This window comes from Campylobacter concisus (genome assembly GCF_001298465.1).
GTDB lineage: Bacteria > Campylobacterota > Campylobacteria > Campylobacterales > Campylobacteraceae > Campylobacter_A > Campylobacter_A concisus.
Genome location: NZ_CP012541.1, coordinates 1,554,696 through 1,611,469 on the forward strand (window position 1 = coordinate 1,554,696; position 56,774 = coordinate 1,611,469).

Below are 56,774 nucleotides of genomic sequence, written 5' to 3' on the forward strand. Positions count from 1 at the left end.
GCTGCAAGAGTTGTTGATTTACCACTTCCTGTCGGTCCAGTAACCAAAATAAGACCTTTTTCACGCTTAATAATGTGTTTAAAAATTTGTGGGGCATTTAACTCATCAAGAGATGGGATATTGATTGGGATTATACGAAAAGCAGCAGCTAAATCGCCATTCATGGTATAGTAATAGTTGCCACGAAAGCGACCAATATCTGGAAGCTCAATCGCAAAGTCAAGCTCTTTATTATTCTCAAGCTCACTTTTTTGTTCATCAGTAATCAAAGAAAAACATAAATTCTCTATATCCTTGCCACTTAATACGCCAAAATCAATGGGCTTTAAAGCACCATCTACTCTTATTTGCGGCTCAGATCTTGAAACAAGGTGAAGATCACTTGCCTTATCACTTACAACAGTTTTTAAAAGTGTTTTTATATCGCCAGCAAGATTATTAAGGCTATTATCTTCTGGTATTTTTACACTTAAATTCTTCGCCTGAAGCTGTTCGATTAGATCCATATTTTTACCATTATTCTATTATTTTTGGTACAGCAAAAAAATGCCCTTCACGTGAAGGAGCGTACTTTAAGATCGTATCAATCACATTACTTGGCCTTGGCTCATCTTCTCTTAAAGGCGCGCCACCTTTTATAGAGCTAACTACAGCTTCATCGCTGCTTAGATCAAGTTCATTTAAAATATCAACAAAAGATACAATCTCGCTTAGTTGTTTTTTTACTTCTTCTCTTTTTTCATCACTGATTTGTAAGGCAGAAAGTTTTTCTAATTTATTTAAAAGAGTATCATCTATTTGCATTATATAAGTAACCTTATTAATTAATTTTGAGCCATTATATCACATTCAAGCTTTAATTTTGGGATAGTTTTAATTTAATTATGTTAAAATCTGTGAATTAAAATTTTTTAAAAATAAAGGAAAAGCGTTGGCTATAAAAGAAGATCTAACACAGATAAAACAAGAGATTGGTGCTCAAGAACAGTTTTTAGAAAGCATGATCAAAGGTGAGCGTTTCTTTAGAAAGTATAAAAAATTTATGATAATTGCCATTATCGTTGCCGTCATTGCAATTATTGGATTTTATTCGAACAAAATAATAAATGATAATAGAATTGAAGATGCAAATTTGGCTTACTCAAAGCTCATTTTAAATCCAAACGATGCAAATGCCTTAAGCATTTTAAAAGAAAAAGAACCAAATTTATATGCACTTTTTTCACTTCAGCAAAAGCTTGATAAAAATGAGACAAATGGCATTAGCGAGCTTGCAAATTTAAAAGTAAATCCTATAGTAAAAGATATCATTCTTTCACAAGATGGTAATGCAAACACTCAAATTTTAAGCGAATATAGCACACTTTTAAAAGGTTTTGAACTTTTAAAACAAAACGAAATCAAAGAAGCAAATGATGAGTTTAATAAAATTTCACTCGACTCTCAACTTCAAACTTTAGTTAAAAATTTAAAACACTATCAGGGAATAAAATAATGAAAAAAATTACTCTTTTCTTGGCTTTTGCCTTGGCTTTAGTTTTAAGCGGATGTGGCACAAAAAGACAATATTTCGAGCCAGCTCAAACCTCTGGCAAAATTTCTTTGTCAAAAGATATGCCATCTTATATCAAATCAGCAAATGCAAATGGTGCCACTCTTGATAACGGCAATATTATCACCAAAAATGGCCTAAATGCAAACATTAAGTTGCCTGAAAATTTTAATTTCTTAAATGAAAACAACGGCTTTATAATCTCAGCTAGTATAAATGGTGATCTAAATGTGACAGATCCTAGCGGACACAGCGTTTATAGCAATAAATTTCCAACAGCAATCGTTGCTGCTTCTCTTAATCAAAACCTATTAGCAGCTATCAGTGCGGCAAACCACATCTATCTAATAGACATAAATACCGCAACAACAATAATGGAATATAGCTCGTCTAATATAGCAGCAGTTGATTCAAGGATTGTGGCACCATTTTTTATGAGCTCGCTTATCGTTTATCCAGCATTAGATGGTAAAATTTATATAGTACAAAAAGAGACTGGTAGAATTTTACGTGACGTGGTCGTAAGCTCTGAAAATTTCTTTAATAACATCATATTTTTAGGCGTTGAGGGCGATAATCTAATCGCAGCAACAGCTAAAAAACTTATCGTCATTAACCCAAACCAAACAGTTTATTATGACGGAGAGATCAAAAATGTACTGGTTAATAACGATGAAATTTATATCTTTAAAAAAGATGGTACGATCGTAAGAACAAATCTTATGTTAAAAGAGCAAAATAAAGTAAATTTCAAATTTGCCATCTTCTCAGCAGCTACTATTATCAATAATAAGCTTTACGTAATCGAAAAAACAGGCTACGTTATAAAGACAAATTTAGACCTCAGTGGAGCTGAAATTTATGAATTTAGCGATGAGATAAAAGATAAAAGCTTTATGGGCAATGGTGCCTTTTATTATGATAATGAGCTTGTTAATTTAGGGCAATGAACCAAAAAATTTGGGAGCTTTTTGAAGCCAAAAAAATCCTTTTAAAAGATATCAAAGAACTTAACACAAGTGAATTTAGCACAAAAAAGACGCTTGATATCTTTTGGGGAGTGGACAATAAGAGCTTTTATAATCTTGTCTTTTTAAGAACAGCAAAAAGTAGATTGCTACGTAAAGAGGCTTTGGAGCTTGAAGAAATTTCTAAAAAAATAGAGATAAAATTCCAAACAAATCTAAGAAAAAAAACTATATTTTACAGCTCTGGCATTTGTTCTAAAGCCTTAAAAGAACTACAAAACAATAATTGGCGATGTTATGATTTTGTGTAATATAGGTAATACTAACGCTACATTTTTAGAAGATGGCAAAATCTCACGTATGAAAATTTCTGAGTTTAAAAGCTATAAACCAGAGAAAAAAGTATATTTTATATCCGTAAATGATGAAATTTTAAATATTTTAAAAGACAATAAGATGTTTGTGGATCTAGAACCATTTTTTACCATAGATACGATATATCAGGGTCTAGGTGTAGATAGAATCGCAGCATGTTACTCTATAAATAATGGCATAATCGTTGATGCTGGAAGCGCCATAACAGTTGATATTATGGCAAATTCTATCCATCTTGGAGGATATATCTTGCCAGGCATTTCAAGTATGCTAAATGCCTACAAAAGTATCTCGCCACGACTTGATATCACTATAAATTCACAAATTGACATAGATGCACTACCACAAAAAACAGCCGATGCTGTGAGTTATGGCATTATTAAACCAATAATAACTCTACTAGATAAGCTAGCCGGTGACAAAAAAGTCTATTTTACTGGTGGAGATGGCGACTTTTTGTCAAAATTTTTTAAAAATGCTATTTGCGACAAGATGCTAGTTTTTCGTGCCATGCAAAAGCTAATAACTGAAAAGAAAGATATGATAATATGATAACAGTAGCACTACCAAAAGGAAGAATAGCCGAAGCAACCCTGGAAATTTTTAGAAAAATTTTTGGTTCAAGTTTTTTATTTGAAGATAGAAAATTAATCCTTGAAGAAGGAAATTTTAGATTTTTAATGGTTCGCAACCAAGATATCCCAACTTATGTCACTGAAGGTGCAGCAGATATTGGTGTAGTAGGACTTGACGTACTTGAAGAGCACAAGCCAAATGTTGTAAGGTTGCTAGATTTGAAAATCGGGCAGTGCAAAGTTTGCATTGGCATAAAAAACGACTCTGAACTAGATCTAAACCAGCCAGAGCTAAAAATAGCCACAAAAATGCCAAATATAACAAGAAATTATTTTACGAAACAAGCCGTAGCTGTAAAGATCATCAAGCTTTATGGCTCGATCGAACTTGCACCATTAGTTGGCTTAAGCGACGCGATAGTTGATGTAGTCGAGACTGGCTCAACCATGAAACAAAATGGGCTAAAGATCGCTGGTAATATCATGCAAAGCTCAGCTTATCTAATAGCAAATAAAAATAGCTTTATCATTAAAAAAGATGATATTTTAGATCTTTATAAAAAAATCAAAGAGGAAATTTAAAGTCCTGCTGCCTCATCATAAAGTACAAAAATTTCTCTAGTGATATAAAGTCCGACTATTTCACTTATAAATTTCTTTAGAATAACGTATTGGTAATTATTTACATACTTTTTATATTAATTTATCTTAATAGATTAGTACTGACATACAAATAACGATCTAAACGTAACAAAAATAGTAGTCTCCAACGAGCCAAGAGCCGAATATAAGCTAAAGCCTCATTACGAAAGCTTTGATTGTATTGATTGCCATCAAAATCAAGGCGATAATCCTAGCAAATTTAAAGAGATCGGTGATAATGGCTGCACTAGCTGCCATACAAATATGATAGATAGCAATAAAATATCAGCACAAGCTCAAAAGATGTATACTCACTATAAAAAATTCTTGGCAGTGACAAAAAACTAAAATTTGTAAGTTGCCACTATGAAGCAGGACATAGCACTGGCTTTAGAAATTACCTTGAATACTGGAAGCCAATATATAAAAATTTATGAAAATAAGATGCTTGAGCAAAAGATTGATACTAAGAAAAAAATTTTGAAAGATGATTATAACCCTACAAAAGAAGAAAAGGAATTTTTAAAACAAAAGGCTGATAAGAATAATACAAAACATGTTGGTGGGTAGTCTAAACTTTATATTAATCAGGCAAGCAATTTAGTCTTACCTAATTTTACCTATTACATAAAGCTTTTTAATAAAAATTTATATTATAAATTGACTAAATTTACAAACATACTAAAAGATAAAATAGTAAATTTTGATCTTTAAAATTTAAAAAATCTGTATAAGTTCTTTGTTTTCAAGCTTATATGAGTTGTCGCATTTAGCTGCTAGATCGTTGTCGTGGGTGATTAGGATGAGGGAGGCGTTGTTTTCATCTATATAGTCAAATAAAACTTGCATCACTTCATTTGCTGTTTGCTTATCAAGGTTGCCAGTTGGTTCGTCTGCAAAGATGATCTTTGGCTTTTTAGTAAGCACTCTAGCGATGCTAACGCGTTGCTGCTGGCCGCCACTTAGTTCGCCAACTTTTTGATTTATCACATTTGAAATTTTAAGCGCTTCAAGATCATTTTTTTCTATATTTTCACCAGATAAGATACTTGCAAGCTCGATATTTTCATAAGCACTAAATCCTTTAAAAAGGTAGTGCGACTGAAAAATAATGCCAAAATGAAGCCTTCTAATGGCCAAAAGCTCATTTTGAGAAAGCTCATAGATCGATCTATCTTGGTATATGACCTCGCCAAAATTTGGTTTTAAAAGTGTTGAAAGTATGTGTAAAAGAGTTGATTTGCCACAACCGCTAACGCCGGTTATCGCGATACTTTGTTTTTGATTGAGAGTTAAATTTATATTATTAAAGAGCGTATAATCATACGCAAAGCCAAGATTAGACGCTCTTAAAATTTCCATTAGCCTATTTGAGCAGCAACTTCTGCAGCAAAGTCATCTACTTTTTTCTCTAAGCCTTCGCCAAGCTCGAAACGAACGTATTTTACGATCTCGATCTTGCCGCCAAGCTCTTTACTCTTCTCTTCGATAACTTGTTCGATAGTCTTTTTATCATCCATTACATAAAACTGGCCTAAAAGTGTAAGGCGTTGGTCAAGCACTGTGTTATCAGCGTAAAATCTCTCGATCTTGCCAGGGATGATCTTGTCCCAAATTTTCTCAGGTTTGCCCTCAGCTTTTAACTCTTCTTCGATCGCTTTTGTAGCTTTTGCAAGCTCTGCCTCACCTATCTGGCAGCGGCTAGCATACTCAGGGATATGATGAAGTGGCTTGCCTAGGCGTTTTAGCTCTTCATTTTCTTTTTCAAGTTCAGCGCGAAGTGCGATAAATTCTTTATCAACAAAATCTTTATCAAGATCTTTGTAACTTATAACGCTTGGCTTCATAGCAGCTGCGTGCATACATAAATTTCTTATAAATTCAGCTGCTATGTTTGCGACTTCAGCACTTTCGCAAGCCGCACCGATAAGTACACCAACGCGGCCATTTGAGTGAACGTAGCCATTTACCACGCCCTTGTCATCAGCGCTGATCGTCTCAAAGCGACGAACTACAAGGTTTTCACCGATAGTTGCGATCTGAGTTTTGAAGTAATCTTCAAATTTAACACCATTTAAAGTGCTTGCGTTTAGCTCTTCAACTGTTGTTATGCCACTTGATTGGATATGAGCTGTTGCATCTTTTGCAAGTGCTTGAAACTGTGGGTTTCTAGCAACAAAGTCAGTCTCAGAGTTGATCTCACTGATAGTTGCTTTTTTGCATTTTGAGCAAACTTCAACACTTACTAAGCCCTCGCTTGCAAGGCGGTCAGCCTTTTTAGCAGCTTGGCCTAGGCCTTTTTCACGAAGGATGTCAACAGCTTTTTCCATGTCGCCATTTGCTTCGCCAAGTGCCTTTTTGCAGTCCATCATGCCAGCTCCGGTTGATTCGCGGAGCTCTTTTACCATTTGTGCAGTTATTTCCATTATTCTTCGTCCTCGCCAAAGTCTTCTTCACTCATAGCCTCAGCTACAACTGCGTCTTTCTCATCTTGGCTTACTTCTTCGCCAGCAGCTTGCTCGCTACCATCTTGCTCAAGAAGTGATTTGCCTTCGTTGATAGCCTCAGCCATCTCTTGGCAGAAAAGCTGAACAGAGCGGATCGCGTCGTCGTTTCCTGGGATCGGATAGTCAATAACATCAGGATCGCAGTTCGTATCGATCGGTGCTACAACTGGGATCTTTAGACGGTTTGCCTCTTGAACAGCGATCTTTTCTTTAACTGTATCAACAACAAATATCATATCAGGTAGGCTTTTCATATTGCGGATACCACCAAGAGTTGCGATAAGCTTCTCTTTTTTGCGGCGAAGCATCAAAGCCTCTTTTTTAGTTAGCAAATTTATCGAACCATCTTCTTCCATAGTCTCGATAACTTCTAGTTTGCGGATAGACTGTCGGATAGTGCCAAAATTTGTCATCATACCACCTAGCCAGCGGTGATTTACATAAGGCATTCCACATTTTTCAGCGTACTCTTTGATAGCGTCGATAGCTTGTTTTTTAGTGCCAACAAATAGCACTGACTTGCCCTCAGCAGCTGCGTCACGAACGATGTTGTAAGTGTAGCGGAAGTAGCGGATAGTCTTTTGTAGATCTATAATATAGATGCCTTTTCTCTCACCAAAGATAAATTTTTTCATCTTTGGATTCCAGCGGCGTGTTTGGTGACCAAAATGTACGCCACACTCTAATAAATCTCTCATAGTTACCATGAGTTTCTCCTTGTTTTAGGCATTTTGCCTTGAATTTAGTTTTATCCTCCACGACCATTAATGCTTTCGCACAACCAAATTTAGGATTGTCGTGTGTGAAATAAAGGGGGATTATACTTAAAGTAATATGAATTTAAACTAAAGTTTATTTACTTAATTGTGAGTCTTCTTCAATTTTTATTAACTTAGCAAAAATTTCTGCCAATGCTTGCCTTTGTTCGGATGAAATTTCAAGCTTCTTAACATTTAAAAGAATGCTTACAAACTCCTCGTTTTGTAGTGTTTCTACGCCAAATTTTCTTGCGTTTGTAGTAATTTTTAGCACAAGAGGATTTTTTGATTTAAAGCTTTCGTAAGGCATTCTTTCTCTACTTTCAAAATTACAAAGTGGTTATAAAAAATTTATAATAAATTCGGACTCGAATTTATATCAAACTTTTATTCTTTTATCTCAAAACTAAGCGTCGTTTTCAACGTCTCTTTATCACACTTCGCAGCATCTGGATAAGGTCTTTCATAAATCACCTCAAATACCCAAAATCCTGGTCTTAGAGCTAACACTTCAGTGATGCCTTGCTCATCAGTCACACCGTAAAACGCGTGCTTATGGTCTAAAAATCCAGCAAAAGTACCAGTTAGCTTAGCTCGCTCTAGCGGCTTTCCATCAGCAAAAACCTGCAATTTAAAAGGCTTATCTACTCTAAATTCCGCTGGATTTTGTAGCGGTACGATCTCGATTTTAACTCCAATAGGTTTAGTTACGAAGTCGTTTGTTTCACCTAAATTTAAGACTCTCTTAGATGTTATCGTCATCAGCCGGCAAATCTGTATATCGCTTAGATCCTTTAGATCAAGCTTAGTTTTGTCTATTAACCACTTGCCATCACTACGTTTTTTAAGCGAATACATAGGATTTTGCTGTGCTAGTAAGATATATGTGCCTTTGTCTAATCTTTCGCCCTCATAGCGGTAGTTCTCGCCACTTTGTGTAAGCTTCTTTTTGCTACCATCTTTACTTATTACAGTAATTGGCGCAAAAAGATGGACGCGTTCGGCCATAATAGGCTCTAGCTTTGGAAAATCATCGCTATAACCCATATTTGCGATAAATTTTCCTAGCTTTTCATCATTAGCTCCATCTATCCAAAACATGTGTGCTTGCACCATATAAAAGGCTCCTGTTAACATAATGGCGGTCAAAATTTTACCTATTTTCATGATTTTCCTTGTTGTTCTTTTTGAGATTTGATGTCAAATTGTAGCTAAAAATTATTATATTTAGCCATTTTTTAGATCAAATTAAATATCAAAACGTTCAATACAATTTAGCTGGCAAATTTTAACAGGCAAGCAATGAAGCTAAAGATTTACTTTTATCTTTTACTATTTACCGATGTGGCTCTATTCATCACAAATCCACAAAAACGCCCGGTCCTACTCTGTTTGCGGTATGAGAATAATTCATCTCTCTCAAAAGTGCAACGAGGATCTAGCGATATTTGCTCTACTCCTAGCTTAGCAAATTCGTCTAATAAAGCTGCGTTTATATCAAATTTTCCATCGTTTTTATATCGGTTAAATTCACCAAGATCTAGCTTGCCTATTTCGTAGTTTTGCACTTTGATATTTGCGCCTATAAATACACGTAAATTACTAGCGCGGCAACCAAACTCGCTCATCATCAGTCCTACCGCATTTGTGCAAATTTTACTGGTAACACCTGCGCGTCCCGCATGCACAGCTGCGACTACGCCAAGATGTTCATCTATTATCAAAACAGGCGCACAGTCAGCGACTAAGACGCAAAGTGCTACGCCTTTTAGTGATGTTATCACACCATCACACGGAGGTAGGGTATCGTTAAAACCTTGCAAAATTGCCACTCTATTTGAGTGGATTTGGCTCATAAATTTTAAATTAATAGGCATAATGCCAAGCGCTGTTGCTAAAATTTCACGATTTTGTGCGACCTTTAGCGGATCATCGCCAACATGATCTGCTAAATTTAAGCTCTCAAAAGCACCCTCACTCACACCGCCAAATCTATTTGTAAAGCCAGCTAATACGCCATTTTTATCAAAGACGATCTCTAAATTTTCACGCATTTTATCCACCTAATAAAGGCTAGAAATTCGCTCGACATCGTCCCAGCCAAGGACACTATCTTGCTTACAAAAAAGCTGCCTAGCTACGTAGCGAGCCAAAAGATCACTTTCGATATTTACGTGCCTGCCGACCTTAAAAGTACTAAAAAGACTATCTTTAAATGTGATTGGTATGATTGTTAGCCTTATACCATTTGACAAAATTTCATTTATCGTAAGGCTCACTCCCTCGACGCCCACTGAGCCTTTATTTGACATCAAGCTCATAGCCTCGCGCGGCAGGTCGATATAGAAATCAACCCCGTTCTCATTCTTTTTGATATTTGAAATTTTACCGATAAAATCGATATGTCCTTGCATCAAATGACCATCTACTCGGTCTCCTAGCTTCATCGCTGGCTCGATATGCACTCTTTCTTTTAAATTTTCAACCGCGATATTTGCCCTACTCTCTGCACTTAGCTCCACACTAAAGCCATCTTCATGCAGTTTTATTACACTCAGGCAAGCGCCATTTACAGCAATGCTATCGCCTAAATTTGGACGAAAATTTGCCTTTAGCCTTAAAATATTTTGTGAATAACTAACAACCTGTGCTATCTCACGGATCAAGCCATTAAACATAATTTTGCCTTTAAATTTTTTAAGGATTTTACTAAATTTTGCCTAAATTTGGGCATTACCATCTTTGATTATTTTATATATTTAAGCAGATAGTGTTAGAAACGGCAGTGAAATTTTGATAATCGCACCAAGAATGCTAGCAAAAAATTTATTGTGTAACCCTAGTATAAAATTTCTCTATAAATTTTAATTTTTATCTTTTATAAATTTGGCAGCCTTAGCTTGTCTGTAAAATTAGCCACGTCTTGCTAAAGTCGTGCGCCAAAAGATCATCCCTCTTTATCCACAGATAAATTCTGCCCTCTCCGTCCCAGTCCATATCGCCCTCATCATCACTATCTATCTGTAAAAGTAGTTGCCACTGGGCAGAATTTTTCTCAAATTCCGCTATTCTTGGGTGGTGATAAGCGCTACCATTACCACAGCTAAGCCCATTTGTAACTAGCTCACACTCTAGCTCCATGCCATCTTGGACATTATCAGAGTGCCCAAGAAGCTTATTTGCTTTAGCCTGCCAGCTTGGCTCAATAACCTCATGATAGGCCTCCCACTCAGCTTCACTAATTTTACTAAATGGCACAATCGAGCTTTGTAAATTTGGCAAATTTATCTCATTTTCAAAGCTAAGCAAGCGCGCGTTAAATGTAGAATTCTCTCCCTCTAAGTTCTCCGCTCTCCTACGAGAAAGTGGCCCATGATTTACATCAGAAAAGATCACTGCAAAGCCATTTTTATCGGTAGGATCATAGCCCCAAACACGCAAATTTCTATCATAAAAAAGATAGAGCATTCCACTTTTTGGCAGTAGTGAGTCAATGTCAAATTTGCTAGCTTCAGTAAAATTTATCTGTGCCACAAAACTTAAAGCACCATTTTCATTTAACGGCCATGCTAAACTATCTGGCAGATCTGGCAAGCCGCCAAATTTAGACGCTCCAACGGCGATATCATCGTCATTTTTAGCTTGCGCATCTATCCTTATGGCATTTCTTGCTAGTGGCGATAAGAGCTTAAAAAGTTCATCCAGCCCACGCTCTTTACAACCTTTAGAAATTTTTGCAATATCCATATTTTCCTCTTTAACAAGCATCAACGTATATATGATACTTCTTACAATGCAGACAACGAAACAAATATCCGGCAATATCGCCAGCTTTAACAAGATGTTCGCGTAGCATTTTATCGTCATATTCGGCTCTTTTTGCATAGTCCTCAAAGACCTCGTCTGCTATGCCCATTTCTTCAAGCTCTTTTGTGCCAACGTCACCTAAAAATTCGCAATAATCATCACAGCAAACCACCCAATGCTCGCCCTGCCAGCTCTCGTAGCCCGGGGTTCTTCTAAAGAGTTCGTCATCCTTTTTAGCATCACTTGTAGTTAATTTGTCAGCATCTTGCACAAATGTTGCGTCAAATTTCTTAGCAGCCTTACTACTAGAAATACAAGTAGGACAAAGATACGAAATATCCTGCTCGCAATAAATGCTACCGCTATAATAAACTTCAGTATCTTTGCCACAACACTTACACAAGATACTAATATCATCTTTAAATGCGCCAGTTCTTAAAGGGTTAGGATGGTAGATAAATTTTGGTAGTGTGGAGGCTTTATCTTCTTGAGCCAAAATTTGACCTCTACTTTTTGGACGAGGCAGCGCCCATTTATCATTTTCGTCAATGAATTGCACTAGATAGCCAAGTGCCTTTAGCTGCTTTTTATCACCTTTGTCATGTATTTTTAAAAGTAAGTCGTAAGCACTCTTTCTCATAGATAAAAGCTGATAAACATCGACCAAAACATACTTTGCGCAAATGTCATCACAATTTTTCAACTCTTCTTTAAACTGATAGAGTGCCTCAATACTAGAAGCATTGCCATTATTTTTATAATATTCTTTTGAAAGAGTGATATATTTTTCTTGAAATTTATTCATTAATACTCTTTATGTAGATTTGATATTAATAATTTTAGTGTTTAAATCTTAAAGATATAAAAGCTAGTGTAAAAATTATGGCCGTTAAAGCGATTAAATTTATATCAATTTTTAAATTATTTTAGTATTTTGGTAGATGATGCCACAAACAAATTTGATAAGTATTCTTATAAAATTGTTGTGACTATAAATTTATTCTTCAAATGCTCCGATAGAGAGAATTTTTTCTATTCTTTTTGCTACAAGATCATTTATATCAAGCTTTTCAAGCTCAGCTAGCTCTGAGATAAAATAATTTGCAAGTGCTTTTGCAGCACCATCTTTATCTCTATGAGCTCCATTTATCGGCTCGTCTATAACAGCATCAATCAGTGATAGACTTTTTAAATCATCAGCTGTTATTTTCATAGATTTTGTAGCTTGTTCTTGTTTAGCTGGATCATTCCAAAGTATTGCTGCACAGCCTTCTGGTGATATAACTGAAAATACAGAATTTTTCATCATAGCAAGTCTATCAGCCACGCCTATAGCTAAAGCGCCACCACTTCCACCTTCGCCTATGACAACAGCAATTATTGGAGTTTTTAAATTTGCAAACTCAAATAAATTTCTAGCTATGGCTTCACTTTGTCCTCGCTCTTCAGCTCCAACACCTGGATATGCACCTGGAGTATCTATAAGAAATAAAATAGGTAGATTAAATTTCTCAGCCATTTTTGCAACTCTAAGAGCTTTGCGATAACCCTCAGGATGAGGCATACCAAAATTTCTTCTTAATTTATTTTTAGTGCCACGGCCCTTTTGCTCGCCTATAATAACAGTCTTTTTACCTCCAATATAGCCGATGTAACAAACTATTGCTGGATCATCTCGAAATGCTCTATCCCCATGAATCTCATATCCATCAATCAAAAGCGCATTAATATAATCAATAGAATATGGTCTATCTGGATGACGAGCAAGCTGTAAACGCTGATATTCGTTTAAATTTTTATATACTTTTGAGATTTCTTTAGATAGGTTTTTATTTAAAATTTCAACAGCATGTTCATCGCCTCTGATCTTAGCATTTGCTATATCTTCATCAATTTGTTTTATGCTTTTTTCAAAATCTAAATAATTTGACATCTTAATCCATCTTTTTAAATATTACGACGCCGTTTGTTCCACCAAAGCCAAATGAGTTGCTCATAACAGCTTTTATATCAGCTTTTCTAGCTTTATTTGGAACGTAGTCTAGATCACAGTCTGGATCAGGAGTCTCGTAGTTTATTGTTGGAGGGATAATACCGTCTCTCATTGCCATTATAGATATAACAGCCTCAATCGCACCAGCACCACCTAGACAGTGTCCAGTTTGACCTTTTGTTGAGCTAACTGGTGGACATTTGTCACCAAAAACCGCTTTTAGTGCCGCAGTCTCATTCTTATCATTTACAGGTGTTGAAGTACCGTGCGCATTTACATAATCTATCTTTACACCTTTTGCCATATCAAGTGCTTGTTTCATCGCACTTAATGGACCTTCAAGTGTTGGTGATGTGATATGGTGTGCATCTCCGCTCTCACCAAATCCAACTACTTCAGCATAAATTTTAGCACCTCTTGCAACAGCTGACTCATACTCTTCAAGCACAAGTGCACCAGCTCCTTCACCCATTACAAAACCATCACGATTTGCATCAAATGGCCTTGATGCCTTACTTGGTTCATCATTTCTAGTTGAGAGAGCTTTCATTGCTGCAAAACCACCTATACCTACACCACAAATAGTAGACTCAGCGCCGATAACTAGCATATTTGTAGCTTGACCAATCATAATGCATTTTGCAGCTTGCGATATCGCATGAGTGCTTGCTGCACATGCTGTTACGCTAGACAAATTTGGACCCTTAAGTCCGTGATTTATAGAAACTATGCCACCTAGCATATTTACAAGTGCAGATGGAATGAAAAATGGCGAAATTCGCTTTACACCTTTTTCAAAATATGTAATTGAATTTTTCTCAATATTTGGTAAGCCGCCTATACCGGCTGCTGAGCTAACACCAAATTTATGAGCTTCAAACTCTTTGAAGTTTGCGTCGGCCATAGCTTCATTAGATGCTTGTATACCGAGTTGTATGAAACGATCTACTTTTTTTACCTCTTTACCGTCTAAAATGCTATTTGGATCAAAATCAGTTATTTCGGCAGCAATTTTAACAGGAAAGTCGCCTACATCGAAGCTTGTAATCTCCTTTACTCCCGTTTTACCCTCGCAAATAGCCTTAAAAGAGCTCTCTTTATCAAGACCAAGTGCGTTTATCATACCAATACCAGTTACAACGACTCGTTTCAATACATCTCCTTAAATCAAACTGTGTAAATTTTTAATTATTTACCTAGTTTTTCTATATAATCTACAACGTCTTTGATGCTTATTAATTTCTCTGCTTCGCTATCAGGAATTTCTACTTCAAATTTTTCTTCTAAAGCCATAACTAGCTCTACAACGTCAAGTGAATCTGCACCTAGGTCTTCGATAATTTTAGACTCTAGTTTCACTGCTTGTGGATCTACACTTAGTTGCTCTACAACTACGTCTCTTACGTCTTCAAATACTGCCATTTAAGGTCTCCTTATAAAAAATGTCTGTTATCTTATAATATTTACGCTTTTATTTATTTTAAATTTCAAAACTTGTCTGAAATTTACCTACATATAAAGTCCGCCATTTATTTTAAGCGTCTCACCAGTTACGTAGCTCGCGTGATCACTTAGTAAAAATGCCACAGCCTCAGCCACCTCGCTAGCGCTGCCAAAGCGTTTAAGCGGGATATTATCGCTATAAGTTTTTTTCACCTCATCGCTTAGTCCATGCGTCATATCAGTCTCAATAAAACCAGGAGTTACGCTGTTAAAGCGTATATTTCTGCTTGCACCCTCTTTTGCAAAGCTCTTGCTCATGGCGATTAGTCCGCCCTTGCTGGCTGAATAATTCACCTGTCCAGCATTTCCCATCTCACCAACGATAGATGCGACGTTTACGACCGCTCCAAAGCGCTTTTTACTCATCACTTTTAAAGCCTCTCTACATCCTATGAAAGCTGAAGTTAAATTTGCATTTATCACATCTGTAAATTCGCTAGTTTTCATGCGAAGCGCTAGTTTGTCATTTGTGATGCCAGCGTTATTTACAAGGTAGCTTAGCTCGCCGTCGCTATCAACTATCAAATTTATACCTTTTATAAACTCATCTTCGTCTGTCGCGTCAAATTTTATCACTGCAGCCTTGCCGCCATTTTGCTCGATCTCAGCCTGCAAAGCGTCTGCTATCTCAGGCTTTGAGCGGTAGTTTATCCACACTTTTAAGCCCATATTTGCAAGCGTTTTTGCAATCTGTGCACCGATACCTCTACTTGCACCTGTTATTAGCACGTTTTTTCCGCTAAATTTCATAAATTCTCCTTATTTTTTCTAATTTTTCAATGATTGTAGCTTATATAAGCTTAACGTCTAAATTTTGCCACCTTTTTCCCATTTTATCTTCTTGCCAAAACCAAGAACATTACTAGTAAATTTTAGTTTTTCAAGACTTACACACCAAATTTTTGGGTCCATTACTTTTGCATAAAAAAATCTTTTGAAATAAATTTCTTTTTCATTTTCTTTGGCCTCTCTCATCACTCCTTGAAACTGCACGCCCTCTATCTTGCCAACGATCTTTGTATCAAGAGCGACCGTACCAGCTACAAACTTTGAATTTTTTAAAAATTTGATATGTGAGCTATCATCAGAGCTAGCTAACAAAAGGCTAAAATTTAGCTCATCAAAGGCGTAAAATGCACTAAAAGCGTAAGGCTGCCCATCATCATCGATGGCGCAAACACTTGCAAGATGCATCTTTTTTAAAAATTTTACTATCCTCTCATCCATCTAAATTCCCCTAAAAATGTCAAGAATGGCTTGAAATTTAAAGATGACTACGGCGATTATCAGCACCCAAAGCGTAAAAATAATGAACTCTATTATAGTAAATTTATCTTTTGCAACTTTTTTAAAAACAAGCATCATTAAAAATGCTCCTAAAAAGCCACCAATTAGCGAAAAATAGTGGATCGCATTTACCTTTACGAAGCTTGGCAAAAGCCCTTTAAAAAATAGTGAAAACATTAAAATTGAGAGTAAATTTGCAAGTATCAAGTAGTAGCCAACGACTGGTAAAACTGGGCAAATTCTAGCAAAAACGAAGCTTAAAACAGTGATAAGCATCAGCAAAAAGATCCTAGTCCCAAAACAACACATCGCCCGTCCTTTTTTGACGCATTTTACAAAATTTTGCTTTATGAAATTAAAAATTTGCCGATTTAGCCTCAAAAGGATTTAAAAATGCAAACAAATTTTTACTCTCAAGGAAGCTACAACAACATGAGCTTTTCGATGAAAACTAGCTCAGGCGATGAGATAAGCTTTTCGATGTATGATAACAAAAGTTTGGAGTTTTCCAGCCAGAAAAATGGCACTTCAAGCCAAAGAAGTCTAACTCTAACTCACGAATACGGCTATGAGTTTTCATATAAAGGAAACGGCATAGACGAGCAGGATATGAAAGAGATCGAAGAGGCGATGAAGCAAATTCGACCACAAGTTGACGAATTTATGAAAAACGTCAAAGAGGGCGACAAAATCGCTGGTAGCAGCCAAAGCATAAGTGATCTTTCAAACAAGATCAAGCAGATACTGCCTGACGCAAAAGATCCAAATCACAAAAATTTCATAAATGACAATATGCTAAAGATGTTTGACGAGCTTCTAGCTAAAAATGATGCAAACAAAAATCTACTAAGCGCTACAAAAAGGCTATTTGATACCTTGCTTGATGAGAGCAATAAGCTATCTTACTACGCATAAATTTAGGGCCGTCTGGCTCTAAATTTTTATGAGTGCCTCTCTTTGATAAAAGAGGTGCGACAAGACTATCACAAAATAAAGCTGAAAAAATAACCCAACAAGTGGCACAAGCGAGATGAGATAAAACAAAAGTGTAAAAACTATAAATTTAACCCCACCACCTTCAAGCAGTGCTAACTCAAATTTATCACTATCAAGCGTGTTTGAGCCAATGTCTATCAGTAAAAGTTTATAGTAAATGTAAAAAAACGGTACGTTTATGATAAATAAATTTAAGACTGGTACAAACAAAAGTGGCAGACAAATGAGTAAGATCCCAAGAAATTTCATGATCTCAACCATCGTCACTTTTAGCACTCTAGCCGTGCTAGCCTCGCTTTTAAGCACGTAGTTGTAGTGCCTTTTGTTTATCTCTTTGGCCACAACTGGAGTTAAAAAACCAGCTACGATTAGGGCGATTATTATGCTAATAATTATCGTTAAAAAGGTGCTTAAAACGTAAAAAAGTATGCTAACTATCCATTTTGTGGCACTAAAGCTTAAAATTTTAATAGCTATAAAAGAGAGCGTCGGGTTTGGCTCTAAAAAGGCAAAATTTTCGTTTTTAGCACTATCACTTAAAAGATCAAATATCTCACCGCCACCCCAGATCGTAAGCCACGCAAGACTAAAAATGCTAAGGCAAAGTGGCAAGATGGATAGCGCTATAAATTTGGCTGTAAAAAAATCTTTAAAGCCAAGGCGAAGAAGGTTTATCATTTCACCTTTTTATATTCATGCTCAAGTGCTACGTAAATTTCATCGATCTTGCTAACGCCATTTGACAAAATTTCACTCATCACTTCATTGTCTTCACGTCCGTTCCAGTTTTTCTTGTAGCTTCCCTCTTTATAGCCGTTGTCTTGGCGGAAGCGATTTAGCACGTTTTTGGCGATGTAGCACTCATAAAGCGAGTATAAATTTACGCCACATTTTAAAGACATAGAGAAGTAAATTTTTAAAATATCAAATATATCGTAGTCAAACCCACTACACTCATGTATAAGCATCTCGACATCATTCATTATCTCATAAATGCTCTCGTCTTCGATCCTTAAGGGCTCTTTGCAAAACTCACTAAAACCACTTGATTGGCAAATATCATCAGCTAAAGTTTCTATATCTCCAAGCTTTTTTGATTTATAAATTTGCAAAGCCAGACTCATTATAAAGTGCCAGATATCAACAACTTCTATGCGTAAATTTTGCTCATCAGTCTTAGCATCGATGCTCTTCCAGTGTTTCCATGCAAAGCTATCGATTAGCTCAGCGCACTCCATATATATGCAGCGCCTCCAGCTGATTAATTTATTTTTATTAGTATAACCATTTTCCCAGCCAAGCCCATTCGTCTCATCATTTAGGCTTTGCTGCATCTTTAACATCTCTAAAATAATCGTTCTTTCATTCATTTTAGGCCTTTTAAAATTTTAAAGGATTATAACAAAAAATTATTAAATGCCACGAGGTAAGCTTGACTTAAATCATTTTATGTATAAAATTTAGGAGCTAAAATAGGCAAAAATTTCAAAGGAGAAAAAATGAGAGAAAAAGATCTAGTGGTTTGCAATGTTTGCGGACTAAAAAGCAGTGATGATACAAATGCAGTTTTTATCCACGCTCATAAAAATGGTGAAGAAGTTGATATCTGCACCAGTTGTGTTCCAAGCGTGATCCATGGCTCAGGTATGGTCGTAAAATCAAACGAAGAGATAAAGGCTGAAATTTAAACTTTAGCTATCATTTGAGGATCTTGTCTTACAAGGTCTTCAAATTCTTCTGCACTCATAGGACGAGATAAGAAAAGTCCTTGAACTTCGTTACAATCAAGCTCTTTTAAGGAATGAATATCTTCTTCTTTTTCTACGCCTTTTGCGCCAACTCTTATCTTCATTGCCTTTGCTAAATCAATAATTGCAGATACGATTTGTGCATCTATTTTGCTATTTGATGCTTGAGCAACAAATTCACTTGCTATTTTTATACGCTTAACACCGTATTTTCTAATATAAATAAATGAAGTATATCCAGAGCCAAAATTATCTATGCAAACATCTATATTATTTTCTTTAAGAATAGAAAAAATTTTATCAAGCGTTTTAGTATTGTTTGTCCATATTTCTTCGCCAAATTCTATTTCAAAAAGCTCTGGATTTATATGATGCGAGCGTAAGCTAGAAATAAAATCTAAAACAAATTTTTCTGATTTACTTTGAATCTGTGCAACATTTATACTTATTTTTGGTATCAAGAGTTTTTCTTTTTGCAATCTATCTACATACTCTATGGTCTTTGAAACTAAAAGCGAGCAAATATCGTTTAAGATATCACTATTTACATTGACCTCTTTCATAAATTTACTTGCTTCCATCAAGCCAAATTTTTCTGATTTCCAATATAAAAAAACCTCTGCGTAGATCATTTTTTCAATTTTTAGATCAAATATTGGTTGAAAATATACATGAAGGTCTTCTTGCAAATTAGCTTTTTTAAGCGCGATCTCGATACTTGAGCTTAGGTGCATTTCATTGCTAATTTTATCGCTATAAACCATAGGATTTAAAGCTGGATTTTTCTTGGCGTAATACATTGCCATATCTGCATTTTTTATAATATTTCTTGGATTTGCCGTGCTATTTTTTGTTGCTACATCTATGCCTATTATGCACTTAAGCCCAAAGTGATATCTATCTATTTGAATTGGCTTTTCAATAGCATCTTTTAAGGCAATACCAAGATTTAAGCGTTTTGTATGACTATTTATCTCCATTTTTGCTAATACAATAAATTCGTCCGCACTAATCCTTGCTATGGCTTCTTGCCTATTGCAAACTTCAAGTATCCTCTTTGCAACTAGTTTTAAAATTCTATCGCCTATTTCATGCCCATAAGATGTATTTATGCTTTTAAAACAGCTTAAATTTATATAATAAACTGCGATTTCCTCATCTTCAGAGATGCTTTTGCACATTCTTTCAAGCTCATTTACTATAAAATTTCTATTGCCAAGGTCTGTTAGATAGTCTTTCTCGGACATATCTTGAAGTCTTAAATTTGCGAGCATAAGTTCATTGGTTCGCTCATGCATCGACTTTTCCATCTCTCTATGAAGATTTCTCTCATAATCTAATATTTTTCTGCTTGCAATAGAGCTTTTAACATAGTAATTAACAATAGCATTTACAACCAAGATAAATAGTGAGATAAGTGCGCTAAAAGATGTTAGATCTTCTTGTAATAGCAAAGGTAAAACTATTATTATTGGTAGCCATTTTGATCCTATTGAGATATCTTTATCGGTATTTGTAACATATTCGTTTTTAGCTTTTAAATGAAAAGCTCCTATCATTAAAAAGAAGAAAGGAACGATATATAAAAAATCTATTTTATGGCCAAAATTTACATTTGAGACCTGACTATAGAAAATAAATAAATTTAGCATCGTAAATAAAATGCTAGCTGATATAAGGTAAAAGCCGCTAATTTTTATATGAAGCAAACTGCTTGTAAAAATCTCACTTAAAGTAATAAAAAGTATAAGAAAATTTATGGCTACAATAGAGAGAAAAACGATATTTGATCTATTATTTATCATCGATAAGATATCTACTTCATCAAAAATACCATATATTAAAATTACTATTAAAAAAAAGACACTTATGCTATCCATAATAATGGCTAGTTTTTCTTGGCTGGCTGCAAATTTTGAATACAAAAATATACTAACGCCAGCTAAAATAGATATCATCGGCAACATAAAAAACACATCAAGATACGCATAAGAACTATAAGCCCGCAATAGTATATCTTGATTTAACACCATTAATGCATCGCAAATAGACCATAAAAAAACACCAAAACATATTGCAAGCCAATGCGTTATTTTGGTTTTTACTTTATCCATTGAAGTATAAATACCAAAAGTTATCATAAAGAAACCAAGCAAAATAGATATTTTTCCAATTAGATTATAGTCTAGTAAAGATGCTAATAGTGCAAATACGAATAGCGCTACAACTGCAACTAAGATCCATTTTCGCATGCCAGTTATAGATGATTTTGATATTAAAAAAATAGTGTCCCTCTCCTAAGAAATAGTCCAAATTATACAAAAATTGACTTTGCTTTTGGTTATAATTTCCCAAAAAATTTTAAAATTCACAAAGGTATCTTATGAAGTGCAATATCGTCATAAATGGACAAAATTTAATAGATTATAAATCTTTTAACTTATTTCTATCAAAAGCAGCAAGGAAACAATATTTTATAAATACCTTTATGGTATTTACAGAGGCTCTCATAGCTGGTTTTGTTGCTGATATGTTATTAAAAAGTAAAATTTTTACTATTATCGGAGCTGTTTTTGCTATATTTTGGATCGTTTTTTATCCAATCTTTTTGAAAAAAAGTCGTATCGCTGCATTAAAAAGAATTGAAATTTCAGATGTTCAAAAGCAAATGAATTTTGAAGTAAATGAGAAATTTCTGGCTTATTATGAAAGCGAACCCAAAGAAAATGAAAAATTTGACCTAAATGAAGTTAGTGAAATTTATGAACTCAAAAATATCTTTATCATTTTTTTAGAAGAAAAGATTCATCTAATAATCCCAAAAGATGAAGCTAGCTCAAAAATGATAAATGAGCTGGCTAAACTTTGCCATAAAGATATTTTGAAATTTGAAAATTTTAGTGCAAAGAGTATGCTTAAATAGCGCTTATTATAAGCTTTTCAAAATCCTCTGCACTCATTGGCTTGCCCCAAAGATACCCTTGCACCTCATCGCATCCAAGCTCTCTTAAAATTTCAAGCTGGGTTTCATCTTCGACGCCTTCAGCAATAGTCTTTAGCTCCACATTTTTAGCCAAAGCTATAACGCTTTTTACCACGTCTTTATCTATATCATTTTTAGCAATATTATCTATCAGCTCTTTAGCGATCTTTAGGCGACTCATAGGATATTTTTTGATGTAGTTCATTGATGAAAAACCGGCACCAAAATCATCTATGGATATGCAAATTCCTCTATTTGAAAGCTCAGATAACGCACTTTGCATCATCTCTTCGGCATTAACGAGGCTAGCCTCAGTGATCTCAACATCTACACAAGATGGATCGATGCCGTATCTATCTATATAGCTTAAAAATTTAGATGCAAAATTTATATTATCAATCTGTTTTGGTGAGATATTTATGCCTATTTTTAGGTTTGTATTATATTTCTCATTCCAAAAGGCCATTTGTTTTATAGCATTTTTTGCCACCCATTTTCCTATCGCATTGATAATCGAGCTTTGTTCGGCTATTGGGATAAATTTTGATTGATCTACCGGACCTTTTATAGGAGAGTTCCACCTAACAAGAGCCTCTGCTCCTACTATTTTTTTACCTTCTATTAGATACTGGGGCTGAAATTTTAGCTCAAATTCTTCATCAAAGCTTATGCTATTTAGCAATATTTCTATATAGTTTCTATCCTGAATCATGCTTTTTATATCACTATAAAAAACATACTTTTCAGATGCATCTTTCTTTGCTGCTTCTAGTGCTGCTTCTGATTGCATGATAAAATCATCAGCCAAAATTTCACTAGTTTGTGTCGAGCTAATCCCTATTTTCGCATCAAGTACAATTTTATAATCATCTATAACGATTGGCTCTGAAATAGCTTTTAGTAGATAGTGCAAAAATTCCCTGTAATGTACATTTTCGTTTTGCTTAAGAACAACGATGAAGTCATCTCCGCCAGATCTTGCAAATAAGGAATCGTTTGGTGGCAATATTGACTCAATGTTTAAAGCAAACTTTGCTATTACATCATCGCCGATATAGTGCCCGTACGAGTCATTTATCGCTTTAAAATGGTTTATGTCAATACTATAAATATCTATCTTTTCGCCAAGCGCCTTTGACTTTATCATTTCTTCAAGCCTTGCGATAAAATACTGGCGATTTAGAGCATTCGTTAGATAATCATATTTACTGATCCTTTGTAGGTGCCTATTTGTCTCTTCAAGCTCTTTTACTTTACTTTCTATCTGATTATTTAACACTTTTTTGATATGTATTTCACGTTTAATTAAAATATCCATCTTTCTAACATTAGAAAATGTATAAGATAATGCCCCGTACGCGAGCAAAGTAACTAAAATAGAAAATAACCATGTCAAATTTATCTTCCAAGAGTACAAGATCATGATCGTTAAAAGTACGGCAAAAACAAATAGCTTTTGTATTAAAATTTTATCAAAATCATTTCTAAGTGCCCTAAATTTTAGATTTGCCTCGCCCTCTCTTAAATGAAGTGTGGCAACAAATAACATAAAAAATGCACTCTTAAATACAATGTCATATCCAAAAAAGGATATTTCATCTATCCAAAAATCCATTGTAGTGGTAAAAATATCATAAACACTTATTACAATAAGCGCTATCAAGCATAAAAGTATAGATAGTCTTCTTTTTGAAAATTTAAGTGAAAAAAACGCAACAAATGAGGTACAAAACATAAATAAATCTATGGCAATGTAACTTAGATTAAAAAAATCTTTTTGGCTTAAAACTTGAGTTAAGCTTCTATCAAAAATCATAAACCACATAAAGCTAAAATATATTGCAGAAATAGAGACCGAGTCCACAAATACTTGCATTAAAAATAAATTTTTCAAATTTTTAATCAAAATATAAAAAGCAGAAAATGCAAACATAAAATATGAGACTACGTATGAGATTTGTATAAAATTGACTTTAGAAAGAAATCGTTTAAGAAAATCAACCTTATCATATAGCATCCACATAGTGTCTGATACTACCCAGCAAGTAAGACCTAGTAATATATATATCCAATATGTTTTTAAATTTCTTGTCTCTTTTAGCTTTAAAAATATAAATAATGTGATCATAAAATCAAATAGAGCAGTAATTATGTCTTCATAAAAACCACTAGCAATAAAATAACTAACAACATACACACAAAAAAGTACCGATATAAATAAAAAAGATGTTTGATTTTCGTTACTTATTTTACTTATCATGTTCCGTCTTTATATATCTTTCTCTTCCTTTTTGGCTAAGCTTTGCCACCTTTGCCACTCGCCACTTTCATCGACGTCGTTGCCGATAGCTTCGTATCTAGCGTAAAAATGCTCAACAAATTTCTTGCACTCTTCATCTTTTGGCAGATAGCTTAGCTCATCTTTTTGGCAAAATTTCTCCAAAAACGTGCTCGCATCATCTTTTTTAGCGTATGTTTGCGCTAGATCGAAGTAGTTTTGCAGGCAAATTTCTTTAAATTTAGCATAGGCTTGCTCGCTCATGTCCACACTTAGTTTTCCGTCAAACTCAAGCACTCCAGCCCTAAAAAGTAAGCTAAGATGTATGAGCCCCTCGCAGTAGTACGCCCTAACCTCATCGACCTTTCGCCACGCTATAAGCCCAACAGCACGAGCTATTAGCTCATGAAAGACGGCCATTTTGTACTCCGCCTCTTCGTGTAAAAAGAAATTTACTAACCCGCCAGTCGTCGCCTTATACTCCTCAATAAATTTAAAGACGCCGCTTTTATTCATACTCATCTCAGTATCAAGTCCGATAAAGAGGATGTGCCCAAACTCATGGCCAATGGTTGAGATTTCATAAACTTTTTTCCAAATTTTTGGCTTTAAAAATAAAATCTCTCTGCCAAAATCCAAAAACTCCTTGCTAAAAATTTCAGCCCCAAGCTTCATAAAAGGCTTTGCCTTTGCGCTTTCATAGACGTGATTTACAAAGGCAAAAATTTTCTTACCGCATTTTGCACTCACACTCTCATCATTTGGCACGACTTGAGCGCTAAAAAGTCCATTTAGCTCGGCACCATAATAGATCATCGGCACGCTTATATAAAGCTGCGTCCTAGCGATATTTTCGCTAACTGCCCTATTTGTCTCAGCGTTATCAAATTTTATCTTTTCGCAAACGCTTTTATAAGTTTTTGCCACTTTCTCTTTAAAATTATGCTCATCTATGCCCTCGCTATCGACCAGCCTGATGTCCCACTCAAGTGCGACTGCATGCGTGTAAGCGTCCTCGTAGTACTCTAGTGGATGGCCTGGCTGAAGTGCGCCTTTTACATCCATCCACGCTATCTCGGCTTCTTGCCAAGCGTTTATCACCTTTGCGTTGTCCTCTTCGCAAAAGGCATTTTGTAGCTTTTCAAGGTATTTTATGTATGATTTTTGCTCGTCATTTTGGGCTAAATTTCTTAAAATTTCAAGATTTTTAGCAAAGACACTTTTAAGCTCTCTCACCTCATCTTTAAAGGCAAGTGCGTAAGGCAAAAAGCTAAATTTCTCGCCTTCTTTTACTACCGCACCATACGTTCTATCAGCCCTTACGCCGTTAGCGTCACACTGAAATAAGCCGTTTTTAGTAATAAACTCATTTGCCTGGCTTAAATCTTTAAATTTAGCCTCAAATTCTTTGTTTGTAGTGTCGATAATACGATCCTGCCATGAAATTTGCCACGAATTTAGGCTTAGACCAAGCTCGTGCATAGCCTGCACAAAAGCTTGATTAAACTGATCTAAAATTTCCTCTTCTTTGGCCTTTTCTAAAAGCTTGGCGTGCAGATTTTCATATAAATTTCTAACGTAGACATACATTAAATTTAGTACGTTTTTTTGCTCGTCCTCGCCTAAATTTAGCTTTTTTAGCTCATTTTGAAGCGGATCTACTTTAAGATCTACTATCCTTCTTGCAAGGGCTAGTTTCTGACTTGGTGTGCCAGCAAGGCCACAAATTTTAACAGCCTCGTTTATGATATCATCGTCTAAATTTTTATAAATAGCATTTAACTTATTTTTTTGCTCTTTTGTAAGTTCGTTTAATCTTTTAAAATCATTCATATTTTTATCCCCTGAAGTTGCAAGATTTTAGCATAAAGCCTTAAAATTTGCTACAATCAACCAAAAATTTTAACATCTAAAAGGCAAAAAATGGATATTTTAAAGGATTTTGGTGAGCCACGTATCAAACAAGTTATGTTGCCAAAGGACACAAACTCGGCTGGAAATATCTTTGGTGGCTGGATAATGAGTCAGATCGATCTTGCAGGTGCTCAGGCTGCTAGAGAAATTTCTCCTGAACGTGTTGTGACCATTTCTATGAAAGAGATCATTTTCAAGCAACCTGTCTTTGTTGGCGATGTGCTAAGCTGCTACGCAAAGATCATCGCAGTTGGCAAAACATCAATAACAACACAGATAGAAGTAACTGCGCTGAGGCTAAATGACGGTGGTTTTAGAGAGACTATACATGTCACAAGCGCCATCGCAACCTACGTCAGTGTGACAAAAGATGGACATAAAAAACCTATAGATGAAAATCTAAAAAAACTTCACGGATTTTAAAAATTTGGTTGCATTTTATGCAACCTTCTTTTAAAAATTAATACTATTTTTAAAAATTATTGAAATTTAAAAATTAAAAGGCAAAAATTTCAACTTGATTAAATACTTTCTAAGATAAAATCCGAAACTACTTTTGGGAGAATCATGAAAAAGTCACGTTTAGGCCTTTTGCAAACACAAATTTTAGATATCCTAACTCAATCCGAGCTTGACAAATTTGAGTATAAAAACCTTCCAAAAACAAGCATCATTTACGCAGAAGAGATTGAAATCATTTTCTTAAAAAGTGGCTGTGCAAAACTTTCATTTTTTGAAGACGGGGAAGAATTTATCCTCTACCGCTTAGAGGCAAACAACATCGCTGTTCTTGATGATAATTGTGCTTTTGAAATTTTAGAAGATGCCAAAATTTACTCCATAAGCTTAAGTAAGATAGGTGAAATTTTATCAAATATAAAAGTAGTAGATGAAATTTTAAAAGCGGTGCTAAATGCTATCATCGTGCAACGTCAGATAATAAAATCCATACTTTTTGAAGATGCGAAAGGCAGGATTGCAAATTTTTTGATCGAGTTAGCACGCGAACAGGATCTAAAACAAAATGGCTATCATTATGTCTTTTTGCCATTTTCTTTAAAAGTGCTATCAAGCTTCGTAGGGCTTAAAAGACAAAGTGCCTCAACTGCATTTAATGAGCTTATAAAAGATGACATTATAAGAAAAATAACGCCACATGAGTTTTTGATCATAGATTACGAAAAACTTGAAAGCTACACAAATTAAAAATCAAAAATTTTTAATAAAAAAGATAATTGCTAGCAAAAAGAGCAATTTTAAAAGATTAGTCTTTGCCAAGAAGCAAAGACTAAAATTTTTAAGCTTTTTTCTTCATCTCAAATTTATTAGCCATGAAGCCAACTAAACCAACAAAGAAAAGTCCGCCGCAGATATTACCAAGTGTAACCGGAACTAAGTTTTTACCGATGAAATTTCCCCAGTTTAAAACTTCTAGTTTTTCAGCCGTGATGCCATGTCCCAGAGTCGCAGCCGCAGCAGTGATATCTCCGCCGCTTGCTGCTATATAGTGAGCTTTTGAGATGATGGCTTCAGTTATGATGAACATATTTGCAACGCAGTGCTCCATAGAGCAAGCTACAAACGCGCCGATCATCCACATAATGGCAAAGAATTTACCAGATAGATTGCTCTCACTTGTCGCAGTCCAAATAGACATACAAACAAAGACGTTACAAAAGATACCGCGGATAAATAGCTCGTGAAATGGTGCTGTGATCTTACCAATAGCAGCCGGCACGAAGTGTTGTAATATGTAGCCATCATACTTTAGTGGCAAGCCTGAATAGTAGTACATATATGCAATCAATGCACCGCCAACAAAGTTAAATATCCAAACGATAGCCCAGTATCCAATAGTCTGTCCTAGTTTTAGCTTGCCTTCATATGCGCTAACACCGCTTAAAACAGAGCTTGTAAAGAGGTGACCGCCATAAAAAACAACCATCATAAGACCACAACTAAATGTGATACCACCGATAAAATTTGAAAGACCTATAGACTGGTTTTCAGCCATACCAACTGTTGAGTGAGCCCAAAAAATATCACCCATAGCAATAGCAGCTCCAGCCATGATAGCAAGGAAGATAATACTAGTAAGTGGCATATGAGCCTTATGCTCCATAGAGCTTGAGACCGCTTGAGCGGTTTCTGCCGGATTTAACATCACATTCTCCTTTTTATTTTCAATCTCGCACATGAGCCAGGCTCATCTTTGCGACCAAAGTTTAACACTTTGCAAAATTACTAAAGTCAAATCACTGCTTGCGATTAAAAGTAAAATTTTGTCTTTAGTAACCAAAAAGACTAAATTTAGCTATTTACTAAATTTAACCGACTAAATTTTTATCAATCTCTACAATTCTCAAAAAAGCTTTTCTGGCACTTTTTTTAGCCTGCTCGCTTAGACCCTCTTCAAAATCAAGGACATTTTCAAGCAAGACGCTAATGCCAAGAAAAAGCGTCTTTGGACAAATTTTACGCAAATAGCTTAAAAGTACTGGCGTTGGGAGATTGTGGGTTGAGTAGATGTAGTCCCTATCGTCACTTAGGTCAAAAAACTCTATCTTATCCTCATCAAAGCCGCTCATCGCATCAACTACTATCAAGATATCAGGCGCAAATTCTCTAATGGCCGAAAATTCATTCTCAGGCACATCTTGCCCAAAAAAGACCTTCCACTCTTTTAGCTCAGCTTCTACAATGCGACCTACTTCATTACCCACATCATCATCGCCACGCATAGGATTACCGATGCAAAGGATGGCCTTTTTCATCAAAAGTCCTTCCTAAGCACGATATATCCTTCTTTTAAATTTGCCAAAATTTCTTTAAGCTTACACTCACAAAGCTGTGGCAAGAGTTTAGCGATATGCTCGGCAAAAATTTCAACTTCAAAATATTTGCTTAAATTTCCGATCTTAAATTTCACGTATTCGCCTGAGTTTTTGATCATCTCGTCAAATTCCTCATCGCTTAGCTCTAAAATTTTCTCGCTAAAGTCTATCGTGCCAACGCCATGTCCCACGCAAGTGGAGAAAATTTTTATCTCCTTTAGCTCGCGTGGAAGCTTATCGTTGTCGTCCATATGCCTTTTTGTAAGCTTATAAACTTGTATCATCTCTTACTCCAAACCTCGCTATCAACGTCTATCGCAAAGCTTTTATCAGCTTTTGCATATTTTAGATAGACATCATTATGCAAAAGCCCCATGCACTCGGCATATCTAGGATCTTCCTCTTTTTTAATAGCTGTAAGCACAGCCTCTCTTGAAATGCTTGGGTCATGGACATCTTTTGAACATTTGATAGCATTCATATATTTTTCAAAAAGGATTCTACCAAAGATATAGCTCATTAGCCTTCTACTTTCAGCTTGCAAGTCACGCTCAAACAAGATATCGCCTATGACCGACTTCTCAACTGAAGGTGGCAATGTGTTATCTTCCTCATAGCTTTTTTTATGAAGTTTTTGATCGATGATACCAAGAGCCATTCCAAGGCCGTAAATAATGCTTGCTGGATGTGGAGGACAGCCTGGGATATAGACATCAACTGGAATTATCTTATCAATGCCACCCCAAACGCTATAAGCGTCATGGAAAATTCCACCACTGCTTCCGCACGCACCAAGAGCAACTACGATCTTAGGATCTGGAGTCGCCTCATAAGCACGAAGAAGCGGATAATACATCTGTCTTGTTACAGGACCGGTGCAAAGTAAAATATCAGCGTGTCTTGGGTTTGCCACAAGCTTAAAGCCAAAGCGCTCAGGGTCCCACATCGGTGTAATAGCCGCAAAAATTTCTATCTCACAGCCGTTACAGCTTCCGCAGTCGATCCTATAAACGCTAAAGCTTCTTTTGATATTTTTTAGATGCTCTAGCTTTGCAGTTAGATCATTTGCTGTTTTTATGTCCTCTGGGACTTGATATAGACTCATTTTATAGCCTCCTCAATGCCTTTTGTTAGCCTCTCAGCAGATTGATTTTTCTTGCACTCTGGGCAGATATAAAGGTAGTCTTTTGCCTCTTCAAGTCTGCCTGGGAGTAAATTTGCAGTGCCAAGCTTTTCAAGAGTAAAATTTATAAGCCTTTTTGGTGTAAATGGCTTGCCGCAGCATTTGCAAGTTTGCATCTCAAGCTCGCCCCTTTGTATAAGAGCGCTCTTGTCAAATTTAACCGCAAGCTCAAAGCTATCGCTAAGTCTTACAGCTCCAGTTGGGCAAACCTCATCGCAACGTCCGCAAAATATGCAGCGTCCGCAGTCAAATTCCCAAACAAGCTTTGTTTGCTCCTCGTTCATCTTAAGCTCTATCGCGTTACTAGGACAAGCGATACCGCAAGCTGCACAACCTATGCAAAGATCGTATGTATAGTTTGGCTGACCACGGAAATTTTCAGGAACAATATATGGCTCAAATGGATAGGCGTATGTCGCTTTTCCATATTTTTCTGTGATGTCAAATAACTTCATCATCTTAAATCCTTCTTACTAACCCCGCCATCTTGACAGAATTTTTTAAGGTCTTTCTCTGTTAAAATTTTGCTCTTTTTAGTCCTTACATCGACTAATGTAACACGCTCTGTACATGAGTAGCAAGGGTCAAGTGAGCAAACGATAAGTGCAGCATCACTTATGTTGTTTCCTCTAAATTGATACCTTAGGCTTGGCCAGTTGTTATATGTTGCAGCCCTACATCTCCAGCGATATACTTTTTGAGCACTACCTTGCATGATCCAGTGGACATTCTCGCCACGTGGTGCTTCATCATGACCAAGTGCAAAATTTTCAGGTTTGATCATAGTCACAGGATCGATCATGATCGGAGTTTGAGGCATTAGCTCAAAGCATTGGCGGATGATGTGGATAGAGCTTTTTAGCTCTTTATATCTAACCATCTCGCGAGCAAAAACGTCGCAACCATGCTCAACTGCTACTTCAAATTCTATCTGTTTAAAGAAATCGTATGGATGATCGTAGCGGTTATCACGTTTAAAGCCAGAGCCTCTCATATTTGGACCAACTGGGCTAAAGTCACGTGCTATTTGACGGTCTAAGATACCCACACCTTTCCAGCGTCCGATTTGGCGTTTATCCTCCATAACTGCGTCCCAAATTTCTGAAATTTGAACGTCAAGTTTATTTATGATCTCGATACCCTTTTTGATCTCTTGGTTTGTCATATCACGTCTTAAGCCACCCATAACGACGTTGCCGTATGTTTTACGTCCGCCAGTTACAAGTTGGGCTAGCTCCATAGAGTACTCACGAACCCTAAAGATGTGCATAAACGCATTATAGTTACCAGTGACCTCACAAGCTAGACCGATATTTAAAAGGTGGCTGTGAAGACGCTCGATCTCAAGACAGATGACGCGTATAGCTTGAGCTCTTAGTGGAATTTCAAGTTTGATAGCTTTTTCTGCCGCTTCAATACAAGCAATAGCGTGAGCATAACCGCAAATTCCACAAACTCTCTCTGCAAGATAGCCCATTTGATCATAGTTCATTCTGTTTTCAGCTAGCTTTTCCATACCGCGGTGTTGATAGAACAAGCGGTAGTCAGCATCGATGATCTCGTCGCCGTCACAGAAAAGTCTAAAGTGACCTGGCTCATCTGAAGTAATATGCAGTGGTCCAAGTGGCACATCAACTACTGCATCGCCTGTTGGGAACAAAAACTCCGCATCAGGCTCATCTCTGTGATCAACCGGATCAGGGCGGTAGCGATAATCCATCGCATCTTTTCTAAGTGGGTGAAGTCCGTCTGGCCAGTCATCACTTAAAACTAGACGCCTTTTATCAGGCAAACCTTCAGCCACTAGACCAAACATATCATAAGCTTCTCTTTCGTACCAAACACAAGCTGGCACTAGTGGAGTAACAGATGGGAATGTCGGATCGCTTCCTGGGATAAGAGTTTTAACTGTGATAAAGCACTTATCCTCAGCTGCAAAGTCGTCCGCTTCAGTCATCTTGCTACCTTCCATTGAGATAGCATAGTAAAGCGCAAAGCTGCCATTTATCTGGCGCTCGTCGTTTGGTATCATTGTGCTTATGAAGCCGCCAATATCATAATAAAGCGTTTTAACAGCTAGTGGAAGATCATTTCTATCAACCAAAACTGTGATCTGATCGTCTGCTTGACGAGTTACTTCTAAAATTTTTACCTTGTTTTTTAGGATTTCAACAAATTTATCGCCTCTCATTTTAAAGCTCCCATCATTATATTAACACCGTTATCTACTAGCGTATAAAAGCTATCTACGTGCCATACGCCAAAGATTATGATAAGGGCACAAAGTGCTATAAGAGGTAAATTCTCTAACAAACTCATCTCTTTATTATGAACAACCACACTTTTTGGCTCGCCAAAGCTTGCCATGTTAAAGTGCGCAAAGTCAGCTATGAAAATAACTGCAAGTGCAATAGCAAATAGCGCAACTGCGATGTATTGACCGCTTGTGATAGCTCCTACAAAGACGTTATATTCACTAACAAATATAGCAAATGCTGGAACACCAACTAGTGAGCAAACAGCCGCGCCAAACATTATAGTGGTGATCGGTGCGATCTTAACCATGCCGCCCATCTTACTCATATCTTTGTGGCCATAAATTCTTGCGATATTGCCTGTTGAGCAAAATGCCAAAGCTTTTGTGAAGCTGTGAGCTAAGCAGTGGAATATCGCTGCAAATAGACCAAATTTACCGCCAACACCAAGTGCAAATGCGATAACACCCATGTGAACGATTGAGTGGTATGCAAACATTCTTTTTACGTTGTGTTGTCTGATTAGGAAAAATCCCGCTACAAAGAGTGTGATAGTTCCTGAAACGATCATTATGCCCTCAACAAAGCTAAATCCAACTGCTTGAGCTGTGATAGCGTAGTATCTTAAGAGCGCTAGCATCGCACATTTTAAAAGCACACCTGAAAGCAAAGCTGAGATAGGCGCTGGACCTTCAGCGTGAACGTCTGGTAGCCAAGTATGAGTTGGCGCAAGACCAGCTTTTGTACCAAAACCAATTAGCGCAAATACAAAGATAAGCTTTGCTGCATCTGGGTTTAAATTTTTAGCATTTGCCATTATGCTTGAAAATAGCATAGAAGCTTCGCCATCTCCTAGAGTGCTAAATGTAGCTGAGTATAAAAGAACAGTCGCATAAAGTGCAAATGCTAGGCCGATTGAGCAAAGAACGATGTATTTATAGCCACTCTCTGTTGATTTTTGATCTTTGTGGATAGCGACCAAAAATACTGAAGCAAGAGTTGTAGCCTCGATAGCTGCCCACATAAACGCAACGTTATTGCAAATAACGCTTAAAGTCATTGTAAAGATAAATACATGGCTTAGTGCATAATATTTTTTAAGATCACTTAAGTGGATGTGTCCATCTTCAAGCTCCCATCTCATGTAGTGGATAGAGTAGAAATTTACTATAAATCCAGTTACAGCGATAAGCACCAAGAAAACACAGCCTAAGCTATCTAAAAACAAAAATTTATCAAAACTATAAAAAGTTCCGCTACTTAAGACTTTAAGAACATTGTTAAGTAAAGCCACCGATGTCGCAGCAGAAAACAAAACGTGAAGTCCGCTTAATACCGCATAATTTTTAGGACTCAAAAACAAGACCAAAGCACCAAGGAGCGGTAAGATAAGTATTAAAGCTAAACTATCCATCTCTAACCCCTTAAATTTGAAGCTTTAGAAGTATCTAAGCTATCATAAGCTTTATAAAATCTAATCGCTAGAATGCTCATGATGATAACGGCAAATATCGCATCTGTTAAAATTCCAAGCTCAACTAACTCATGTGAGTTATAAGCCATTAGAGCAAGGCTTAGGTGGATACCGTTTTCAAATAAGCAGTAAGCTAGAATTTGTTTTATAAATGAGTTTCTTAGCATGAAGCCAAAAATTCCCATCATAAAGACTGTTCCAGCAGCTATTAGCATGATCTCTTCTTTGATAAGAGAGAATTTTAAAAATATAGGGTGGATACTCATTGAAAGAGCTAGAGAAAATCCCATAGCGATAACAGGGCTTACAAAAAATCCACCAACTGGCTCATCTTCGCTAACTACACCTAGCTTTTTAACAAGCCAGAATAAGATAGCTGGTACAAAAATAACTTTGGTAAAGAACGCAACGATCGCCCAAGTTGTGAGCTGTTCGGCATTAAATTTTTCAGATAATAAGAAAAATATGCTAACTAAAAGCAATGTCTCAACCGCATAAGCGATGATAGATAGCTTTAAATTTCTAAGACCAAAAACCGCAAGCGAAGTTACGATCATGCAAATGGCTAAAATATCAAGTGTTTGCATCTCACACTCCTACTACATAAAGTGTTAGTGCAACAAACGAGATAGTAAGTGCACCAAGCGCATTCTTGCGTAAAGATGAAGTCATTTTAAAGCGTGGGCCAAAGTTGTCTATAAAGACAGCTGCTACGTAAAATACTCCAGTTTTTATCACAAAAACGATGATAGCTAAGAAAGGATTGCTAAAATTCCATGGCTCAAATATAGTTAGGAAAAGTCCGATCATAGCAAACTGTTTTAATATAAGTGATGCTTGAACTAAACCAAGGTCGCTACCTGCGTACTCGCCAAGTAAGCCCTCTTGAAGCTCTTGTTCTGCTTCAGCTACGTCAAATGGTTTTCTGCCAGTCTCAACATACATGCACCATAAAAATGCGATAGAAGCTACGGCAAAACTTGGGATTTGATATCCGATAACGCCAGTTTTTACCATCTCTTGGATCTCAATTAAATTTGATGTTTTAGCTGCAAGCATTACGACGATTAGACACATGATCATGACTGGCTCAACATATACGCCCAGCATTTGCTCCCTGCCGCCGCCTGTTGCTGCAAATGGGTTGCCGCTATCCATTGAAGCTGCACCAAATACAAATCTAAGCAATGCGCCAAGATAAAGGATCACAAATATATCTGAATACGCTCCAAAAACAGTATCCTTGCTATATGTTATAGGTATAGCAGCTAGTACTGCAGCTGAAGTTGCAAAAAGGAAAAACGGAGCCCATCTAAATACCCAGTGTGAGCACTCAGGGACGGTTCTTCCTCTTCTAAATAGTTTTATAATGTCGCGATATGTTTGAAAGAAATCGCTACCTTGTTTTGATTGAAGTTTAGCCCTTAGTTTTCTTGCCATACCATCAAACAAAGGAGCTACCAAAACGATAACGACTACTTGAAATATCATTAAAAGTATAGTTTGCATTTTCGTCTCCTAAACTAAAAAGTAGCCCACAGCAAGTATGGCACAAAGATAAATTAGGATATAAAGCGTATAAACGTTTGTATATCCGCTTTGAACGATGCCTAATTTATCAGCAAATTTCATACACCATTTGATGACTGGCTCATAAAACATTCCCCACCAGATATCTTTTGGATGGTTGTGATATTCAACCGCGTCAAAATAATTTCTAGTAACGATCTTTTTATCAGCTCTAAATAGCCATTGCATGATCTTTCTAAGATCACCTGTAAATGGGCCACCTGTCATTTGCATACGTGAGCTATATTTAAAGCCACATGCCCAAGGATCAGTCTCGCGTGGTTTATCTCTGTTTGCTTTCATAACAGCAAGGATAATAAATGGCAAAATCATGGTTGAGCAAAGAACCAAAGCAATTAGTGGAGTTGAGATCATACTGCCTATTGGTGAAGTTACGTTTATAGCACCAAGACTAGCTTTATAGTCGCTTATAGCGATAGAATTTACAGCTTGCATAATGTAATCAACTATGTAGTTTGCGCCAAGACCAAAGCCCACACATCCTATCATTAGGATGATCATACCAAGAACCATACCTATTGGACTCTCTTTAGCATTTTCCCAAATTTTTTGATCTCTTGGAGTACCTGCAAAGATAACAGCGTAAAGTTTGAGGTGCATACCGACCAAAACGCCTGTTAGTGCAAGAGCTACGACACCAAGTGTAAATGCATATCTAACTAATGTTCCCTCGCCCATTGCACCTTGAAGCATACCTTGATATGTAAACCACTCTGAAACAAAGCCATTTACTGGAGGCAAGGCTGCGATACCCATGATACCTATAAACATACCAAGGCTTGTCCATGGCATCTTTTTAGCAAGACCACCAAGGATGTCCATATTTTGTGTATGAGTAGCGTGGATAACTGAACCAGCGCAAAGGAAAAGCAGACCTTTAAATATAGCGTGGTTAACTACGTGGTAGCAACCTGCTAGAAAACCTACTGCTGCAAGTGTTAAATTTCCAGCTGCAACGCCGTAAATTCCTGTGCCAAGACCTAGCAAGATGATACCTATATTCTCAACTGAGTGATAAGCAAGCAAAGCTTTGAAGTCGTGTTGGCAAAGAGCGTATAAAACACCAAATAGTGAGCTAGCTGCACCAAGAGCAAGTATAGTAAGTCCAAAATATGTGCTAAGTGGCAAGTAAAGTGTAAATTTAACTAATGTAAATAGAGCAACTTTAATCATAACGCCTGACATAAGTGCTGAAACGTTTGATGGTGCTGCTGGGTGAGCTTGTGGAAGCCAAACGTGGAATGGCCACATACCAGCTTTACTACCAAAGCCGACCAAGAATAGTATAAATACAGCAGCAGAAGCGCCAAATGGCATCTTAACACCCATAAATGCGCTAAATTCAAAGCTTCCTGCATAGTAAGCTGTGATAAGCAAGCCACAGGTTATACAAAATGCACCGATTTGTGCGATACCAAGATATACCATAACCGCTTTAAGTGTATTTTTACCGTCATTGACGATGATAAGAAATGATGATACAAGAGTCATAAGCTCCCATAAAACAACAAAGCAAAATACATTGTCAGCGCTGATTACTAGAAGCATTGAAAGGATGAATGTGTTAAACAAACATGCAAACACACCAACATTTGCTTTTTTTATGTACTCTTCTGCATAGCTCATACCATAAACACTACTTGCAAATCCGATGAAAACAACGACAAAGCTGAAGAAATTTCCAAGTGGATTTAGTGCAAATTTTGGCGAATACAAAAAGCCATCCATAAGAGCAAAGCTATCACTTACTCCCATATTTGCAACAAAGTGACACATCGCATAAAAGCAGCTTATAGCACTTAGTCCAAAACCAACTTTAACAGCGGCTTTTGGAGCGCAGTAGAGCAAGATACTAACGACGGCACTTACAAGAAATAGCATATAAACCGTAGTCATCTTATGCTCCTTGTCCGTTTAAAATTTTAGTAGCAAATTTATTCGCTGCATCGTAGTCTATCCTCTTGCCAAGCTTATGTTTGCCCTCTTCTGGATCTATCATAACAAGAGCACTCGTCGGACAGACATCAACGCAAGCTGGTCCATTTTCACGGCCAAAGCACATATCACATTTTACTGCGATGTTTTTTGCGCCTGATTGTGACTCTACTTCAAGATAGTATTTTGGCTCGACAGCGTAATTTACTGAAGGCATAAGCTCTGCACTTGAGCTTATCGCACCATAAGGGCAAGCGATCGTGCACATCTTGCAACCTATACAAATTTCCTCGTGAAGCTCGATGCAATTATCATTAAATCGCAATGCTCCAGTTGGACACACATTCGCACAAGGACCATCGTCGCATTGTCTGCACTGAGTTGGCATAACGCCAGTAGCTTCTCTTAGCACACTTAGCCTTGCACGTGACAGCTTGCCGCGCTCATAAGCGCTCTTAAAACATGCAGCCATGCAGGTTGCACATCCTATACAGCGTTTATAATCGGCAATCACAAATTTATGTTTTTTCATAAATTCCTCCCATTAAACAAGGCTAAACTGCCCTGCTCACTTTTAAAGTGATGGTTAGTCACCAAAATAGAGATAGTTAAATTTTTATTTAACATCTCAAACGCTCCTTCCTAATTTTTGTAATAATTCTATAACTTACAATGAATAAATTCCGTCATCTATCTGACAAATTTTGTATTTTTAGAATTAAATTTTTATTTTATATATCTTTAAGATTATCTACTTAATATCGATTTTTAGGTATGTTTATTTGCTAAAGGATAATATTTATTAATAAAATTTTCCTATAAAGAGTAAAAATATCTTAATTAAGTTTAAATTTACAAGTTAATTATTTAAGCTCGGGTTAATTAAATAAAACTGAAATTTAAAAATCTAAAATATAATCCGACCTTTAAATTTAAAAGGCTTTTTATGGGAATTTTTATAGTTATACTTTTGCTTATTGTTGCAGTTTTTGTATTTATGAGATTTGCCCCAGTTTTTGGTGGCGTGCCAGATATTAAAAGCCAAAAGCTGATAGAATCTTCGCCAAATTTTAACGGCAAAGTTTTTATAAATTTAGAGCCCACTATTGATATGGTAAAGAATAATCCGCAAGCATCTATGCTAAATTTCGTCCGCCAAGCACTTTTTCCACCAAAAGGTAAGCTACCAACTAAGCCTTTACCAAATTTAAAATTTGACGCAAATGCGCTCAAAAATGGCGAGTTTATCTGGCTTGGGCACGTTAGCCTCATATGCAAGCTTGATGACAAAACTATCATCACAGATCCAGTTTTGCACCGAGCATTTCCACTGCCAATTGGCGGTAAGCCCTTTGCCTACGAGCATGCTATCACCGCTAGTGACTACCCAGATGTGATCGATGTCGCCCTCATCTCGCACGATCACTACGATCATCTTGATCATAAAACGATACTTGAGCTAAAAGATAGAATTTGCAAATTTCTAGTGCCACTTGGTGTAAAAGCTCATCTTGTAAGATGGGGCGTTGATGAAGACAAAATTTATGAGTTTGAATGGTTTGGTGAGCAAAAAATAGGAAATTTAAACTTTACGTTTTGTCCTTCAAGGCACTTTAGTGGGCGCACATTTAAAAGAAATACGACGCTTTGGGGTGGCTGGGCGGTTGAAGAGGCTGGCTTTAGCTTTTATTTTAGCGGAGATGGCGGATACGGCAAGCATTTTAAGATGATAAATGAGAAATTTGGTGCCTTTGATCTAGTTTTTATCGAAAATGGTGCTTACGGCGATGGCTGGCCTTACGTGCATATGAAGCCAGAGGAGTCAGCGCAAGCGCTAAAAGATCTTGGTGCAAGGCTTGGTGTGCCGGTGCACTGGGGCAAATTTGATCTATCTTATCACGCTTGGGGTGAGCCGATCAAGCGTTTTGAAAAGGCAGCGACAAACCTTGAGCTAAACTACGCAACGCCGATGATCGGAGAAGTTTTCACTACCCAAAATCCGCCTAGAAAAAAGTGGTGGGAGAAAATTTAGGAATAAAATTTGCTATAAATTTTAAAATCCAAAAGGAAGCGTAGATGAAAATTTCTGAAAATTTAGCAAATCTAAAAAATGTCATCGATAAAGCTGCAAAAAACGATCTTGATATGAGTGCAACTGGAAGCTTTTTACAAAATTTAGAAAAAGCAAATAAAGAGACTGAAAAAATTTATAAACAGCTAGAAAAAGAGCTAAAAAGTGATGCGCAAATGTTTAAACAATTTGACTTCATGCAGATGATAACAAAGCTTCAATACGGCAACCTAAAGCCAAATGAACGTGAAAAACTGCTCAATAAAATGAGCAAGATCGCCAAGGAAATTTAGTTTAAAACAGACTTGGTGGCGGAGCTGAATTTTACTATTTTTGTGAAATTTGGTGGGTTTTGGTGAGTGATTTGCTTAAAATAAATTTATTTAAATAGCGACCGTTAAAACTCAGATATATTTCTATTTTTACCAAAACGCTTGTGTATTCATAGCTTACATGGCGGCATTGGTATGCTGCTATTTTCAGGATCTTAGACAAATTTAAAATTTCATAAATGAGTAATTTCGGCTCCGATTTTAGTGGCAAGCCTTGCTAAACCTAGATCAGTAGTCAATTCTTGCAAGTGAATGAAAGTTTTAAAATTTGCAAAATAGTAAATTTCTATTTTTAAAAATATAGACTTTAAATTAAAAACTTTATTCAAGGTGGAGACAAGGGGACTTGAATTACGAAGCCGTACCCTTATCCTCTCTTTTTAAATCCCCTGTCTGCTTGCAGTTACGAAACGAAGTCGAAGTAAAAACCTCTCGCACGTTAGAGAGCATGCGATAGCGCTTTGCGCCGCATGCATTTTACATCAAGCAAGCGTCAGGTAAATTTTAAAATTTATGAGCGAGCATATCAAGGCTCTAAATTTAGTGCTAAACGTAGTGCAGCCTAAGTTTAGTAGTCTGCTAAGGCGAGTGAATAAGATTTTAAAATTTGCAAGACTGCTTGATTAAATTTTGTAAAAGAATAAATTTAAAGAATACCTATTTATATATAAATTTACTAGAGAGGATTTAAGAGCCAAAGAGGCTCTTAAATTTTAGTGGAGTTCGCTCCAAACTTTGCGTTTCCAAAGCCAAGCAAAAATTCCTAATATAAAGAAGTAGATCATTACATAAAGTCCTGTGCTCTCGCGCTCAGCCTTCTTCTTGTCACCTACTTTTTGGATATAAGCTACCACGTCGTCTTCAGCGGCTTTATTTAAACCAACTCTTGGCATTGCGGTACCTGGTAGCATCTTTTGAGTATCGTTTATAAATTTATGTAAATACTCATCACCTTTTGAACGAATCATCATAGATAGATCAGGTGGGTTTGAGCCCATATAAGCAGCAAGGCTTACTTTGTTGCCAAGAGTATATTTTTTATCATACTTCATATCGTGGCATCTTTGACATGCATCAGCAAATACCTTTTCTTCGGTGATCTTGCTCTTTGCATCCGCGTCAGCTGATACTTTTTTAAGATAAGCAACTATGTCAGCAACCTCAGCGTTTATATCGCCGCCAGCACCCATAAATGCAGTCATCGGATAAAGATGCTCGTCGTTAAATTTATGAGATAGTTTTACAGCCATAGTTGGATTTTTGATGAGTGCAGCTAAAAATCTCTCGTCATAAATTTTACCAGCTGTGCTAAGATCTGGTGGCACTACGCCAAAGCTTTGACTAGCTGTCTCAGCGTCCATACTAGCTGGCATGTCAGCTGCTTCGATGCCGTGGCATCCTGTACATCCTGCTGCTACAAAAGTATCAGCACCCTTTGTAGCGTCACCTTTTGTAAGATCGATAGAGTTAATGTCATTCCAAAATGCTGTATAGTCATCAAGAATTTTTTGTGCTACTTCTACATCTTTTGTAGCCGCGTCTATACTTGCCTTATTTCCACTAGCCTTAGCAGTCTCAAGTGCTGTCTTTTTTTGCTCTAAAAAGTGCTTTGCATAGTCAGTATCTTCTTTTGAGAAGTTATACTCAGCATTTGCAGTATGAGGGTGAAGCTTTGTGTGAGCATAAGGCTCGATACCCCAATATAAAACACCTGAAAGAATAACAACAATGGCAAAAATTTTAAACTCTTTCATGATTAGTCCCTTTTTCTTTCAAGTATTGTTATAACTGGCAACGCAATTATAAATAAGAACAAGAATAGCAATGATGAATAAAATCCTATCCAGTCATTATAACCACCTGTTGGGAGCTTACCATATATAGATAAAACGATAAGATCAACAACTAAGACCCAAAACCATATAAAAAATAGTGGTCTTTTGTGAGCTGGAGCTACAAGGTCGCTTCTATCAAGAAGAGGTATAAGCATAAATGCAACACCTGCAAACGCAAACGCGATAAGACCGATGTTGTAAGCTGAAATTCCAGCGATATCAAAGAAGAAGCCACGTAAAATTTCATATTGCCACAAGAAATACCACTCTGGATAGATATGTGGTGGGGTTTTTAGTGGATTTGCTGGCTCAAAGTTGATAGGGTCCATTGCAAAGTTGAAGTGATAGCAAACAAGATAGATGACAAATATCATAAAGAATGATACATACATAAAGTCTTTTGCCAAAAATCCTGGCCAAAATGGTATAACTTTAGATTTCGCTCTATCGCCGTGTAGATACTCTTGTGCCTCTACTTCAAAGTCTATATCTTCGCTTGTTAGGTTATTAACGTGTGGAACTCTTAAAGAGTAGAAGTGAATAACCAAAACAGCTATCGTTACAAGTGGCAATAAACAAACATGAAGCATAAAAAATCTAGTAAGTGTTGAGTCGCCAACTGCGTAATCACCTCTAATCCACTCAACTAAAGCATCGCCGATAACTGGTACACCGCCAAAAAGCTGAGTGATAACAGTTGCCGCCCAGTAGCTCATCTGTCCCCATGGAAGCATATAACCACTAAATGCCTCTGCTGAAAAACAGATAAATAGCACCATACCACTTATCCAAATGACCTCTCTGCCTCTTTTGTATGAACCATAGTAAAGTCCAGTAAGCAAGTGAATATACATAATAAGAAATATCGTAGAAGCTGAAACTGCGTGAATGTGACGCCAAAGCCAGCCATACTCGACCTCTTGCATGATAGTATAATTTACACTATCAAATGCCAAATTTACATCTGGTTTGTAATACATTAAAAGTAAAAAACCAGTAACAATTAAGAGCATAAAAAGCGTTGTTAAAATAACGCCCATTGCCCAAAGGAAATTTATATTTTTTGGAATCCAGTATTCGCTAACTAGAACCTTCATAAGTTTTGTAAAAGCTAGGCGTTGATCAAGCCAGTCAATAACGCCAGTTGATTTATGAGCTAAAGACATTGCTATCCTCCTAAGCTTTTGCTACTAATTTTTCGTATTCTGGGCTTGTTTCGCCTAGAACTAGCTTGGTTCCATCGATCTTAAATGGTGGTATATCAAGTGGTCTTGGAGGAGGTCCATATGTTTGCATTCCGTCGGCATTAAATTCGCCGCCATGACAGGCACATACAAACATTTGCTTGCTTGCTTTATACTCAGGTATACAGCCAAGATGCGTGCAAAGTCCGATAAGAACTACATATCTAGCATCCCCTACAACAACATCTCTTTTGTCATTTTTAGCCATATCAGGACTTTTTTTGAGGATGAAAATAGGCTTTTTACGCCACTCAACCTGCCTCATTTCTCCATCTTTGATCGGACTTAGATCAACTGTTGTGAAACCAGCAGCTTTTACACTTGGAAGTGGATCCCAAGTCTTTTTAACAGCCACTAGTGACATAGCGCCGCCGACAGCTGCCACAGCACCAAACGCAAGGCCTATAAAGCTACGTCTTTCTTGCTTTACTGACATTAAATTCCTTTCTATAAATAAATTCTTAACGATTATACTCTCAAAAAATTAAAAAAGTATAATTTCTAAATATAATCTGCAAAAATAATGTTAATTTTAACTTAAATGTAAATCTTGATTTTAAGATAAAAATTTTTAAGCTTTATGGCTTTTTGAACTAAACCAAAAATCAAAATCAGCCAAGCTTTTTCTCATTCATCTTTATATAAATATGTAAGATATCAATCGCAGCTGGCGTAATACCTGAAATTTCACTTGCAGCAAAAAGTGTCAGCGGTGCAAATTTCTCAAGCTTTTCGACCACTTCATTACTAAGACCACTCACACCTCTAAAGTCAAAATTTTCAGGAATTTTCACATCCATCATATCTTTCATTTTTTCTATTTGATTTTTTTGCTCATTTATGTAGTGCTGATACTTGCACTCGGTTAAAATTTGATCCACACTCGCATCATCTAAATTTGTAAATTTCTGATCAAGCTTTCTTAGTTTCTCAGCCGTAAAGCTCTTGCGTGCAACAATCTTTTGAAGGCTCACATTTTGGCTTATTGGCTCTTCATCAAGGCTAGCTAAAAGCTCTAAATTTTGCTTGCTCGGCGTAATTTGAGTATTGTTAAGGTAAGCAAGCCCCTCTTTTAAATTTCTTCTTATAGTCTCGATCTCTTCAAAAGTCTCATCATCAAGCAGCCCAAGCTCATGGCCATATCCACCAAGCCTTAAAATGGCATTTTCCTCACGCAAAAGTAAGCGGTACTCCGCTCTACTCGTAAACATCCTATATGGCTCTTTTGTCCCTTTTGTGACAAGATCATCGATCAAAACACCGATATACGCCTCATCGCGGCGCAAGACAAGCGGCTCTTTATTATCAAGCGAGAGCGCTGCATTTATGCCAGCCATTAGCCCCTGAGCGCCGGCTTCCTCGTATCCAGTCGTGCCGTTTATCTGTCCAGCTAAATATAACCCTTTTACTTTTTTTGTCTCTAGGCTATGTTTTAGTTGTGTTGGCTCGAAATAATCATACTCTATGGCGTATCCATGCCTTACGATTTTTGCATTTTCAAAACCCTTTACAGAGCGGAGCATCTGCACTTGCACCTCATAAGGTAGGCTCGTTGAAAAGCCATTTATGTAATATTCTGTCGCTTCAAGGGTCTGAGGCTCGACAAAAAGGTGGTGTCTGTCTCGGTCACCAAAGCGGTTTATCTTATCCTCGATACTTGGGCAATACCTTGGTCCGATGCCCTCGATCTGTCCTGTAAAAAGTGGCGCTTTGTCGAAATTTGAGCGGATTATCTCATGCGTGGTTTCGTTTGTATAGGCGATATAGCATGGTAGCTGCGTTGGGGAGAAATTTTTAGTTCTAAAGCTAAAAGACGTTGGACTTTCATCACCATCTTGCTTCTCTAAAATTTCAAAATTTATCGTTTTTGCATCGATCCTTGGGCATGTTCCAGTCTTTAATCTGCCTAAATTTAGCCCAAGCTCCCTTAGACTACCGCTTAGATCCTTGGCACTTAGTTCGCCAACACGTCCGGCTTCTAGTTTATTAAATCCAACGTGGATAAGTCCGTTTAAAAAGGTGCCAGTGGTGATTATCACTTTTTTTGCGTTATATGTGTTATTTAGGTGGGTTTTAACGCCGGTTACTTCGCCATTTTCACTTAAAATTTCAGTGGCGATCTCTTGAGAAATTTCTAAATTTGGCGTATTTAAAAGTAAATTTCTCATATAAACGCGGTATCTATCCATATCTATCTGAGCGCGGCTACCACGCACTGCTGGACCTTTACTCTCATTTAGCACGCGAAACTGGATACCGACAGCGTCTGTTGTAAGCCCCATTTGACCACCAAGTGCGTCGATCTCTTTTACGAGATGCCCCTTTGCAAGGCCACCGATAGCTGGATTACAGCTTGCGGCGCCTATTTGCTCGGCTAAGATCGTGATAAGTAAAGTTCTTTTGCCCATTCTAGCAGCTGCAAGACTTGCCTCAATACCTGCATGTCCGCCACCAACGACGATTATTTCATAATTCATGATAAATTTTTCCTATTTTTTGATTGCGTGATTTTATCCAAAAGCATATAAAATTTAAATTTTTTAAAAATTTTTATTACCAAATTTAATGTAGAGTTTTTTATTAATAATATTTTAAATATTTTGCTGTTAGATTTACAAAATTTTTAAAATCACAAAGGTATTTCTATGATGAGTTTATTAAAAGTTGCTGGCTTTTTGCCCTACCTTGCGATCGCATTTTTAAATGCAAGCGTCGATCTAGCACACAAAATAACCATACAAAATGTTCTTTTAAAAACATACGATGGTGACATACTTTTTATATTAACAGCAGTTATAAATGCAATGATTTTGCTTCCTTTTATATTTTTATTCTCACCGTCAAGCTTTATAAATGATAAATTCTCAAAGACAAAAGTCATAAGAATTTGTGCTATTTTTGGCCTTATCATTAGTGTCGCGGTGCTTTTTAGCTATCTTGCAGGTGCTTTTGGTGTAGCTTTTGCTTTAACGCTCATACTAGCTGCTCAAAGTGCTATCTACTCGCCAGCAAAATACGGCATCATCAAAGCCCTGGTCGGTCCTGAGCGCCTTGGCACAGCAAATGGCATCATTCAAGCGCTCACCATCGTTGCGATACTTTTTAGCTCATTTTTGTTTTCATTTATATTTGAAAATTTATACATCCAAGGCGAAAACTCAGAAGAAATTTTAAAAAGTGTCTATCCTATCGGTATCTTTTTAGTGATCTTTAGCGCGCTTGAAGCGTATTTCGCCTACAAGTTGCCATACATCAGCGAAATAAACGAAGACAACGAAAAATTTGATCTGAAAAAATACATCAGCCTTAGCTATTTAAGAGAGAATTTAAAAGAAGTAAGGTCAGATAAAAATATCTGGTTAAGCATTGCTGGTCTTAGCATATTTTGGGGAATTTCTCAGATCATCATCGCAGCTTTTCCAGCTCACTACAAGGCTGTTTTTAATGACGATAGCTCACTAGCCGTGCAAGCGATACTTGCAGCAAGCGCAATAGGCATCGCATTTGGCTCATACGTGGCCGGCTCTATGTCAAAGCTACACATAGAGCTTGGTATCGTGCCGATGGGTGCTGTGGGTATATTTTTTTCGCTTTTATTTTTCGCTTTTGGCTCAAATATCGGCGTAGTGAGCCTTAGCTCATTTGCATTTGGCTTTTTTGGAGGCATATTTATAGTGCCGCTAAATGCGATGATCCAGTACTTTGCCCCGCAAAAAACGACCGGCAAAATAATGGCAGCAAACAACTTCTTGCAAAACGTCTCAATGCTGCTATTTTTAGCCATTGGCATAGGACTAGTTTATTTTGAAATTTCAACCACTGAGCTTTTTATATTTACAGCGCTTGTCTGCCTAATCGGCAGTTTCTATGCCATTTTACAGCTTCCACATCTTTTTACAAGGCTACTTTTACTGCCATTTTTAAAGACAAAATACCGCTTTTTTGTAGAGGGCCTGCAAAATTTACCACAAAGTGGCGGTGCGCTACTTCTTGGCAATCACATCAGCTGGATTGATTGGCTCGTGCTTCAAGCAGCAAGCCCAAGGGGCATAAGATTTGTCATGTATAGAACGATCTATAACAAATGGTATCTAAAGCAAATTTTTAAATTTTTCAAAGTGATCCCAATAGGCGCAGGAGCTAGCAAAGAGTCGATCGAGCTTGTGCGTGAGTGCCTCAAAAACGGCGAAGTGGTTGCACTTTTCCCAGAGGGTCACATCAGCTACAACGGCCAGATAAATGAGTTTCAAAAGGGCTTTGAGCTTATCATCAGAGATCTAGAAGAAATTTGCATCGTGCCATTTTACCTTCGTGGCCTTTGGGGCTCGAGCTTTTCAAGAGCTAGTAAATTTTACAAAGACCTCACTTCTAAAAATGGCAGACGCGACATCATCGTCGCCTTTGGTAAACCAATAACCACATTTATAAACGCTGCAAAGATGAAGCAAAAGGTGCTTGAGCTTAGCTTTTCATCGTGGGAGAGCTTTATCTCAAGGCAAAAACCACTAACCGAGGAGTGGCTAAGCAACGCAAAAGAGGATAAATTTAAAGAGTGTGTGAGCGATAGCACAGGGCTAAATTTAAGCAACTTGAAATTTATAACAGCCGTTTTAGTCTTTATCAAAATTTTTAAACGTGAACTAAAAGATGAGAAAAATATAGGCATCTTGCTGCCTAGCTCAAGCATCGCGGCGATAGTAAATATGGCGCTTCTTGCCATGGGCAAAGTGAGCGTAAATTTAAACTATACGCTTAATGTTACCTCTCTAAATCACGCCCTAAGAAAGGCAGATATAAATACAGTCATCACCTCTAGCAAATTTCTTGAGAAGCTAGCACTTAAGGGCTTTGATCTAAAAGATGCGATGAGTGGCAAGGCTAAATTTGCAGAAGATCTCTCAGCCAGCGTCTCAAAAAGAGAGAAATTTTTAGCGCTTTTAACTGCATTTTTTGCCCCAGTTTGGCTTATTAAGCTTTGCTATTTTAAGCGTGTAAGTTTAGAAGATACGGCTACTATTTTATTTAGTAGCGGTAGCGAGGGCGAGCCAAAAGGCATCGAGCTAAGCCATAAAAATTTACTTGCAAACATTAAGCAAATAAGCGAACTTCTAAATTTCAAAAAAGATGACGTGATCTTAAACTCACTCCCAGTATTTCACTCATTTGGGCTAACAGTCACCACACTCATGCCACTTTGTGAGGGCATAAAAATGGTAAGCGTGCCTGACCCAACAGATGGAGCGACTATCGGCAAAATGGCTGCAAGACACAGCGCTAGTATCATCTTTGGTACCTCGACCTTCTTTAGGCTCTACACCAGAAACAAAAAGCTTCATCCGCTGATGTTTCAAAGTGCCAGAATGGTCGTAGCTGGGGCTGAGAAGCTAAAACCTGAGATAAAAGATGAGTTTAGGCTCAAATTTGGCATAGAAATTTATGAAGGTTATGGCGCGACAGAAACGGCGCCGGTAGCTGCTGTAAATATGCCAAATATCCTAGAAAAAGAGAGCCTAAAAGAACTTACATTTAATAGACCTGGCAGCGTTGGCATGCCTCTGCCTGGCACCATCATCAAGATAATCGACCCAGAAACACTTGAAGAGCTAAAAACTGGCGAGGACGGTCTCATCGTGATTGGCGGCTCGCAAGTTATGAAGGGCTATCTAAATGACGAAGCTAAAACAAGTGACGTCATAACGCACATTGACGACGTAAGATACTACAAAACTGGCGATAAAGGCCACATAGACGAAAGCGGCTTTGTATTTATCGTCGATAGATACTCAAGATTTGCCAAGATAGGCGGCGAGATGATAAGCCTTGGAAGCGTTGAAGAAGAGCTTACAAAGGTACTTGGAAATGACGTTGTCTTTAGTAGTGCAAATGTGCCAGATAGCAAAAAGGGCGAAGCGATCGCACTTTTAGTAAAAAGTGGCACAGAGCCTGAAAATATCGAGCAAATTTTAAAAGAGAGTAGCCTTGCTCCTATAATGATGCCAAGCTATATCTTCATCGTTGATGATATACCAACGCTTGCAAGCGGCAAGGTTGATTTTAAGGGCGTAAAAGCTCTAGCAGTCTCACTTCTAGCGGAGTGAGGCACCGCCCTTTTATTTTTGTGATAAAATAGCGCCAAAATATCACATAGGTCGTAGTTGCGACTGACATTTGCATAAATCTTAAAAATTTTTCTTTTTTTGCAAATTCCATTATTGATTTTATTTTTTCTACAAGGAGTTTTGTATGAAATTTTCTAGCGCTTTTTAAATTTGGTGCAATTCGTGCGATTGTTTGCTAAATTCTGCCTTTACAAAATTTTACTAGCAAGCATAAAAGATAACGCCATACAAATAGTGAACAAAATGGGCTATAACGTAGAAAAAGGTAACAAAGAGCTACTAATTAAGATAAATTTTGCCCTAAATGAGCTTAGCAAAGAAGGAGCTTTAAGCGAAATTTCGCTTAAATACTTCGGCAAAGATATTTCTAAATAAGGAGAATTAATGAATTTTAAGCCCATTTTTGGCTTGATCGCAGGTGCTTTTTTAGCTTTAAATTTAAATGCTTCAACTATCAAAAAAGGCGAACTTATCGTCGCAACTGAAGGTACTTACTCACCTTACTCATTTTACGATGAAAAGGGCGAGCTAGTAGGATATGACGTAGATATTGCAAGAGCAGTAGCGCAAAAGCTAAATTTAAAAGTCGAGTTTCTAACAGCTCCTTGGGATGCGATGCTTGCGGCTTTTGATTCTGGTAAGGCCGATGTTGTATTTAATCAAGTAAGTATAAACGAAGATAGAAAGAAAAAGTATAGTATGAGCGTGCCTTACACTATGCCATATCCGGTAATTGTCGTGCATAAAGACAATAACGACATAAAAAGCTTTGCTGATCTAAAAGGCAAAAAGAGTGTGCACTCTGCGACTAGCAACTGGGCAGCGATAGCCGAGAAAAACGGTGCAACAGTGGTTGTGGCTGATGGCTTTAGCAAAGGCGTGGAGCTTATCATCTCAAAAAGAGCTGATGATACGATAAACGATAACGTCACTTTTTATGACTATATCAAACAACGCCCAAATGCGCCACTAAAAATCGCATACACAAGCAACGAGCCGATGCCAACAGCTGCAATTGTTAAAAAAGGCAACACTGAGCTACTAGAAGCGATAAACAAAGCACTTGATGAGCTAAAAGCCGAGGGCAAGATAAGTGAAATTTCGATGAAATATTTTGGAAAAGATATTTCAAAATAAAGGATCAAAATGAAATTTACAAATTTATTAAAAGTAGTAGCTGTGCTTGCAATGGCTCTAAATTTGCAAGCAAAAACTATAAAAGATGGCGTGCTAACAGTAGCGACTGAAGGCACTTACGCGCCTTTTACATTTTATAATGACAAAAATGAGCTAGTGGGATACGACGTAGATATCGCAAGAGCGGTAGCACAAAAGCTAAATTTAAAAGTTGAGTTTCTAACAGCTCCATGGGACGCGATGCTAGTAGCATTTGACGCTGGCAAAGCAGACGTTGTGTTTAATCAAGTAAGTATAACTGATGAGAGAAAGAAAAAGTATGCTTTTTCAGTGCCTTATACTGTAACATTTGGCGCTATCATCACTAGAAAAGATAATAACGACATAAAAAGCTTTGCTGATCTAAAAGGCAAAAAAGATGCCGACTCAGCGACTAGTAACTGGGCGAAAGTAGCTGTAAAATACGGTGCTGAACACGTCGTAACAGATAGTTTTGCTAAAAGCATGGAGCTTCTTATATCAAGACGTGTAGATGCTGTTGTAAGAGACAACATCGTATTTTACGACTTCATAAAAGAGCGTCCAAACGCACCTGTAAAGATAGCCACCTCACTTGATGAGAAAGACTACACAGCAGCAGCTGTTAAAAAAGACAATGCCGAACTCGCAGAGCAAATTTCAAATGCTCTAAACGAACTTTCAAAAGAGGGCAAACTAGAAGCCATCTCAAAAAGCTACTTTGGCAAAGACGTCTCAAAATAAAATTATAAACCAACAAGGCAAAAATGGAAAATTTAGATAGAGTGATCGAGCTTGTTTCAAGCTCGACGCTACCGATGATTATCGCGCTTTTAAAAGTGACTATCCCTCTTACTTTGCTCTCGTTTTCGCTAGGGCTTGTCATCGCTATTATCACAGCAGTAGCAAGGCTTTCAAATATAAAAATTTTAAAATTTATATTTGCCACCTATGTTTGGATATTTCGCGGCACACCGCTTCTTGTGCAGCTTTTTATCGTATTTTACGGACTTCCTAGCATCGGCGTCACGTTTGATACTTGGAGCGCGGCGACTATTGCATTTAGTCTAAATGTGGGCGCTTATGCCTCTGAATCCGTAAGGGCTGCCATACTTTCTGTGCCAAAAGGTCAGTGGGAGGCTGCAACATCGCTTGGCATGACGCACTATCAAATTTTAAAGCGTATCATCGCGCCTCAAGCAGTAAGGATCTCGTTGCCACCGCTTTCTAACACATTTATAGGCCTTGTTAAAGATACTTCACTAGCAGCTTCTATAACGATGGTTGATATGTTTATGGTCGCTCAAAGGATCGCAGCAAGGACCTTTGAGCCACTCATCCTCTACATCCTAGCAGCACTCATCTATCTAGTGGTTTGCACACTCTTAACCTATCTTCAATCAAGGCTTGAAAAAGCTGTCTCAAGGTATGTCTAATGGCTATAAATTTTAAAAATATAAGTAAATCTTACAGCGATCATTTGGTGCTAGATAACATAAACACAAGCTTCAAAGAAGGACAAACTACCGTGATCGTTGGCTCATCTGGTTGTGGTAAATCAACGCTTCTTAGATGTATAAATTTACTTGAGATCCCACAAAGTGGCACTTTAGAGGTAGATGATAGGAGTGTAAATTTTAAAGAGAAGCTTAGCTCTAAAGAGCTTTTAGAAATTCGTAAAAAAACAGGCATGGTTTTTCAAAGCTTCAACCTCTTCCCGCACCTAACAGCGCTTCAAAATGTCACCGAAGCTCCGATCTACGTTCAAAAAAAGGATAAAAACGAAGCAATAAAAGAGGCAAAAGAGCTTTTAGCCAAAGTGGGGCTTAGTCACAAAGAAGATACCTATCCAAACAGGCTCTCTGGCGGTCAAGCACAGCGTGTAGCCATCGCTAGAGCCCTAGCTGTAAATCCATACTTTCTACTACTTGACGAGCCTACAAGCGCGCTTGATCCAGAGCTTGAGGCTGAAGTTTTAAAGGTCATCTTATCTCTTGCAAAAGAGAAAAAGTCTATGATCATTGTCACTCATAATATGAATTTTGCTAGAAAGATAGCTGATAGAATTTTATTTTTAGATAAAGGTGTGATCACATTTGATGGCTTGGTAGATGAGTTTTTTAACAGCCAAAATGAGAGGATAAAAAGCTTCATCTCAGCTATGGATATATAAAAATTTTAGCTAGAAAATCTAGCTAAAATTACATTAAGCAAAGTGAGGTTTTATCTGCTCGATCCAAGCTGAAATTCTACCCTCAGTTTTGTCACTTTGGTTATCAGCATCAAGTGCTAGACCTACAAATTTTCCATTTCTAACAGCATCAGAGCCATCAAATGTATAGCCATCAGTGCTAACCTCACCAACTACCTTTGCGCCAGCTTTTACGACCTCATCATAAAGCTTTGCCATGCCGTTACAGTACTCATCAGAGTAGCTCTCGCTATCACCCATACCAAAAACAGCAACCGTCTTACTGCTTAAATTTAGCGCCTTAAAATCAAACGCATCCCAGTCATCTTGAAGATCACCACTACCCCAGGTTGATGTACCAAGGATTAGCTTATCGAAGCTATTTATCTTCGCTGCGTCTACATCAGCAACGTTTAAAAGCTCATTTTCAAGGCCTAGACCCTCACTTATAAGTTTTGCTGCATCTTCGGTATTTCCCATGCTGCTTCCATAAACTATACCTATCATTTTTATCCTTTTTAAAAAATTTTACCAATAATCGTATAAGGCACAAGCTTAATCAAACCTCTCGCATAACAGTGCCTAACCTCAACGTGTCGCCTAAATTCCTCATTTCTAGGAAAAACAATATAAACCATCTCGCACTCGTGACCAAGCACACCGACAGCTCTATCTATATCGTCGTTTAAATTTCTCATATCATCAAAGCTCACTTTTTTAAAGCTTGGCATGACGCTGAGCAAATTTTTACCATCTTTTTTAACCGAAATGACACCACCATTTAGCACGACCTCTTTATCTTGATGGCGGAGGCGTATTTTATCATAAACAAATTGACAAAACATCTGTGCCGCATCGATACAAAGCTCAAATTCTCCACTTGCATAAAGCATTTTTATCATCTTTGCAGCCGCCATTTTTGGCTCTTTTGCTATAAATTTTATCTTTGAAAAGTCGCCTTTTAAATAAGCATTTATGATGATATTTGATGAAAAACAAAAGCGATCTGCTGGCTTAAAATTTAGACATTTCTCACGAAGTAGGAAATTTATCCTAGCTTCAAAAATTTCTTTGAAATTTAGAAATTTAGCGTAAGAAAGTGGTATTTTTAGCTCACTTTCTACGCCAGAATTATAAAGTGCAATAAAAATTTTTGCACGTGAAAGCCTATCAAGCTTTGCAAAAATATTTGGAGTTATTTCGCCAATATCTGATAAAAGCCCGAATTTCATTGATTATTCTTTGCATCCAAATTCCTTATCTAGCCCAAAGACCTTGCAGTACTCGCAAAATACACAGCTAACGCTTCTTTTTGCACAAACAATTGGAATATTTCTCTTTTTTGCTTGAGTTTTAATAGTCTTCATAGTGTTGTGGTTTAAAAAGCTAGTTAGCATCACCACACACTCGGTATCTTGAGGGATTGGCTTGCGATTTACACGGTTTTCATTTCTAGCATCCCAGTGTTCTATCTTCTCAGCTCCCAAATCATGTAAAACTGCCTTGATAGGCGTTATCTCATCTGCACCGATAACTAAAACTGACATAATAAGCTCCTAAAATTTATTCATTTTCTGATAATGATTATAAGGAAACTTAACTAAAATTTTTCTTAGTTATGATATTTATTATCACTTATATGTAGAAATTTGTAACGTTTTACTTAGACATTTAAACATCTAAACTCTTTTAATCTTAGATACCGCAAACAAAAATATGATAAGTCCGCTTGCGGCAAAAAAACTACCGACATTACCGATATTTTGTTCGCCTAAATGAACTATCGTTTGATGCCCTATTAGCGTCCCTGCTCCGATGCCTATGTTATAAATAGCCGAAAATATCGCCATTGCAGCATCAGTTGCGTTTGAGGCTAAATTTAGCACTTTTATTTGAAAACTCATATTTACACCAGCTATGCCAAGCCCCCAAATAAAGGCCAAGACTAGCATTAAAACTTCATTTTTAGCAATAAAATTTAACACAATCAAGCAACATAAAATAAGCATGATAGAAATTGCAGAAAATGCATTTGGAATGAGCTTATAAAATTTAGAGAAAAGCAGGCTTGCAACTACACCAGCAACGCCAAATATAAGCAAGAATATTGTGATAAATTTTCCATCAAAGCCACTGATATCTTTCGCAAATGGCTCAATGTAGCTATAGGTGCTAAAATGCGCGCTTATGATAATTGCCGTTAGTAAAAATACGACCATCAAAAGGCCATTTCTTGCAAGCTCTGGCAAGCTTTTAAGCGAGCCTGAGTTTTTGCTTGGCAAAAGTGGTAAAATTTTATATAGCCAAGCTCCAACACCAACAGCAAAAATTCCGATCAATCCAAAGGTCACACGCCAACCAAGTGCGTCACCTAAAATTCTTCCAAGTGGCAGACCAAGTATCATCGCTAGCGATGTACCAAGAGCTAGCAATCCAAGAGCTTGCGAGCTTTTATTTATCGGTGCTAACCTAACAGCAAGTGAAGCAGTGATAGCCCAAAAAATGGCATGAGCAATAGCTATCATCAACCGAGCAATAATTAAAATTTTAAAATTCCAAGCAAAGGTACAAAGCGTATGAGCTACAACAAATACGATAAAAACTTTTAAAAGAAGAGATCTTCGCTCTAAATTTGCAGTCAAAAGCATAAGTGGCAAAGAGAGTATAGTGACGCTCCACGCATAAATCGTAATGATAAGGCCAGTATCAGCCGTGCTCATATCAAAGTCTTTTGCAATATCACTTAAAAGTGGTACTGGAACAAACTCAGTAGTGTTAAATATAAAAGCACAAAAAGCAAGAGCTATAACCCTTAAATAGGCCACCCTATGAACACTTATCAAATTTTATCCTTAATTTTTTTCATTACGGTAATGGAATTTTGCTTAAAGTTAGTAATTTAAAAGGCAAAATTCTCAGAATTTATTAATGACATAGATTAATAGTAGATTTTGGAAACTATCTCTATAATAAAAGATTTTTAAAAATCGTAAGAAAATTTAAGGCGGAAAAATGGCTAAAATAATGAAAACTATGGACGGAAACGAGGCTGCGGCGCACGCGGCTTACGCATTTACCGAGGTTGCGGGCATATACCCGATCACTCCTAGCTCGCCGATGGCTGACTACACCGATATGTGGGCGGCTCAGGGCAAGAAAAATTTATTCGGCATGCCCGTTAAAGTCGTCGAAATGCAAAGCGAAGGCGGAGCTGCGGGCACCGTGCACGGCTCGCTGCAAGTAGGCGCGCTAACTACGACGTACACGGCTTCGCAAGGCCTTTTGCTAAAAATCCCGAATATGTACAAAATCGCAGGCCAGTTACTACCCGGCGTCATCCACGTTAGCGCGCGCTCTATCGCGGCCCAGGCACTTTCTATCTTTGGCGACCATCAGGACATTTATGCCTGTCGCCAGACGGGGTTTGCTATGCTGGCGAGCGGCTCCGTGCAAGAGGTCATGGATATCGCGGGTGTCGCGCATCTAGCGGCGATCAAAGGTCGCGTGCCGTTTTTGCACTTTTTCGACGGGTTTCGTACTAGCCACGAGATACAAAAGGTCGAGGTGCTTGACTACGCGCACTTTGATAAGCTTCTTGACCGCGAGGCGCTACAAAAATTTAGAGACGAGGCGCTAAGCCCTGAAAACCCGAAAACTCGCGGTACGGCGCAAAACGACGACATCTACTTCCAGACGCGCGAGCTAGCTAACCGCTACTACGACGCGGTGCCTGATATCGTGGCCGAGTATCTAAAAGAAATTTCAAAAATCACGGGACGCGATTATAGACCGTTTAATTATTACGGCGATCCGCATGCTACACGCGTCGTGGTCGCGATGGGCTCTGTCACGCAAACTCTAGAAGAAGTGATCGATCACCTACGCGCAAAGGGCGAAAAAGTAGGCGTGCTAAAAGTGCATCTATACCGTCCGTTTAGCCTAAAATACCTCTTTGACGTGATGCCTGAAACGGTAGAAAAGATCGCCGTGCTAGACCGCACCAAAGAGCCGGGAAGCCTAGGCGAGCCGCTATATCTGGACGTCAAGGCGGCGTTTTACGGACGCAAAAATCAGCCCGTGATCGTGGGCGGTCGCTACGGACTAAGCTCAAAAGACGTCGATCCGGCTCAGATGCTAGCCGTCTTTGAAAACTTAAATTTAAGCGATCCCAAAAACGGCTTTACCGTCGGTATCGAGGACGATGTGACCTTTACATCGCTAAAAGTCGGCGAGAAAATTTCGCTAAGCGACGCAAGCGTGAAAGAGTGCCTATTTTACGGCCTTGGTGCGGACGGTACCGTTGGGGCGAATAAAAACTCAATCAAAATCATCGGCGATAAAACCGATCTTTACGCGCAGGCGTATTTTGCCTACGACAGCAAAAAATCAGGCGGCTATACGCGCTCGCACCTGCGTTTCGGTAAAAACCCGATCCGCTCGACCTACCTCGTCTCAAATCCGCATTTCGTAGCCTGCTCGGTCGCGGCGTATCTTGAAATTTACGACGTCATAGACGGCATCCGCGAGAGCGGAACGTTCCTGCTAAACTCGATCTGGGACGCTGAGCAGACGGTCGCTAAACTGCCGAATAAAGTAAAGAAAATTTTGGCCGCTAAAAAGGTAAATTTCTACATCATTAACGCCACGAAGCTAGCTCGCGAGATTGGGCT

Annotated in this window: 62 protein-coding genes (2 of these 62 cut by a window edge); 21 read left to right on the forward strand and 41 right to left on the reverse strand. The window is 37.4% G+C overall.

Features of this window, described 5'->3' with window-relative positions; all coding sequences use genetic code 11:
• Together CCON33237_RS07840 and gatC are read right to left on the reverse strand one after the other, a co-directional pair.
• A protein-coding gene (locus CCON33237_RS07840) for a type IV pilus twitching motility protein PilT (protein WP_054197122.1) crosses the window boundary here: on the reverse strand, nt 1-506 show its 5' end (the start). Its footprint begins 634 nt before the window's first position; 506 of the gene's 1,140 nt are visible here — the first part of the coding sequence; the start codon lies at nt 504-506; its stop codon lies off the left edge, out of view.
• 10 nt (nt 507-516) lie between these two features.
• Nucleotides 517-804, reverse strand: coding sequence for an Asp-tRNA(Asn)/Glu-tRNA(Gln) amidotransferase subunit GatC (gene gatC, locus CCON33237_RS07845; RefSeq protein WP_054197123.1), 288 nt, complete (start codon nt 802-804; stop codon nt 517-519).
• Between the two features lie 127 nt (nt 805-931).
• On the opposite strand from gatC, the gene CCON33237_RS07850 reads away from it, so the two are divergent.
• From CCON33237_RS07850 to CCON33237_RS07875, 7 genes are all read left to right on the forward strand, one after another.
• Entirely contained in the window at nt 932-1,495 is a 564-nt protein-coding gene (locus CCON33237_RS07850) for a hypothetical protein (RefSeq protein ID WP_054197124.1), read from the forward strand.
• On the forward strand, nt 1,495-2,502 hold the full coding sequence (locus CCON33237_RS07855) for an L-seryl-tRNA selenium transferase (RefSeq protein WP_054197125.1): 1,008 nt from the start codon (nt 1,495-1,497) through the stop codon (nt 2,500-2,502). Before CCON33237_RS07850 ends, CCON33237_RS07855 begins: the two co-directional genes overlap by 1 nt.
• The gene (locus tag CCON33237_RS07860) at nt 2,499-2,831 is read left to right on the forward strand and encodes a hypothetical protein (protein ID WP_054197126.1); all 333 of its coding nucleotides are present in this window, start codon (nt 2,499-2,501) and stop codon (nt 2,829-2,831) included. Before CCON33237_RS07855 ends, CCON33237_RS07860 begins: the two co-directional genes overlap by 4 nt.
• Nucleotides 2,818-3,447 carry a type III pantothenate kinase gene (locus CCON33237_RS07865; protein WP_054197127.1) on the forward strand — a complete coding sequence of 210 codons (630 nt, stop codon included), beginning with the start codon at nt 2,818-2,820 and terminating at the stop codon, nt 3,445-3,447. The genes CCON33237_RS07860 and CCON33237_RS07865 overlap by 14 nt, the downstream gene beginning before the upstream one ends.
• Nucleotides 3,444-4,052 carry an ATP phosphoribosyltransferase gene (hisG, locus tag CCON33237_RS07870; RefSeq protein WP_054197128.1) on the forward strand — a complete coding sequence of 203 codons (609 nt, stop codon included), beginning with the start codon at nt 3,444-3,446 and terminating at the stop codon, nt 4,050-4,052. The genes CCON33237_RS07865 and hisG overlap by 4 nt, the downstream gene beginning before the upstream one ends.
• A gap of 240 nt (nt 4,053-4,292) precedes the next feature.
• Entirely contained in the window at nt 4,293-4,460 is a 168-nt protein-coding gene (locus CCON33237_RS09565) for a hypothetical protein (protein WP_234402281.1), read from the forward strand.
• A gap of 18 nt (nt 4,461-4,478) precedes the next feature.
• Nucleotides 4,479-4,682 (forward strand): hypothetical protein, encoded by a 204-nt coding sequence (locus CCON33237_RS07875; protein ID WP_054197129.1) that lies wholly within the window; start codon nt 4,479-4,481, stop codon nt 4,680-4,682.
• A 147-nt stretch (nt 4,683-4,829) separates the two neighbouring features.
• On the opposite strand, the gene CCON33237_RS07880 is transcribed toward CCON33237_RS07875, so the two are convergent.
• From CCON33237_RS07880 to CCON33237_RS07950, 15 genes are all read right to left on the reverse strand, one after another.
• Entirely contained in the window at nt 4,830-5,474 is a 645-nt protein-coding gene (locus CCON33237_RS07880; RefSeq protein ID WP_054197130.1) for an ABC transporter ATP-binding protein, read from the reverse strand.
• Nucleotides 5,474-6,538, reverse strand: a complete 1,065-nt coding sequence (gene tsf, locus CCON33237_RS07885) for a translation elongation factor Ts (RefSeq protein ID WP_054197131.1) — start codon at nt 6,536-6,538, stop codon at nt 5,474-5,476. The genes CCON33237_RS07880 and tsf overlap by 1 nt, the downstream gene beginning before the upstream one ends.
• Nucleotides 6,538-7,326 carry a 30S ribosomal protein S2 gene (gene rpsB, locus CCON33237_RS07890; protein WP_054197132.1) on the reverse strand — a complete coding sequence of 263 codons (789 nt, stop codon included), beginning with the start codon at nt 7,324-7,326 and terminating at the stop codon, nt 6,538-6,540. Before rpsB ends, tsf begins: the two co-directional genes overlap by 1 nt.
• 145 nt (nt 7,327-7,471) lie before the next feature.
• On the reverse strand, nt 7,472-7,687 hold the full coding sequence (locus tag CCON33237_RS07895) for an acetyltransferase (RefSeq protein ID WP_054197133.1): 216 nt from the start codon (nt 7,685-7,687) through the stop codon (nt 7,472-7,474).
• 77 nt (nt 7,688-7,764) lie between these two features.
• Nucleotides 7,765-8,544: a DUF4198 domain-containing protein gene (locus CCON33237_RS07900; protein WP_054197134.1), complete on the reverse strand. Its 780-nt coding sequence runs from the start codon at nt 8,542-8,544 to the stop codon at nt 7,765-7,767.
• A gap of 155 nt (nt 8,545-8,699) precedes the next feature.
• Entirely contained in the window at nt 8,700-9,431 is a 732-nt protein-coding gene (locus tag CCON33237_RS07905) for a purine nucleoside phosphorylase YfiH/LACC1 family protein (protein ID WP_054197135.1), read from the reverse strand.
• A 9-nt stretch (nt 9,432-9,440) separates the two neighbouring features.
• Nucleotides 9,441-10,055: a riboflavin synthase gene (locus tag CCON33237_RS07910; protein WP_054197136.1), complete on the reverse strand. Its 615-nt coding sequence runs from the start codon at nt 10,053-10,055 to the stop codon at nt 9,441-9,443.
• 217 nt (nt 10,056-10,272) lie between these two features.
• Entirely contained in the window at nt 10,273-11,124 is an 852-nt protein-coding gene (locus CCON33237_RS07915; protein WP_054197137.1) for a YwqG family protein, read from the reverse strand.
• A 10-nt stretch (nt 11,125-11,134) separates the two neighbouring features.
• Nucleotides 11,135-11,989: a CbrC family protein gene (locus CCON33237_RS07920; RefSeq protein WP_054197138.1), complete on the reverse strand. Its 855-nt coding sequence runs from the start codon at nt 11,987-11,989 to the stop codon at nt 11,135-11,137.
• Nucleotides 11,990-12,181: 192 nt separating this feature from the next.
• Nucleotides 12,182-13,117 carry an acetyl-CoA carboxylase carboxyl transferase subunit alpha gene (gene accA, locus CCON33237_RS07925; RefSeq protein WP_054197139.1) on the reverse strand — a complete coding sequence of 312 codons (936 nt, stop codon included), beginning with the start codon at nt 13,115-13,117 and terminating at the stop codon, nt 12,182-12,184.
• Nucleotide 13,118: 1 nt separating this feature from the next.
• Nucleotides 13,119-14,330, reverse strand: a complete 1,212-nt coding sequence (locus tag CCON33237_RS07930) for a beta-ketoacyl-ACP synthase II (RefSeq protein ID WP_054197140.1) — start codon at nt 14,328-14,330, stop codon at nt 13,119-13,121.
• Between the two features lie 35 nt (nt 14,331-14,365).
• A complete protein-coding gene (acpP, locus tag CCON33237_RS07935) occupies nt 14,366-14,599 on the reverse strand; it encodes an acyl carrier protein (protein WP_054197141.1) in 234 nt (77 codons plus the stop codon).
• Between the two features lie 87 nt (nt 14,600-14,686).
• On the reverse strand, nt 14,687-15,430 hold the full coding sequence (gene fabG / locus CCON33237_RS07940) for a 3-oxoacyl-ACP reductase FabG (protein ID WP_021083753.1): 744 nt from the start codon (nt 15,428-15,430) through the stop codon (nt 14,687-14,689).
• Between the two features lie 57 nt (nt 15,431-15,487).
• Entirely contained in the window at nt 15,488-15,907 is a 420-nt protein-coding gene (locus CCON33237_RS07945; protein WP_054197142.1) for a pyridoxamine 5'-phosphate oxidase family protein, read from the reverse strand.
• Entirely contained in the window at nt 15,908-16,276 is a 369-nt protein-coding gene (locus CCON33237_RS07950) for a hypothetical protein (protein WP_054197143.1), read from the reverse strand.
• A gap of 84 nt (nt 16,277-16,360) precedes the next feature.
• On the opposite strand from CCON33237_RS07950, the gene CCON33237_RS07955 reads away from it, so the two are divergent.
• Nucleotides 16,361-16,882, forward strand: a complete 522-nt coding sequence (locus CCON33237_RS07955; protein WP_054197144.1) for an ATP/GTP-binding protein — start codon at nt 16,361-16,363, stop codon at nt 16,880-16,882.
• An 18-nt stretch (nt 16,883-16,900) separates the two neighbouring features.
• Here CCON33237_RS07955 and CCON33237_RS07960 read toward each other — a convergent pair whose 3' ends face one another.
• Both CCON33237_RS07960 and dut read right to left on the reverse strand, forming a co-directional pair.
• Nucleotides 16,901-17,641, reverse strand: a complete 741-nt coding sequence (locus tag CCON33237_RS07960) for an EI24 domain-containing protein (protein ID WP_054197145.1) — start codon at nt 17,639-17,641, stop codon at nt 16,901-16,903.
• Nucleotides 17,638-18,333 (reverse strand): dUTPase, encoded by a 696-nt coding sequence (dut, locus tag CCON33237_RS07965; protein ID WP_054197146.1) that lies wholly within the window; start codon nt 18,331-18,333, stop codon nt 17,638-17,640. The genes CCON33237_RS07960 and dut overlap by 4 nt, the downstream gene beginning before the upstream one ends.
• Before the next feature lie 129 nt (nt 18,334-18,462).
• On the opposite strand from dut, the gene CCON33237_RS07970 reads away from it, so the two are divergent.
• Entirely contained in the window at nt 18,463-18,651 is a 189-nt protein-coding gene (locus CCON33237_RS07970; protein WP_021091806.1) for a hypothetical protein, read from the forward strand.
• Here CCON33237_RS07970 and CCON33237_RS07975 read toward each other — a convergent pair.
• Nucleotides 18,648-20,852 (reverse strand): EAL domain-containing protein, encoded by a 2,205-nt coding sequence (locus CCON33237_RS07975; protein WP_054197147.1) that lies wholly within the window; start codon nt 20,850-20,852, stop codon nt 18,648-18,650. The two genes, CCON33237_RS07970 and CCON33237_RS07975, sit on opposite strands and share 4 nt — an antisense overlap.
• A gap of 242 nt (nt 20,853-21,094) precedes the next feature.
• Here CCON33237_RS07975 and CCON33237_RS07980 point away from each other — a divergent pair, with 242 nt between their 5' ends.
• Nucleotides 21,095-21,634: a hypothetical protein gene (locus CCON33237_RS07980; protein WP_054197148.1), complete on the forward strand. Its 540-nt coding sequence runs from the start codon at nt 21,095-21,097 to the stop codon at nt 21,632-21,634.
• On the opposite strand, the gene CCON33237_RS07985 is transcribed toward CCON33237_RS07980, so the two are convergent.
• Together CCON33237_RS07985 and ciaB are read right to left on the reverse strand one after the other, a co-directional pair.
• Nucleotides 21,627-23,309 carry a putative bifunctional diguanylate cyclase/phosphodiesterase gene (locus CCON33237_RS07985; protein WP_236842010.1) on the reverse strand — a complete coding sequence of 561 codons (1,683 nt, stop codon included), beginning with the start codon at nt 23,307-23,309 and terminating at the stop codon, nt 21,627-21,629. The genes CCON33237_RS07980 and CCON33237_RS07985 overlap by 8 nt on opposite strands.
• Nucleotides 23,310-23,963: 654 nt before the next feature.
• Nucleotides 23,964-25,805, reverse strand: a complete 1,842-nt coding sequence (gene ciaB, locus CCON33237_RS07990) for an invasion protein CiaB (RefSeq protein WP_054197150.1) — start codon at nt 25,803-25,805, stop codon at nt 23,964-23,966.
• 90 nt (nt 25,806-25,895) lie between these two features.
• On the opposite strand from ciaB, the gene CCON33237_RS07995 reads away from it, so the two are divergent.
• Nucleotides 25,896-26,309 (forward strand): acyl-CoA thioesterase, encoded by a 414-nt coding sequence (locus CCON33237_RS07995; protein WP_054197151.1) that lies wholly within the window; start codon nt 25,896-25,898, stop codon nt 26,307-26,309.
• A gap of 144 nt (nt 26,310-26,453) precedes the next feature.
• Nucleotides 26,454-27,092: a Crp/Fnr family transcriptional regulator gene (locus CCON33237_RS08000; protein WP_054197152.1), complete on the forward strand. Its 639-nt coding sequence runs from the start codon at nt 26,454-26,456 to the stop codon at nt 27,090-27,092.
• Nucleotides 27,093-27,183: 91 nt separating this feature from the next.
• Here CCON33237_RS08000 and CCON33237_RS08005 read toward each other — a convergent pair whose 3' ends face one another.
• From CCON33237_RS08005 to CCON33237_RS08055, 11 genes are all read right to left on the reverse strand, one after another.
• Complete coding sequence (locus tag CCON33237_RS08005) at nt 27,184-28,050, reverse strand: formate/nitrite transporter family protein (RefSeq protein ID WP_054197153.1); 867 nt, start codon at nt 28,048-28,050, stop codon at nt 27,184-27,186.
• 163 nt (nt 28,051-28,213) lie between these two features.
• Nucleotides 28,214-28,660: a hydrogenase 3 maturation endopeptidase HyCI gene (locus CCON33237_RS08010; RefSeq protein WP_054197154.1), complete on the reverse strand. Its 447-nt coding sequence runs from the start codon at nt 28,658-28,660 to the stop codon at nt 28,214-28,216.
• Nucleotides 28,660-29,004 carry a formate hydrogenlyase maturation HycH family protein gene (locus CCON33237_RS08015; protein WP_021091884.1) on the reverse strand — a complete coding sequence of 115 codons (345 nt, stop codon included), beginning with the start codon at nt 29,002-29,004 and terminating at the stop codon, nt 28,660-28,662. Before CCON33237_RS08015 ends, CCON33237_RS08010 begins: the two co-directional genes overlap by 1 nt.
• Entirely contained in the window at nt 29,001-29,825 is an 825-nt protein-coding gene (locus tag CCON33237_RS08020) for an NADH-quinone oxidoreductase subunit B family protein (RefSeq protein WP_021091627.1), read from the reverse strand. The genes CCON33237_RS08015 and CCON33237_RS08020 overlap by 4 nt, the downstream gene beginning before the upstream one ends.
• Nucleotides 29,822-30,361 carry a formate hydrogenlyase complex iron-sulfur subunit gene (locus CCON33237_RS08025; RefSeq protein WP_054197155.1) on the reverse strand — a complete coding sequence of 180 codons (540 nt, stop codon included), beginning with the start codon at nt 30,359-30,361 and terminating at the stop codon, nt 29,822-29,824. The genes CCON33237_RS08020 and CCON33237_RS08025 overlap by 4 nt, the downstream gene beginning before the upstream one ends.
• Nucleotides 30,358-32,094, reverse strand: coding sequence for a hydrogenase large subunit (locus tag CCON33237_RS08030; protein ID WP_054197156.1), 1,737 nt, complete (start codon nt 32,092-32,094; stop codon nt 30,358-30,360). Before CCON33237_RS08030 ends, CCON33237_RS08025 begins: the two co-directional genes overlap by 4 nt.
• Nucleotides 32,091-33,572 carry a hydrogenase 4 subunit F gene (locus CCON33237_RS08035; protein ID WP_054197157.1) on the reverse strand — a complete coding sequence of 494 codons (1,482 nt, stop codon included), beginning with the start codon at nt 33,570-33,572 and terminating at the stop codon, nt 32,091-32,093. The genes CCON33237_RS08030 and CCON33237_RS08035 overlap by 4 nt, the downstream gene beginning before the upstream one ends.
• Before the next feature lie 2 nt (nt 33,573-33,574).
• Complete coding sequence (gene hyfE, locus CCON33237_RS08040; protein WP_054197158.1) at nt 33,575-34,219, reverse strand: hydrogenase 4 membrane subunit; 645 nt, start codon at nt 34,217-34,219, stop codon at nt 33,575-33,577.
• A gap of 1 nt (nt 34,220) precedes the next feature.
• Complete coding sequence (locus tag CCON33237_RS08045) at nt 34,221-35,141, reverse strand: respiratory chain complex I subunit 1 family protein (RefSeq protein ID WP_054197159.1); 921 nt, start codon at nt 35,139-35,141, stop codon at nt 34,221-34,223.
• Between the two features lie 9 nt (nt 35,142-35,150).
• A complete protein-coding gene (locus tag CCON33237_RS08050; RefSeq protein WP_054197160.1) occupies nt 35,151-37,118 on the reverse strand; it encodes a proton-conducting transporter transmembrane domain-containing protein in 1,968 nt (655 codons plus the stop codon).
• Nucleotide 37,119: 1 nt separating this feature from the next.
• Nucleotides 37,120-37,689, reverse strand: a complete 570-nt coding sequence (locus tag CCON33237_RS08055) for a 4Fe-4S dicluster domain-containing protein (RefSeq protein WP_054197161.1) — start codon at nt 37,687-37,689, stop codon at nt 37,120-37,122.
• A 414-nt stretch (nt 37,690-38,103) separates the two neighbouring features.
• Here CCON33237_RS08055 and CCON33237_RS08060 point away from each other — a divergent pair, with 414 nt between their 5' ends.
• Together CCON33237_RS08060 and CCON33237_RS08065 are read left to right on the forward strand one after the other, a co-directional pair.
• Entirely contained in the window at nt 38,104-39,189 is a 1,086-nt protein-coding gene (locus CCON33237_RS08060; RefSeq protein WP_054197162.1) for an MBL fold metallo-hydrolase, read from the forward strand.
• Nucleotides 39,190-39,233: 44 nt separating this feature from the next.
• The gene (locus CCON33237_RS08065) at nt 39,234-39,521 is read left to right on the forward strand and encodes a hypothetical protein (RefSeq protein WP_021091759.1); all 288 of its coding nucleotides are present in this window, start codon (nt 39,234-39,236) and stop codon (nt 39,519-39,521) included.
• A gap of 752 nt (nt 39,522-40,273) precedes the next feature.
• Here CCON33237_RS08065 and CCON33237_RS08070 read toward each other — a convergent pair.
• The 4 genes from CCON33237_RS08070 to mnmG form a co-directional block, all read right to left on the reverse strand.
• The gene (locus CCON33237_RS08070; RefSeq protein WP_054197163.1) at nt 40,274-41,314 is read right to left on the reverse strand and encodes a c-type cytochrome; all 1,041 of its coding nucleotides are present in this window, start codon (nt 41,312-41,314) and stop codon (nt 40,274-40,276) included.
• A 2-nt stretch (nt 41,315-41,316) separates the two neighbouring features.
• Nucleotides 41,317-42,561 carry a cytochrome b gene (locus CCON33237_RS08075; RefSeq protein ID WP_054197164.1) on the reverse strand — a complete coding sequence of 415 codons (1,245 nt, stop codon included), beginning with the start codon at nt 42,559-42,561 and terminating at the stop codon, nt 41,317-41,319.
• A gap of 10 nt (nt 42,562-42,571) precedes the next feature.
• A complete protein-coding gene (gene petA, locus CCON33237_RS08080) occupies nt 42,572-43,075 on the reverse strand; it encodes a ubiquinol-cytochrome c reductase iron-sulfur subunit (protein ID WP_021091707.1) in 504 nt (167 codons plus the stop codon).
• Between the two features lie 175 nt (nt 43,076-43,250).
• A complete protein-coding gene (gene mnmG, locus CCON33237_RS08085) occupies nt 43,251-45,116 on the reverse strand; it encodes a tRNA uridine-5-carboxymethylaminomethyl(34) synthesis enzyme MnmG (protein ID WP_054197165.1) in 1,866 nt (621 codons plus the stop codon).
• Nucleotides 45,117-45,284: 168 nt separating this feature from the next.
• Here mnmG and CCON33237_RS08090 point away from each other — a divergent pair, with 168 nt between their 5' ends.
• The 6 genes from CCON33237_RS08090 (at nt 45,285) to CCON33237_RS08115 (ending at nt 52,086) form a co-directional block, all read left to right on the forward strand.
• Entirely contained in the window at nt 45,285-48,737 is a 3,453-nt protein-coding gene (locus tag CCON33237_RS08090) for an acyl-[ACP]--phospholipid O-acyltransferase (protein WP_054197166.1), read from the forward strand.
• 183 nt (nt 48,738-48,920) lie between these two features.
• Nucleotides 48,921-49,133 (forward strand): transporter substrate-binding domain-containing protein, encoded by a 213-nt coding sequence (locus CCON33237_RS09945; protein ID WP_234402276.1) that lies wholly within the window; start codon nt 48,921-48,923, stop codon nt 49,131-49,133.
• A gap of 9 nt (nt 49,134-49,142) precedes the next feature.
• Entirely contained in the window at nt 49,143-49,895 is a 753-nt protein-coding gene (locus tag CCON33237_RS08100) for an amino acid ABC transporter substrate-binding protein (protein WP_054197168.1), read from the forward strand.
• 9 nt (nt 49,896-49,904) lie between these two features.
• Complete coding sequence (locus tag CCON33237_RS08105; protein ID WP_054197169.1) at nt 49,905-50,657, forward strand: amino acid ABC transporter substrate-binding protein; 753 nt, start codon at nt 49,905-49,907, stop codon at nt 50,655-50,657.
• Between the two features lie 23 nt (nt 50,658-50,680).
• Nucleotides 50,681-51,349 (forward strand): amino acid ABC transporter permease, encoded by a 669-nt coding sequence (locus CCON33237_RS08110; RefSeq protein WP_054197170.1) that lies wholly within the window; start codon nt 50,681-50,683, stop codon nt 51,347-51,349.
• Nucleotides 51,349-52,086, forward strand: coding sequence for an amino acid ABC transporter ATP-binding protein (locus CCON33237_RS08115; protein WP_054197171.1), 738 nt, complete (start codon nt 51,349-51,351; stop codon nt 52,084-52,086). Before CCON33237_RS08110 ends, CCON33237_RS08115 begins: the two co-directional genes overlap by 1 nt.
• Before the next feature lie 33 nt (nt 52,087-52,119).
• Here the strand turns inward: CCON33237_RS08115 and fldA are convergent, their stop codons facing one another.
• From fldA to CCON33237_RS08135, 4 genes are all read right to left on the reverse strand, one after another.
• Nucleotides 52,120-52,611, reverse strand: coding sequence for a flavodoxin FldA (gene fldA, locus CCON33237_RS08120; protein WP_054197172.1), 492 nt, complete (start codon nt 52,609-52,611; stop codon nt 52,120-52,122).
• An 11-nt stretch (nt 52,612-52,622) separates the two neighbouring features.
• On the reverse strand, nt 52,623-53,336 hold the full coding sequence (locus CCON33237_RS08125; protein ID WP_054197173.1) for a hypothetical protein: 714 nt from the start codon (nt 53,334-53,336) through the stop codon (nt 52,623-52,625).
• A 3-nt stretch (nt 53,337-53,339) separates the two neighbouring features.
• A complete protein-coding gene (locus tag CCON33237_RS08130) occupies nt 53,340-53,651 on the reverse strand; it encodes a DUF2325 domain-containing protein (protein ID WP_002939277.1) in 312 nt (103 codons plus the stop codon).
• Nucleotides 53,652-53,783: 132 nt separating this feature from the next.
• Nucleotides 53,784-54,947 carry a sugar transporter gene (locus CCON33237_RS08135; protein ID WP_054197174.1) on the reverse strand — a complete coding sequence of 388 codons (1,164 nt, stop codon included), beginning with the start codon at nt 54,945-54,947 and terminating at the stop codon, nt 53,784-53,786.
• Between the two features lie 169 nt (nt 54,948-55,116).
• On the opposite strand from CCON33237_RS08135, the gene nifJ reads away from it, so the two are divergent.
• A protein-coding gene (gene nifJ / locus CCON33237_RS08140; RefSeq protein WP_054197175.1) for a pyruvate:ferredoxin (flavodoxin) oxidoreductase crosses the window boundary here: on the forward strand, nt 55,117-56,774 show its 5' portion. 1,945 nt of this gene lie beyond the right edge of the window; only the first 1,658 of its 3,603 coding nucleotides appear in the window; its start codon is at nt 55,117-55,119; the stop codon falls past the right edge of the window.

Excerpts from the sequence above, each read along its gene's own strand:
- CCON33237_RS07910 (WP_054197136.1), bottom strand. The coding sequence starts at position 10,055 with ATGTTTAATGGCTTGATCCGTGAGATAGCACAGGTTGTTAGTTATTCA.
- CCON33237_RS07945 (WP_054197142.1), bottom strand. The coding sequence starts at position 15,907 with ATGGATGAGAGGATAGTAAAATTTTTAAAAAAGATGCATCTTGCAAGT.
- gatC (WP_054197123.1), bottom strand. The coding sequence starts at position 804 with ATGCAAATAGATGATACTCTTTTAAATAAATTAGAAAAACTTTCTGCC.
- CCON33237_RS07950 (WP_054197143.1), bottom strand. The coding sequence starts at position 16,276 with ATGTGTTGTTTTGGGACTAGGATCTTTTTGCTGATGCTTATCACTGTT.
- CCON33237_RS08065 (WP_021091759.1), top strand. The coding sequence starts at position 39,234 with ATGAAAATTTCTGAAAATTTAGCAAATCTAAAAAATGTCATCGATAAA.
- CCON33237_RS07905 (WP_054197135.1), bottom strand. The coding sequence starts at position 9,431 with ATGCGTGAAAATTTAGAGATCGTCTTTGATAAAAATGGCGTATTAGCT.
- hyfE (WP_054197158.1), bottom strand. The coding sequence starts at position 34,219 with ATGCAAACACTTGATATTTTAGCCATTTGCATGATCGTAACTTCGCTT.
- CCON33237_RS08090 (WP_054197166.1), top strand. The coding sequence starts at position 45,285 with ATGATGAGTTTATTAAAAGTTGCTGGCTTTTTGCCCTACCTTGCGATC.
- CCON33237_RS07960 (WP_054197145.1), bottom strand. The coding sequence starts at position 17,641 with ATGATAAACCTTCTTCGCCTTGGCTTTAAAGATTTTTTTACAGCCAAA.
- CCON33237_RS07865 (WP_054197127.1), top strand. The coding sequence starts at position 2,818 with ATGATTTTGTGTAATATAGGTAATACTAACGCTACATTTTTAGAAGAT.
- CCON33237_RS08130 (WP_002939277.1), bottom strand. The coding sequence starts at position 53,651 with ATGTCAGTTTTAGTTATCGGTGCAGATGAGATAACGCCTATCAAGGCA.
- CCON33237_RS07860 (WP_054197126.1), top strand. The coding sequence starts at position 2,499 with ATGAACCAAAAAATTTGGGAGCTTTTTGAAGCCAAAAAAATCCTTTTA.
- tsf (WP_054197131.1), bottom strand. The coding sequence starts at position 6,538 with ATGGAAATAACTGCACAAATGGTAAAAGAGCTCCGCGAATCAACCGGA.
- CCON33237_RS07875 (WP_054197129.1), top strand. The coding sequence starts at position 4,479 with ATGAAGCAGGACATAGCACTGGCTTTAGAAATTACCTTGAATACTGGA.
- CCON33237_RS07980 (WP_054197148.1), top strand. The coding sequence starts at position 21,095 with ATGAAGTGCAATATCGTCATAAATGGACAAAATTTAATAGATTATAAA.
- CCON33237_RS07995 (WP_054197151.1), top strand. The coding sequence starts at position 25,896 with ATGGATATTTTAAAGGATTTTGGTGAGCCACGTATCAAACAAGTTATG.
- acpP (WP_054197141.1), bottom strand. The coding sequence starts at position 14,599 with ATGGCAGTATTTGAAGACGTAAGAGACGTAGTTGTAGAGCAACTAAGT.
- dut (WP_054197146.1), bottom strand. The coding sequence starts at position 18,333 with ATGAATGAAAGAACGATTATTTTAGAGATGTTAAAGATGCAGCAAAGC.
- CCON33237_RS08000 (WP_054197152.1), top strand. The coding sequence starts at position 26,454 with ATGAAAAAGTCACGTTTAGGCCTTTTGCAAACACAAATTTTAGATATC.
- CCON33237_RS08125 (WP_054197173.1), bottom strand. The coding sequence starts at position 53,336 with ATGAAATTCGGGCTTTTATCAGATATTGGCGAAATAACTCCAAATATT.
- CCON33237_RS08105 (WP_054197169.1), top strand. The coding sequence starts at position 49,905 with ATGAAATTTACAAATTTATTAAAAGTAGTAGCTGTGCTTGCAATGGCT.
- CCON33237_RS08020 (WP_021091627.1), bottom strand. The coding sequence starts at position 29,825 with ATGAGTCTATATCAAGTCCCAGAGGACATAAAAACAGCAAATGATCTA.
- CCON33237_RS07855 (WP_054197125.1), top strand. The coding sequence starts at position 1,495 with ATGAAAAAAATTACTCTTTTCTTGGCTTTTGCCTTGGCTTTAGTTTTA.
- CCON33237_RS07985 (WP_236842010.1), bottom strand. The coding sequence starts at position 23,309 with ATGGATTTTTGGATAGATGAAATATCCTTTTTTGGATATGACATTGTA.
- CCON33237_RS08110 (WP_054197170.1), top strand. The coding sequence starts at position 50,681 with ATGGAAAATTTAGATAGAGTGATCGAGCTTGTTTCAAGCTCGACGCTA.
- CCON33237_RS08075 (WP_054197164.1), bottom strand. The coding sequence starts at position 42,561 with ATGTCTTTAGCTCATAAATCAACTGGCGTTATTGACTGGCTTGATCAA.
- CCON33237_RS08100 (WP_054197168.1), top strand. The coding sequence starts at position 49,143 with ATGAATTTTAAGCCCATTTTTGGCTTGATCGCAGGTGCTTTTTTAGCT.
- fldA (WP_054197172.1), bottom strand. The coding sequence starts at position 52,611 with ATGATAGGTATAGTTTATGGAAGCAGCATGGGAAATACCGAAGATGCA.
- CCON33237_RS08045 (WP_054197159.1), bottom strand. The coding sequence starts at position 35,141 with ATGCAAACTATACTTTTAATGATATTTCAAGTAGTCGTTATCGTTTTG.
- CCON33237_RS07970 (WP_021091806.1), top strand. The coding sequence starts at position 18,463 with ATGAGAGAAAAAGATCTAGTGGTTTGCAATGTTTGCGGACTAAAAAGC.
- CCON33237_RS07920 (WP_054197138.1), bottom strand. The coding sequence starts at position 11,989 with ATGAATAAATTTCAAGAAAAATATATCACTCTTTCAAAAGAATATTAT.
- CCON33237_RS07915 (WP_054197137.1), bottom strand. The coding sequence starts at position 11,124 with ATGGATATTGCAAAAATTTCTAAAGGTTGTAAAGAGCGTGGGCTGGAT.
- CCON33237_RS07900 (WP_054197134.1), bottom strand. The coding sequence starts at position 8,544 with ATGAAAATAGGTAAAATTTTGACCGCCATTATGTTAACAGGAGCCTTT.
- CCON33237_RS08015 (WP_021091884.1), bottom strand. The coding sequence starts at position 29,004 with ATGATACAAGTTTATAAGCTTACAAAAAGGCATATGGACGACAACGAT.
- CCON33237_RS08035 (WP_054197157.1), bottom strand. The coding sequence starts at position 33,572 with ATGGATAGTTTAGCTTTAATACTTATCTTACCGCTCCTTGGTGCTTTG.
- CCON33237_RS08010 (WP_054197154.1), bottom strand. The coding sequence starts at position 28,660 with ATGAAAAAGGCCATCCTTTGCATCGGTAATCCTATGCGTGGCGATGAT.
- CCON33237_RS08060 (WP_054197162.1), top strand. The coding sequence starts at position 38,104 with ATGGGAATTTTTATAGTTATACTTTTGCTTATTGTTGCAGTTTTTGTA.
- CCON33237_RS07880 (WP_054197130.1), bottom strand. The coding sequence starts at position 5,474 with ATGGAAATTTTAAGAGCGTCTAATCTTGGCTTTGCGTATGATTATACG.
- CCON33237_RS07975 (WP_054197147.1), bottom strand. The coding sequence starts at position 20,852 with ATGATAACTTTTGGTATTTATACTTCAATGGATAAAGTAAAAACCAAA.
- CCON33237_RS07955 (WP_054197144.1), top strand. The coding sequence starts at position 16,361 with ATGCAAACAAATTTTTACTCTCAAGGAAGCTACAACAACATGAGCTTT.
- fabG (WP_021083753.1), bottom strand. The coding sequence starts at position 15,430 with ATGAAATTTAGCGGAAAAAACGTGCTAATAACAGGTGCAAGTAGAGGT.
- CCON33237_RS08050 (WP_054197160.1), bottom strand. The coding sequence starts at position 37,118 with ATGACTACGGTTTATATGCTATTTCTTGTAAGTGCCGTCGTTAGTATC.
- hisG (WP_054197128.1), top strand. The coding sequence starts at position 3,444 with ATGATAACAGTAGCACTACCAAAAGGAAGAATAGCCGAAGCAACCCTG.
- accA (WP_054197139.1), bottom strand. The coding sequence starts at position 13,117 with ATGTCAAATTATTTAGATTTTGAAAAAAGCATAAAACAAATTGATGAA.
- ciaB (WP_054197150.1), bottom strand. The coding sequence starts at position 25,805 with ATGAATGATTTTAAAAGATTAAACGAACTTACAAAAGAGCAAAAAAAT.
- CCON33237_RS08115 (WP_054197171.1), top strand. The coding sequence starts at position 51,349 with ATGGCTATAAATTTTAAAAATATAAGTAAATCTTACAGCGATCATTTG.
- CCON33237_RS07895 (WP_054197133.1), bottom strand. The coding sequence starts at position 7,687 with ATGCCTTACGAAAGCTTTAAATCAAAAAATCCTCTTGTGCTAAAAATT.
- CCON33237_RS08070 (WP_054197163.1), bottom strand. The coding sequence starts at position 41,314 with ATGAAAGAGTTTAAAATTTTTGCCATTGTTGTTATTCTTTCAGGTGTT.
- rpsB (WP_054197132.1), bottom strand. The coding sequence starts at position 7,326 with ATGGTAACTATGAGAGATTTATTAGAGTGTGGCGTACATTTTGGTCAC.
- CCON33237_RS08025 (WP_054197155.1), bottom strand. The coding sequence starts at position 30,361 with ATGATGAAGTTATTTGACATCACAGAAAAATATGGAAAAGCGACATAC.
- petA (WP_021091707.1), bottom strand. The coding sequence starts at position 43,075 with ATGTCAGTAAAGCAAGAAAGACGTAGCTTTATAGGCCTTGCGTTTGGT.
- CCON33237_RS08005 (WP_054197153.1), bottom strand. The coding sequence starts at position 28,050 with ATGTTAAATCCGGCAGAAACCGCTCAAGCGGTCTCAAGCTCTATGGAG.
- mnmG (WP_054197165.1), bottom strand. The coding sequence starts at position 45,116 with ATGAATTATGAAATAATCGTCGTTGGTGGCGGACATGCAGGTATTGAG.
- CCON33237_RS08030 (WP_054197156.1), bottom strand. The coding sequence starts at position 32,094 with ATGAGAGGCGATAAATTTGTTGAAATCCTAAAAAACAAGGTAAAAATT.
- CCON33237_RS08055 (WP_054197161.1), bottom strand. The coding sequence starts at position 37,689 with ATGAAAAAACATAAATTTGTGATTGCCGATTATAAACGCTGTATAGGA.